Below are 43,505 nucleotides of genomic sequence, written 5' to 3' on the forward strand. Positions count from 1 at the left end.
TTATCGCAGATTATTCCAATTATATTGATATATTAATCAACGACTTATAAAATTATTTCTGCGATAATTTGCGTTAATCTGCGTTTTGACACACTCCGTTATTACCATTCCAATCACCCCATCTTGCACCTTATTCGACCACAAAATCTTCCGATTTAAAATTACTATAGAAACGTCCTGAAATAGCAGTAAACTTCAATACACAGTAATCGGGATCCGTCACTCCCTCCGGATAATACATGGTATCTCCCTCCTGCCAGATCATCTCTTTACTGGCACTATCCGTCAAGACATCCATCGTACCGCGTAGCATGACACCTCTAAAGAATCTCGTATCACAGAAGTAGATACACGCATGGTTGTTCTCACGGTATTGCGCCACACGCATGGACGAAGTATTTGTTGTCAGATAAATAGTTTTTATCCCCTTTCTTTTTCTGGGTTGCAGCATTGCTTTGATGGTAGGAAATCCTTCACCGTCTATCGAACCGATAAAAGCTGTTTTCAGCTTATCAATCATGTTGCCTACTGTTTTTTCCGCGTCTCTCATCATTTTACTTTTTATTATTGGTTTATTATCTGATGCGAAAGTAGAGAAATGCCAGGAAAGCAATGCAATAAAAAGAAAGGTAGAAATAGCACTTTTTACGGTTTGTGTACTTTACGATACAATAACGGAGTTTCTCCCGTATGCTGCCGGAAGCTACGGATAAAATAAGAAACCGTTGAAAAACAGAGTTCAAATGCAATATCAGCTATAGGAAAGTCCGTATAAACAAGCAGCCTCTTAGCCTCTTCCATCACCTTGCTCTGAATATATTGTTTTGCGCTGATTCCCATGGTCGAGGTTATCATCTCATTCAGATAATTAGGAGTAATGCAGAGCTTATCCGCATAATATTGAACCGAATGTTGCTCTTTTGCATGTGTAGCAACCAAATTCATGAATTTACTTACATGATTATTGGAAACTTCCCTACTTCTGCCCTCCTCTATCGAAGTCATTTTAAGGTAAGCACGGTCCAGCAACATCAGGACTTCATAAAGCAATGCTCTCAAAACGTGTACATCGCCCTGTTGATACGAATCAATCTCCATCTTTATATCATGCAAGGTTTCAAGTATGCGTGTATAAAGCTCATCAGACAAATGTAGTAGCGATGAAGAACTTTCTATCTGAAAAAACGAAAGATGCTGTACAAACAAAGAATCTTTAAAGAGGAAAGACAAAAATTCTTCTTCGAAAATCAGAGCATACCCATTGGTGATATGATGAGTATCCCAGTTCCGGATTTCCCCCGGTTTAGAGAAAAGAACGTCACGAGGAATTGCTTCATAGGTTTGGTTATCGACTGAAAAAGCTCCCTTACCTTCTGTTATAAAAGTAATATCATAATAATTTAGAGTGTGGACAGCACTTTTAGCCAGGAACTTCTTCACATACTTCAGTTCTACTACATCGACCAAAAGTTCACTCCCATACTTATGCTTATAAAAAGTATATCGAGGTATTGAGTTTTTCATTCAGAATACAAAAATAGTATTCCTTACCAAATAATCCAAAGACTTTTCAAATTCGATTCGATTGAATAAGCCATGAACCATCTGATAAGGAATACATAGAAAAATATGTCTAGGTTATATTTCCTATTTAGAACTTCCGGCCAGATATCCCAAACTGGTCACATCTGCCCCAAGTAATGATTAATGTGCTTCAATGGCACCCTGTACAGAATATCCGGAATTTCCGCCAATAAAGAGAGGTACCTTTCCCTTACTGTCAGCTTGCGGGCATTCATATCCTCTTCCTCTTTAAAGTAAAACTGATACTCCATCAGTTGACGGACCAGATTCGCAAATGAAATTGAAGATGCACACAACTCTTCAATCTCCTCTTCACTGATGTAATAAGCAGCACATTTCGTCAGTGTCTTGATAGAATACTGACTTGAATTATAGCATAACACAGCATCACCCGCAGAGAAAAACCGATTGGTTCTCTCTTCTCCTTCATGAGTGGTATATGTATGCAAAATACCGGAAACAATAATGTACAAGCTCTGTTCTGGCAATGTGGCAGAAGCAATCGTTTCTCCTTTATCCAGATACACCATTTCCATTCGAGCCAACAGCTCTTTCACTTCTCTTTCATCCACCTGATACTCAAAACAGAGTTTCTTCAAATAAGCTTCCATACAAAATAGATTTTAGTTAATATATGTCACTTAAAAACACCTAATTCGACATAGCAGGCATCATTGTGCCTCTCAAATATAATTTCCTTTGGGTATATCGTAAATACCAGATACAAATCAATAATGAAACGACCGTTGAAATGGGTGGAGCAAATCCCATGATAAACAGCGACGAGCTATCTATCTGGCTGAACCAGTATGACAACGGTATACGGAACAGGAAAGTGGCTATCAGACTGTGAATCATCGGGAATAACGAGTTTCCTTGTCCGCTGAAATAAGAATTAATGCAGAACACGAAACTAACCACGATGCAGTCGATGCTATACCCTCGCAAATAATCTGCCGCCATTGCCACCACAGCAGCATCTTTCGTAAAGAAAGCAGTAAGAGTCTCCGGCAGGAATTGCGAATACACGCAAACCGACACACCGAAAACAAGAGCAATCCCAATCCCCGAAGCCAGACATTTATTCATTCTCTTGATAAGTCCCGCTCCATAATTCTGTGCAGTCATGGTTGCCACAGCCGATGATATAGCCATCGGAGGCAGCATAGCAAACACGATGATTTTCTCAACAACACCCAAAGAAGCAGATGCAATGACTCCCATCTGATTGACAATGACAGTGATAATCAGAAAAGAAACATTGATTAAAGCATCCTGCAAAGCAATAGGTGCTCCCAACACCAAGATCTTTTTAGACAGATTCCGGTTCAATCGAATATCTTTCCGTGAAAAGTCAAAATGGAATCCGTGCCGGTATAAGAACCAGAGCGCTATTCCAAAGCTGACTCCTTGTGCAGTTACAGTAGCGATAGCCGCTCCCGTAGCCCCCCAATGGAAATAACCGACCAATATAAAATCGAGCACTATATTTATCACACATGCCAGCCCAACAAAATAAAGTGGTGTTTTAGAATCACCCAGTCCACGCAAAATACCACATACAACATTATATCCCACTATAAACAGAATACCCAGAGAGCATACCAAAATATAGCTTTTCGTATCTGCCATAGCTTCTACGGGAGTATGCATCAGTTCTGCTATCCGACCATGAAAAAGTACCATGACCAAAGTTAGCACTACGCCGGTTATTGAAAACAACCATACGGAAGATCCGATAGTAAAAGCTACTTTCCGATTGTCTTTGGCTCCGGTAGCAATAGCAATCAGCACTGTTGTCCCGGTAGTAATACCCAGAATAATACCTGTTATTGTCTGCATCACCTGACTACCAATAGCTACGGCTGCCACACTTGCCGAATCATCATATTGTCCGACAACGAAAAGGTCAGCCCCGCCATAAAGTGCCTGAAGTACATTAGCAATTAAAAAAGGTACTGCAAACTGCAACAATACCTTCGGTACGCTTCCTTGTGTCAAATCTAACTCTTTCATAGTTTCTTCGATACTTTTCCTCTTTATCTTATTTTGTTACAACATAAAAAAAGTGCCGGACAAGCGAATGATTTGCACCATTCATCTTATCCAGCACTATAATTATTATTATAGCACCCTCCGATGAGGATTTTTATGCCTGTCCCTATTTCAGGGCTGCAAATATGGGCTTTGTTTTCATAATTACCAAATTTTAACCGGTTTTTATTTTCTTATGGAGATGTAACTAGCTATATATCAACTATTATCAGACGAGGTTTGATCTATAGGATCTCCGTTAGAAAAACGAAAGAAAGCTGCCAACCGATCCGGATTCAGCGTATAACGTGCGCGTTCTTTTAATAAGGGTTCCGCATTCATTACGGCACAAGAATGAGAAACCACGGACATCATCGGCCAGTCCTTTAACGAATTTCCTACAACTAAAGTGTGTTCAGAAGCTAAACCCAAAGCCTTACATAACTGAAGCACCCCCTCTTTTTTACTCGCTTCAGGATGAATGACTGTTATCAGCGGAGCTTTATGAAAGACCTGGCAGGGATTTTCTTTCAACCGGGTAAGAATAGATTCTCTCTGTTCTTTATCACGTACCAATATACTATACTTGTAAACCACTCCTTCATAACTATGAATAGTAACTTTTGACGATTCTCCATATACCTCCGGATATACTTTCACCGGCAAACACTTAATCTGCCGCGAATAAGATAATAAACCTCCATCTGCAAACACTCCTCCCCTGAATAAATCGAAAAGAGCCTTTCCCAGCTTTTTCTTCGCCTGCTCCATCGACAGAGAAGTGGCAAGATATAAGGAAACGGACTGTGCCATATATCGCAAAGCGTTAGCATAACTTTCAGGAACTTTTCCCTGTGAATCAGTCAGTGTTCCATCCACATCGAAGAAAACAGTCGTAATAAGTGGCTTGTCAGGTATTCGCCAGAACGCCTCTTCTCCCATGATTCGATGTAAAGGGTGATTGTTCAGGTTACTAAACGCAATATAACAATCACAAACCTTCCTCTCGCAAGATAGCGGCACAACAGCTCCATCACCTTGATAAAAATTACCAATCTTCACCCGGCTTCGGGGACAAACATACATATCCCCTTTCCAATCGATAAAACAATTATTCCTTCCTCCTGCGCAAACTTCCCATTGTGCCGGAGCATTCTTCAAGTCATACTCGAAAAGATTATCCAGTTGACTGAAAAACTGAATATCTTCCTGACTTAATGGTGTCCTTAACCCTTGCATAGCATTAATGAATAAATAAATATCCGGCAAAAGAGTATTCCGTAAATCATTGAGTACGGCCTTTGCAGAGGGATTTCCTACCGCTCCGACACATACCTGTATTCCCGCATGATGGAGTATATGAATCTGATGTGCAAATTTCTCTACCGAAGTCATCTCTGGATGAAAACTGGCCCAGAGCCTTATCTTACTTATCATAGTGGGAGTCACACGAATCTCATCAAGCCAGTGTTTAGCCGGAAAAGAAAGGTTAGTCTGACAGGAAATTCCAGCCACCTGTGGCAATGCTGCCAAATGCATCATTCCTTTCCGATAATAACGATGGATCAATGCTTCACCGTAAGGAATAATAAATAACTGCAACGGCTCCCCTTTCCATTGTTCAATAGCTGCTATAAAACGATTCCATGCCTGTTCATCCTGGGTCGTATCTGCCAGATGCGACTTCTTGCCGAAAGGGCAATAAGAACAGGTATAGTTGCAACTATTCAATTTGCCGCGATAATATATACGCCTGAAGGAAAGTAAAGAGCCTTCGTTTTCCATTTCTATTTCGTTCAATAAGAATAAGTTTCCATCAGTTCTCTTATTTCAGGAGTAATGAACAACTGACCAATATAATCGGAGTATGCCATTCCTTCGGAAGTCAGACAAACACGACCGTTATCCGTATTTTCTATCCATTGCCGTTCAGCTAACTGTCGGAACAACGTCACATTATCCGGTGATTCTCCAAAGCGACGCTTATATTCGGTCTTGTCAAGCCCCATATAATACATCAGATTCTTAATGATAAAACGTTGCCGCCGTTCTTCCTGCGAAAGAATAAATCCATTACGAGCCACTGTAAAATCAGTAGTGCCCATATAATCATCTATCTCTCCGGCAATACAACGCTGGCAAACAGTATACCGGGTGGCATAATGCAAATTACCCAGGTAACTGCGTCCCCCGGAGCCACACGACAGCATCACTTCATCCCCACATGAGATTTCCGCATCAGTAGACGGATGATGAATAAAACGTCGCATCGAAGTTTGTAGAAAACCTCTGTCTTTCAACAAATCACAAGCGGCACAATACATCTGAAAACAGACATCGTCGGATTCCCGCTCCGTGATAGCCGTTCCCGGTCGTACATATAGCGGATAGATAAAGAGTTCGTTAGGCTGAAACAGAAGAGCCTGTTCCAATGAATAAAGAAAACTGGCTACAGTTTGTCCTTTGATTCCGTAAATCAAATCAATATTAAAAAATGGGAATTGCCTCTTCCGGATAGCCTCCAGCGCCTGATTAATCATGTCTTGCCGGGGACGTCTTTTCAAAGCTGTTAATTCTTCGTCAAGGAAACTCTGTACGCCAATACTCACACGAGCTACTCCTGCTTGCTTCAACAAGTCCAAACGGGTAGGATCGGCATATTCCGGCGATGTTTCTACGGAAGTAAAGGTATGTGAAGGATGCACTCCGAATAAGGCAGCCGTATCCAATAGGTATTCCAGTTGAGGAACAGTGAGGAGCAACGGTGTGCCTCCTCCAATGGCGAAACTATCAAATGCCAGTCCGGTAGTGAGTGGAGACAACTGTTGCGCCTGCTTGTGAAGAGTTTCCAAATAAGTTGCGATATAATCCGCACGATTTGTTTGCAGAGAAAACAGGTTGCAATATCCACATTTATGACTACAAAAAGGAATATGGAAATAAAGCGATGCTTTCTGTCCTTCCACCTGTTTCAGGTAAGGAACCAGCGAAACCGGGGACGGAAAAGAACGATAAGCAGTTTTATGTGGATAACTATACATATAGTCTACATATCGTGGTAGCGGTTGATTCATTTTTTCGTTAAAATAAAGTGTTTGTAAGGGACTGTATAAACCGTTTCGTGGGATATGCAATGATATTCATATCCATCCTCTCCATAGCAAGTGCCATGATCGGAAAGAGCAATCACCAGCGTATTTCCCCGCTTCTGAAAGGCCTGAAATAAACGGGGTAGCTGACTGTCGACATATTGCAGCGCGGCAGCGTGTGATTCCTTATCATCCTTCATCTTGCCTTCCACATAATGACAGTTCGGATAATGAATAGCAGAAAAATTGATATACATAAAAATCCGTTTGTCCTCCGGATAGTTTTCGAGTTTCTTCAATGCAAAATCAATTTGTTTTTCAGTACTATCGGGTACCGTGCATCCAAAGGTCGGCAGCCAATAACTTTTAGTAAAGTAACCGGGAAACACACGCCCCAGTTCATTACGCTTGCTGAAGAAGTTCACCCCTCCTATACAAATCGTTTCATAACCTACATTGGCAAGGCTTTGCACAAAAGTTGCTTCCGTAAACGGATAACTTCCCGCAGGCGGAATACGTCCCGTACCAGCTTGCACAGGGAAAAACAACCACTTACGGCTGCGTAGCGAATGAGGTTCCGCCGGAGAAGGCAGAAATCCTGCAAAGATGGCAAAATGAGACGGGTAAGTAAAATTTCCCGGCGCATGTCTTTTTTCCCATTCTCCTCCGTGACTGTTCAGTACCGGTGTTCTTCCTGCCTCTTCTTCCTCCTTGCTGACATCATAACGCAAGGTATCAAAGCAAAGCATCAATATATCATGAGTACCCACCACCTGATTCATATCCAGATCCGGATTTTGGGTCTGTTCGCCAGCCGGCAGTTCATCTATTTGCATGGTTATATCTCTTTTTTATGTTTTTTATCTGTTGAATATAAATAGAATTATGAGCAAACATATCCTGATACACATGATCTCCCTGTCCGTTGACTTCTATTATATAAGGAATATCTGTTCCTCTCTCTATCAGTACATCCACTCCGGCATATTGCAAATCCAAAGATTGAACCGCTTCCTGACACTGAAAATAGATTTGTTGCCGCACTACTTCCGGCAAAGACAATTCGTTCCACCAATGTGCCTTATTGTTCAGATGCAGATTGGTTATGCTTCCTTTACTGCATCTCACAACGATATAATCAATTTCAGATTCCCGACACACTACACGAAGATCATAATTCTCTCCCTGCAACTGCTCTTTAGGAATCCATTCTTCTAAAATAGCTTCTGTTTGCATCACAGCTTCCGCCAACGGGATCATCTCTTTTTCCGTACTCAAACGGTTGATACGTTTAGTGTTATGAATGACTCCATCCACTTGTTGCAAGGTAGTATAGACTACCCATTTATTCCGGTTGGGTTGATAGCGAACAGCCATAATACCTCCCGCCCCCGAACCGTAACGGGGTTTCAAAAAGCATCCTCTACCGCAATCGGCAAGAAGCTCTCTCAACTCATCAAAAGAACGGGGAGAAGGTAACATCGGAGTCACTTTCAACCCTCTGTCCATCAACACTTGTTTAGTTTCCTTTTTATCAAGAGCACGTAATAAAGCATGGGGAGTATTCAAAAAGCACACGTCATCAGATAACCTCATCTCGCCTAAACGTTGCAGTGTCTCCTTATATGCCTGATTCAACAGCGCATATTTCAGGAAATTCGTTTCATCGCTTACACAAGGTTCCAGTTTGATAACTGCCTGCCGTAGTTGCGGCAAGCAGTTAAAAAGTTCCCCGTAAGTCATAAAACGAACTTCCACCTGCAAGTGTTTGCCTGCTTCAATAAAGTATTCTATACGTTTGGACAGAGAGTTGCTGACAACGATTATCTGCATCTCCTATTCTGTAATCATCGGGTAATACCACAATTCACCATCATATTCATCTGCCTCTTCAGTTTCAGCAATATCTATTTTCATAGGGAGACTCTGCAACTGTTTCTTCATCTCCTTGCTCAAATAATTATAGCGCATATTGATAAACTTCAAATGAGCGATCTTATCCATATTATCCAGCAATAATTGGGCACCTTCATCTTTGAGAGTACCAGCCGAAACATCCATTGTTTCAAGTTGGGGAAGAATATCCGACTCCAGGAACATTTCTACAATCTTGTCCTGTTCTTCAGAGTTGACGATCCCCAGATAAGTCAGCTTCGGGAAACGTTCTTTGGAGAACAACGGACGGAATATCTCAATATCAGCTTCAAATCCATAATCTTCCACACCAACATATAGAATCAGTTTTTCCAGATTGGGGAAATCAGAACCAAGAATATCTTCTACCACTTCGGTAGGCAGGCCACCACTGATAATTTCGAGTGACCGCAACTCCGGCCGTGAAGTCTTTCCCAAACGCAGATTATTGGTTCCTTTGATTTTCAGATCTTTCAATTTAGGCATGGCATCGAGCAGCGGACTAATATCAGCTTGTTCAATCCATGAAATCTCCTGTTCTTCCTGCTCAATATCTCCCCAGAACAAGCCTTCTATTTGTGCGAACTTCTCCTTATTTTCAATCATTCCCTGCAATAAGGCAGAACAGTCGCCACCCTCATAATCCCAACAACCGATTGTTATTTGTTTATATTCAGAGAGATGTTTATCTTTCAATATCTTATCCAGAAGATTCACATTGTTTTCATACTCATCATAACTCAAAGTATATTTCTTGGCTTCCACTTTCATTTCACGTGCAGTTTCTTCAGCAGTTTCTACATACCCTTTTTTGGTCTTTTCCGCAATCAGTTTGCTGGCTGCTTTTTCAGCTTCTTCAGTCGTTGCGTAGTTTTTCACTTGTGTTTGTCCGTCGGTCCCCAACTTACCATAATTTACAGTAACATCTGTTCCGACTACCTCTATGCTCCAGAATTTCTGCGATTTAAAATCTTGAAAAACGAATACTCTCTTCATAATACAGTTTTTAATGGTTGATATTTGCACACTCAACACAGAACGCGCATGAACAATACCTGCAAAAATAACCATTTTATGTAATGTACAAAGAAATCTGTTTACTAAACTTTCAGAGTATTCAAAAATACAACCCAAGATATGCAACAAAGGCTGCCTTTTGGGGCAGCCTTCATTATTCTATTTCTGTAATATATCAGTTTAATCTTCAATAGTACATATACTTACACGGTTCCAATCCGGTTCAGTAAACATATCGCCTACACCCTGACCTTCAGCAGTGATACGAGATGCACTGATTTTATACTTGTTGACCAAGATCGTTTTTACAGCTTCTGCACGTGCTGCGGCAATTCTGGCATTCACTTCAACACTACCTTCCGGAGAAGCGTATCCCTTAATAACCACTTTAGAATCAGCATATTTCTTCAGGTAAGAAGCTACACGTTCCACATTAGGAAGTTGTGAAGCGTCAACTGACGATTTACCTTGTCTGAAAGTAATGATAGATTCGGGTACACGGGCGGTTTTCACTACAGTCTCCACCGGAACCACTTTTGTGCGGCATGCTTCAAGTTCTTCCTGCAATCCGTTGATACGTTGGTTTGCATTGCTGATCTCACCATCTTTGTTGTTTACATCTGCACGAAGTGCATTGATTGAAGAGTTCAGTCCGTCAATTTCGGCTTGATTATATACTCTCACTTTGGCAAAATGATGTGTTCCGTTACTTGTCTTAAAGTGATATGTCAATCCGGCTGTCAACTCAAAACCTGCGTTATTAGCATTGAAACGGCTCTTTGTTTCAGGGTAAGTACCTTGCATATCATACACAATGGCAGGTTTGATTCCTAATGTCCATGCTTTACTTTCACCCAAGTTGAAATTGAAATTCAATCCCAAACGCGTAGACCAGGAGTTCTGATCGCCATCGCCATTCACATAATAATGTAACCAACCCATTCCGGCCACAGCTTCCACTTCAAACAAACGAGGTTCGCCCGTGTAACTTGCAAATAGATTCATCAAATTGACTTTACCCAATACGCTGACATCCGAAGCATCGAAAGCCGTTTTACTGGATGTGGTATTGATATACCCCATTCCTTGGAATCCCAAACCGAAGATAGGAGTTAATTGCTTTGAGACTCCCACTCCAAAAGTGGGACGCATACCTTTAAAGAAAGCACTGTGAGTAAGGGGAGTAACTCCACCGGCATTTACTCCGACAGACCAATTATCTGTAAGTTTGGTACCTTCTACAACTGATTGGGCATTTGCTACTGTAAAGCCACCCAATATAAAAGCTAATAAAATAATAGATTTTCTCATATTCATAAGTTTTAAATGTAATGTTTTATCTGCTAAATCATTAGAAATGTATTGTTTGTTCATGTCTAACTTTCTAGTTCATTTTTTAATTCTTTATTCACTTTAAACAACATATCATATCAAAAATTAGTTCGCAAGCCATGAGCCCTATTAACATCTATTATGCTTTCGAAAAATCTAAAATATGGAAACATCAATGCAAACGCCTCATTCCCTGAAGAGAAAGGGATCCCAACATCGCTAACCATTATGCATCTTGTTTCATTATTCTACACTTTCATTCATCCATCAGGCAGGAAATACATAAACCGGACTCTACTAAAATACGAAGAATAGAACATAAACGGAAAGTTATCAGGTTGTTAATGCCATATATCGTTCTGATAAAGAGCGAATATTTTTCTTCCTTTTCAATTGGAATCTTGATTTAATTTCTAACTTTGCCGCCAACATCGGTTTCCGGAATGGCATTATCACCAGACGGAATTAAAAGGGAATCCAGTGAAAATCCGGAACTATCCCCGTAGCTGTAAGTTTTATCTCTCTCATAAAAAAGAGAAATGTTATGGCATTCATTTGCCACTGATTCATGAAACGGATCGGGAAGGCGCCACAACAAAAACAAGTCAGAAGACCTGCCGATAAAATTTCCGTTATTCCAGGCTTTCGGGTGAAAGGCAATAGAACGAATCGTACAGGTCCATTTTATTACAAGTCTCCAGAAATTGTCGTGCATGAATAACTATGTAGGCACTAAATCTATTTTGTTAATTCTTAAAATATAGGTATGATTAGTTCGGAGATATTCATTATCAAAAGAGACGGGAAAAAAGAAGCTTTTTCCCTCGACAAAATCAAAAATGCCATATCCAAGGCATTTTTATCAGTAGGTAGTTTTGCTACGCAAGATGTGATAACCAATGTGTTAAGCCGTGTCAGTATCAGTGACGGAACAAACGTAGAGGAAATCCAAAACCAGGTGGAAGTCGCCTTGATGGCAGAACATTATTACAGCGTGGCCAAAGCGTATATGCTGTATCGTCAAAAACATTTGGAAGACCGTGAAGTCAGAGACAAACTTAAATTCCTCATGGATTATTGCGATGCTTCCAACCCTGCCAGCGGTAGCAAGTACGATGCCAACGCCAATGTGGAAAATAAGAATATCGCCACACTGATAGGAGAACTGCCCAAATCCAATTTCATCCGCCTCAACCGCCGCCTGCTGACAGACCGTTTGAGGGATATGTATGGTAAAGAGGCTTCCGACCGTTATTTGGAACTCCTGAATCATCACTTCATCTACAAAAATGATGAAACCAATCTGGCGAACTACTGTGCCAGTATTACCATGTATCCCTGGCTGATAGCAGGAACAACAGCAGTAGGAGGCAATTCTACCGCCCCGACCAATCTGAAATCCTTCTGCGGAGGATTTATCAACATGGTATTTATCGTATCCAGTATGCTAAGCGGCGCATGTGCCACTCCTGAATTCCTGATGTACATGAACTATTTCATTGGTTTGGAATACGGACAGGACTATTATAAACATCCGGATAAACTGGCAGACTTGTCTCTGAAACAAAGATCGATCGATAAAATCATCACAGACTGTTTCGAGCAAATCGTATATTCCATCAACCAGCCTACGGGTGCCCGCAATTTCCAAGCAGTTTTCTGGAATGTGGCTTATTATGACAAGTATTATTTCAATAGCCTTTTCGAGCACTTTGTTTTCCCCGACGGAAGCAAACCCGACTGGGATTCGCTTAGCTGGTTGCAGAAGCGTTTTATGAAATGGTTTAATAAGGAGCGTACACGCACTGTTCTGACATTCCCTGTAGAGACAATGGCACTCCTGACCAAAGACGGCGATGTACTGGATAAGGAATATGGCGACTTCACCGCTGAAATGTATGCCGAAGGACATTCATTCTTCACCTATATGAGTGACAATGCCGACTCTTTGAGTAGCTGCTGCCGTCTGCGTAATGAAATACAGGACAATGGCTTTAGCTATACATTGGGAGCCGGAGGAGTCTCTACCGGTTCGAAGAGCGTGTTGACCATCAATCTGAACCGTTGTATACAGCATGCTGTAAAATCAGGTATTCTCTACCCTTTCTTCCTGGAAGAAGTAGTAGACTTGGTTCACAAAGTACAGCTTGCCTATAATGAGAACCTGAAATTATTGCAGGCAAAGCGTATGTTACCTTTGTTTGATGCGGGTTATATCAATATGAGCCGCCAATATCTGACTATCGGCGTGAACGGACTGGTGGAAGCAGCCCAATTTATGGGAATCGACATCAACGACAATCCGAAATACGAGGCTTTTGTGCAGGAGATTCTCGGCATGATTGAGAAATACAATAAGAAATATCGTACCAAAGAAGTACTTTTCAACTGCGAAATGATTCCTGCCGAAAATGTGGGTGTGAAACACGCGAAATGGGACAAGGAAGCCGGATTCCAGACTTACCGCGAATGTTACAACAGCTATTTCTATATTGTAGAAGACAAATCGCTGAACATTGTCGATAAATTCCGCCTGCACGGGCATCGTTATATCGAGCATCTGACGGGTGGTTCGGCTTTGCACATGAATCTGGAAGAGCATCTTAGCAAAGAGCAATACCGGCAGTTGCTTCGTGTTGCCGCTACCGAAGGTTGCAACTACTTCACATTCAATATTCCGAATACAGTATGTAACAAATGCCATCATATCGACAAACGATATTTGCATGAATGTCCCGAATGTCACAGCGAGAATGTGGATTATCTGACCCGCGTCATCGGATATATGAAACGTATCAGCAATTTCTCCCAAGCACGGCAAAAGGAGGCCGATTTAAGATATTATGCTTCGGTACGCTGATTATGATATTGTTTTTCAGGAGATACCGGATGAGGTAACATTAGCCATCAACCTCTCCAACTGCCCCAACCATTGTAAAGGGTGCCACAGTGCATATCTAATGGAGGACGTAGGAGAACCGTTGACGGAAGAAAGTCTTTCTACCCTGCTCGGTAAATATGGAAAAGCGATCACCTGTGTCTGTTTCATGGGCGGTGATGCTTCACCCGCAGAAGTGGAACAATTAGCTGCTTTTTTACACAAGCAGACCATCACTCCGGTAAAAGTCGGATGGTACTCCGGGAAGAGCAAGCTGCCGGAGCACTTTAATGTATCTCATTTCCAATATATAAAGTTGGGACCTTACATCGAGTCTCTGGGAGGATTAAAATCTGAAACGACCAATCAACGGTTGTACCACATAGAAAATGGAATAATGGAGGATATAACTTATCGTTTTCTCCCCCATCATTCCAAAAAGATTTCTTAATAAGAGAAACGCTCAAACGGAGTATGTTATATTTACCGTTTGAGCGTTCTTTTTTCTAACTACTTCTTTTCATTCGTATTTATGATTTCAGTACCCGCTTCAATCTGTTTAATCCTTCTATCAACCGCTGTCGCGGACACGCAATATTGATACGGATAAACCCTTCACCAGTCTCTCCATACAGACTGCCTTCGTTCACCCAAAGTTTTTCTTTCTTCAACAAGTCTTTTACTATTTCTGCTGACGTTTGATTCAAGACCGAGCAATCCACCCAAACCAGATATGTACCTTCCAACATCATTACGGGAAATTCCGGAAGATATTCATCAAAATAACCTTTTAAATAGATGTAATTCGCAAATAAATAGATTTTAAGTTCTTCCAGCCATTCTTCGCCCTCATTGTAAGCAGCCATCAACGCCTCCACTCCGAAAGGATTCACATCACAAACTTCATTTATATTAATCGCTTTATCTATTCTCACCCGTACATTTGCATCTGCAGAAATAATATTGGCTATCTGAAGCCCTGCCAGATTAAAAGCCTTGCTAGGCGAAACAAAGGTTACCGAATTCATAAGAAACTCTTCTGATATAGAAGCGAAAGGAGTATATTCATGCCCCAGAAAAACCAATTCACAATGAATTTCATCAGCAATCACAAACACATTATTCCGAATACAAATCTCACCTATCTGCCTTAATTCCTGCTTACTCCATACTCTTCCGACAGGATTATGCGGATTACATAACAACATGAGTTTTACCTTCGGATCGGAAGTTTTCTTCTCCAAATCATCAAAGTCAATCTGATACCCTCTGTTTCTATATACTAAAGGATTGGCAATCATCTCGCAACCGTTATTACGGATAGAGGAGAAAAAGCAGTTATATACAGGCGTCTGTACCATCACTTTATCGCCGGGTACTGTCAGTGCTTTAATTGCAGCAGATATTGCCGGCACAACTCCGGTAGTATAAATAATCCATTCTTTTTCTATCCGCCAGGCATGTCGTCGTGCAAACCAATTGGTTATCGCTTCGTAGTATGCGTCAGGTACGCGTACATATCCGAAAACCCCATGTTCCACCCGCTTCTTCAATGCCTCCACGACGGGGGGAGCTGTACGGAAATCCATATCAGCCACCCACATCGGCAAGACATCCGCATCTGCGGACGAATCCCATTTATAGGAATTCGTACCTCTGCGTGGAATAATTTCATCGAAATTATATTTCATATTTCAATCAAAACAGGTTAGATCGTCCCAAAGTTTCAATTCGCAATTTGCTGGTGATTTAATATTTTCGTCCAAAATGATTGCTCCGAAACTTTCGGCAACAATACTTCCCGTACGAGGATTTTTTACGCTATGAACGGGACTTTTAATCGTTGCCTTCACACTACTGTGTTCAAAAGCAAGGTCAGCATCTTCTGCCATCGTACAATTTTCCATCACCAAATCATGTGCGTAGCAAAGCGGTTGAGTCCCCGAAATCCTGCAATTTACCAAACGTAAGTTTTTAGAATGCCATCCCAGATATTCTCCGTTCAACTCGGAATCATAGACTGTTACATTTTTCGTATTCCAGAAAGCATCTTTGGAGTTGATAACTGCATTATGGATTTCTACATTCTTGCAATATTGGAACGAATAGTTCCCGTTTTGGGCATAGTTTTGTATCTTAATATTCTCACTGTGTATAAAAAGGTAATCCGCTTTATCAATCTGTACGTTCTTCAGCTCTATATTACGACAATACCAAAACGTTTCCAAAGCATTAGGCAACTGCACGTTTTCGAGTTTTATTCCGTCCATTTCACGGAACATCTTCGGTGCTTCTACCAAGGTATCTGCCATTTGCAGACTTTGAGAGTACCATAGAGCAGCACGGGCTCCCTCTGTAAAGAGACAGTTTTTCACAATGAATCCGTTGGTATGCCAAAAAGGATATTTTCCTTCAAAGCGACAGTTGATTGCTATAATATTACTACATTCTTTCAATGCAGATTCACCGGCGTGAATTGTTACATCTTCCAGTTGAAGGTCGTGGGTCGCGAACAGAGGACGTTCGCCTCCATATTCTTTATTTCTTATTTGTTCCATTAGTTTATTCTTTAATCTGTTATTTCAAAAGTTACATTTACGCCTCCTGAACCAAGGGCGGAGGCCAGTCCTGAAGGATTTGTTATACGTCCTAAACGGGTATAAGTATATGAAGTGGAAAAGGTTTCATAAAATAGGACCACACAAGTGGAACCGTAAAGCATCAAGTCACCTGTCCGAATAGTCCCGGGATTGGACGACGCTGTCGGCAAACCATTCGACAGATAATAATATTTTTCATTACCATGCAGTTCAGACATATCCACTGTCATAGGGAGTAGTCTCTTAAATGCTTTCGCAGTCTCATTATTTTCCAATGTGGCATTGAATGAAACAGGTCCGATTGTTATTTTAAGATTATTGCTCACTGGGGTATCATCGTTATTGTCGTCATTATCATCGGGATTATTGCAATTATTGTTACTGCCATTATCACCGGAACCAGAACCATTACCCGGAATCACTTGTTGACCAGTTCCCTGTATGGGTTCATCTTCGCTACATGATGCGGAACCGATCGATAATGTCAGCATAGTAAGAATTGCTATTATATAGTATCTCATATTTATAGTATTAAAACTTATTTCTTTAGATATTCCTTAAAGAAGGATTCCAGTTTATTAAATGGAATAAGGCTCACACGATCGTAAAGATCTACGTGTCCGGCACCGGGTACTATATACAATTCTTTAGGTTCGGCAGCCAATCGGTAGGCGTCTTCACTAAATTCACGTGAGTGGGCATTTTCACCGGTAATGAAAAGCATAGGGCGGGGTGAAATAGTCTCAATATCTTCGAAAGGATAGAAATTCATAAATTTCACATTACTTGAAAGTGTAGGATGAGTGGTGGTCATAGGAGTTGCTCCGTCGGGGGTAAATTCTCCTCTTTGTGTACGGTAGAACTCATAGAACTCCCGTTCAATCGGACTGGACTTTTCTGTCAGTTGATGTACAGTACCACCTGTATATTTAGTTTCTCCACCTAAAAATTCAGCATAACGCTGTTCTGCCGCTTCAGCCATTATTTGCTTTCTCTGTTCCAATGTCAATGAGTGTTTTAACCCATTACGGCTAGCCGTACCCATATTGTACATACTGATTGTCGCAATGGCTTTAAGGCGAGGGTCTATTTTCGCTGCACTGATAGCAAAACTTCCACTGCCGCAAATACCGATTACTCCAATTAGATTCCGGTCAACAAACGGACGGGTACCTAAAAAATCAACTGCGGCACTAAAGTCTTCCGCATAAACTTCCGGCAGAACAGCATTGCGCGGCTCGCCTTCACTCCCACCCCAAAAAGACAGGTCTATGGAGAGTGTTACAAAACCCCGTTCGGCCATTTTCGTTGCGTAAAGGTTCGCGCTCTGTTCCTTGACAGCTCCCATTGGATGTCCGACAATGATTGCAGGGTATTTGTCCCCTTCTTTCATATTCTTAGGCAGAAACAAATTTCCGGCTACCTTCATTTTATACTGGTTGGAAAAAGAAACTTTCTCCACACTTACCAAATCACTTTTATAAAAGTTATCTGCATCTGTCTGTGCAGAAGAAAAACTAGTTCCAAGCATCATCATAAATACAGTTGTTAATAATAAAATCCGTTTCATATCTCTTATTTTTAATTATTAAAGAATTGATTGTCTACTTTCTACATTGCAAAAATACGATGAAAGAAAGAGACCGTTTGTAGATGAATTACTGACATAATAACCCCAATTACGGATTATATTTTTTTATCAAGTGCTATAATATCTATTCTAACTTATTTAAGGAAATGAGGTTAGTATCGAAACCAAGGAAGCCAAAGTCAGACTTCCTACTTTAGCGAACGCCAAGTTTATTACAAGAAGTAACTAAAGAATCATTAAACAAAATGAGAAAAGTCGAAACTGAAAAAGAATTCTGATGAGTACTCCCAGCTCAAAAGGTCAGTCCTATTTTCCAAGGTCGGTAATATAGGTAAAATAATCCGTAATCTATATACAAATCGAATCTAAAATCAGCAGTATCTTTGCAGTGTGATAAAGATAATAGGTATAAACGTAAAAAACAAATTGATATGTATTTAGAAAATATTTACTCTCCCGCAGACGTAAAGAAGTTATCGTTTAAAGAACTCAATGATTTAAGTAATGAAATCCGTGCATCACTCCTGCAAAAGTTGAGTGAACACGGCGGTCATTTCGGACCCAACTTCGGAATGGTGGAAGCAACTATTGCCTTGCACTATGTATTCAATTCTCCAAAAGATAAAATCGTATTCGATGTATCGCACCAAAGTTATGTACACAAGATGCTGACTGGCCGTAAAAACGCTTTTCTTCATCCGGAAGAATACAATCTCGTGTCCGGTTATACCGAACCACAAGAAAGCGAACATGATTTTTTTGTTATCGGTCATACTTCCACTTCTGTCAGTCTGGCCAGCGGATTGGCTAAAGGACGCGACCTCACAGGCGGCAATGAAAATATCATAGCTGTCATAGGCGACGGCTCCTTAAGCGGAGGGGAAGCTTTTGAAGGATTGGATTATGCAGCAGAGCTTGGCACCAACATGATTATTATCGTCAATGATAACCAAATGTCTATCGCTGAAAATCATGGAGGTTTATACAGAAATCTGAAAGAATTGCGTGACAGCAACGGTCAGTGCGAATGTAATTTCTTCAAGGCGATGGGGCTGGATTATATATATGTAAATGACGGTAACGATGTACAGGCGTTGATTGAAGCATTCTCCAAAGTGAAAGATATTCAGCATCCGATAGTAGTACACATCAACACTTTGAAAGGTAAAGGTTATGAACGTGCCGAACAGGATAAAGAGACTTATCACTGGCGCACTCCATTCAATCCGGAAACCGGAGAAGCAAAAGTCAGTTATGAGGAAGAAGATTACAGCGAAGTAACCGCTCAATATCTGCTGAAAAAGATGAAAGAAGATTCTCGTGTGGTAACAATCACTTCAGGTACTCCTGCCGTTCTCGGATTCACTCCGGACCGCCGCAAGGAAGCTGGCAAACAGTTTGTAGATGTCGGCATTGCAGAAGAACACGCAGTAGCTCTTGCTTCGGGTATCGCAGCCAATGGCGGAAAACCTGTTTACGGAGTGTATAGTACATTTATCCAACGTTCATACGATCAACTTTCGCAAGATCTCTGTATCAATAATAACCCGGCTGTTTTGTTGGTATTCTGGGGTACACTGTCCGGAATGAATGATGTAACTCACCTCTGCTTCTTCGATATTCCGCTCATCAGCAATATTCCTAATATGGTTTATCTGGCACCGACTTGCAAAGAGGAATATCTTGCTATGCTAGAATGGAGTATCCGCCAAAATGAACACCCGGTTGCCATCCGTGTACCGGCAACAGATGTAATTACTTGTGGGGAACCGGTGGAGACTGATTATAGTGTTCTCAATCGCTATAAAGTGACGCATCGTGGATCAAAAGTAGCCATTCTTGCTTTAGGTTCGTTCTATGGATTGGGACAGTCGGTTGCATCACTTCTGAAAGAAAAAGCCAATATTGACGCAACACTCATCAATCCGCGTTACATCACCGGTGTAGACAACGAACTGATGGATGAACTGAAAGCAGATCACGAATTAGTGATTACGTTGGAAGACGGTGTATTGGATGGCGGTTTCGGTGAAAAGATTGCCCGTTATTATGGTGCTACAAACATGAAAGTTCTGAACTTTGGAGCTAAAAAAGAATTTGTTGACCGATATGATATACAGGAGTTTCTCCGTGCCAATCATCTGACGGATGAACAGATTGTAGAAGATATCACAGCAGTGATCGGTTAAAATCAAACCCATTCACTATATATTCAGGTAGGTTGATGTATACGGTCTTTAAGGACAGTTGCATCAACCTACTTCCATTTTCATTCAAATCAGCCAACTTATTATTTAAATTCATTATATTCACTATTCAGTTCAGTAATTCCCCATTCAGTTCAGCAATCCTTTCCGTTCAAATCAATAATCCTTTCCGATAATTCAACGGAGTCTGTCCCGCATTTCTTTTAAAGAACTTACAAAAACCGGCTGCATCACTAAACCCCAGTTTAGCAGCAATCTCGCCAACCGTAAATTTGGTAGAACTCAATAAAGTACGCGCTTCCATTACTAACAATTCATTAATAAGGCTATTGATAGTCTTACCTGTTCCAAGACGTACAATGCGTGCCAGGTACTGTTCACTAATAGCCAGTTTATCCGCATAAAAGCTCACAAAATGTTCTTCCCTGAAATTACGGGTAACAAGTGCATGAAATTCTTGCAGAACGTGGTCTTTACGACTGATCTCTTTTTTGATAACGGTCTTTCGGGAAAGAAAATCTGCTATATCCAAAAACAGAGAATTGCACGCTGCCTGTATACGCCGGAAAAGGAAATGATGTTCAATATTCATCAGATGCATCAATACTTCCAGCTCCTTATGGATGATTTGAGCTTCATACTCTGTCAACTGAATCGTATATTGCTTATTCCGCCTCATGGTTGCCAACAGGATTGCCGTGATTTGTGTCAGATATGAATCGTCCGTCCGCATAGATTCGGAAAGGGCGAGAGTGATAAATTTAATATCCCGGCTTGAATAAAGATGTTCCGTGAGATAATTTGCTCCGTGAATAAGTAACATATTCGGTTCTATCGCAATAAACTCTCCATTCAGTAGAATTTCCGAACGGCCTTCAAGAACGAATATCATATAAAGCTCCCGATTGAAATAACATTCATTTGCCGGATAACTTCTATCTTTATATTCACTCCGGAAACAGACTACCTCCTCTTTATAATGAGGAAGTTCAGGATGCTCCTTCAACAATTGTGTATTATCAAATATACGAGATTTTACCATTTACACCTTTATTTTATGACGTAAAAATACGATTTGTTTCGGATATGACAAAAACTGTATGGAATTAGATAATCTATTTCAGAGTAAAAAACAAGACCTTTGCATATCCTTTTCAATACATGAGAAAGGAATCAATAGAAAGAGGTTAAAAAGACATGGAAATGAAAGAGATTTTTAAGAGGTATTTAGTGTTTGTTATCGGACTCTATTTTTTAGCGGCAGGTATCGTGTTGATTATACGCTCGGCATTGGGAACTACTCCCATATCGAGCATCAATTATGTATTAAGCCTGAATAGTCCTTTATCGTTGGGTACTTGCACATTTATCATCAACATGGTGCTTATCCTGGGACAGTTCTGGTTAATCCGAAAGAATAGAACCCGACAAGATATTATTGAAATTCTTCTTCAACTACCGTTCTCTTTTATCTTTTCGGCATTCATTGATTTCAATATGATGCTGACAAGCGAACTGCATCCCGCTAATTATGGTATGTCGATTGCTTTATTACTTACAGGATGCATGGTGCAGTCTATCGGAGTAGTGCTTGAACTGAAACCAAAAGTAGCCATGATGAGCGCAGAAGCATTTGTGAAATATGCATCCCGCCATTATAACAAGGAATTTGGAAAGTTCAAAGTTTATTTTGATATTACTTTGGTTACATTAGCCGTGATTCTCTCGCTGCTGCTGACTCAAGGTATTCAGGGAGTACGAGAAGGATCACTCATTGCCGCTTGTATAACGGGGTATATCGTCAGCTTCCTGAATCAGAAGATAATGACTAGAAAAACCCTCCATAGATTACTGCCGGTCTGGAAGTAAGCCCTATATCTATTTAAAATAAACGCCTTATAAAAGGAGTCATATAAAAAGGTCAATATAAGAAAATCACTATAAAAGAAAGTCGCTTCTCTGTTAGAATCTGATTGATTCTTTCAAAGAAGCGACTCTTTATTTTAGATATAATTATACTCGTATTTACTTCTTCTGACTATCTATCTCTTTCAGAAGTTCATCCACAGCCACCTTTAGTTGGGTATCCTCTCCTTTGACTACTGTTTCCGGATTATTGGCAACCTTTACATCCGGTTCCAATTGGGTATTTTCCAAATAACTGCCGTCAGGCAAACGATAACCGACGATAGGAATACCAAAGACCAGTGAAGGATCTTGTAAAGTTTCCCAAGACACACTTGTCATAGTACCCGGAACAGACATACCGACAAGTTTGCCAATCTTTTGATGTTTATATACCCACGGAGTTCCGTGTGCATTCGAGTAGTTGGCCTCACATTGCAACATAATGGAAGGTTTGTTCCAACGACGGCTCGGCATATCACAGGCTTCACGTCCACGCACTACTTGTGTGAAATACTTCTGACCACTGAACAGTATTTCAATATCTTCATGCAGACGGCCACCACCGTTGAAACGGGTATCAATCACAATGCCTTCGCAGTTGTTATATTTTCCCAGAATGTCCGAGTATACAGTACGGAAGCTATCATCTCCCATCGACTGAATATGAACATATCCCAAACGTCCTTTCGACCATTTTTCAACATCTGCCGCACGTTGTTTTACCCAACGTTTGTATAACAATCCATTCAGTTGCCCGTTGGTGACCGGCATCACCACTTCTTCCCAACGCTCTTTATTTTGTGGATTGTAGATTGAAATCAATGTTTTCTTCCCTGCTTTATTATTCAGCAAGCAGGTTATGTCATTATCGAGAGTTATCTCTTCTCTATTAATCTTTTCAATGATGCAACCAGCCTTTACTTTGGTACGTGAATGATCGAACGGACCTTTTTCTATTATTTCAGCAATCTGCATTCCTTTTCCCTGATAATCCCAGTCGAACAAAAGTCCGAGATTAGAAGTGACATCTCCTTTTCCTTTGGGAGAATAACGTCCTCCGGTATGTGAAACATTCAGCTCACCCAACCACTCACTCAATAATTCTGCAAAGTCATAATTGTTATCAATATGAGGCAAGAACTTACGATAAGCATTAGTCATAGCATCCCAGTCAACCCCGTGCATATTGACATTGTAAAAACGTTTTTGATGTTGTTTGTACACATGGTCAAACATCGTTTCACGTTCGGCAGCCAAGTCCATTTTCATTTCAGCCTGATAACTGATGGACTTCAAAGCATCCGACTTGGCATCCATCTTTTGCATAATCCGGCTTCCCAACAAAAAAATATCTCCTTTTTTGTCCAACATCAACGATGCCCAACCGGTATTGAGTTTGTGCAGACGCTTCGTATCTTTTTCACGGAGATTCATTTTCCAAAGGTCATATCCACCTTCGAACGCGGAGAAATAGTAAAGATCTTCCCCGTCTTTTGAAAGTATGGCACTACCCAAGTCGGAAGAATTGGGAGTCAAACGTACGATACGGTCTTCAATGCCGTTCAGCTCGACAAGTATCTCTTTTTGATCTGCCTTATCATCAGCAGACTCATCCTGATTACTGTCTTTGCTGCTATCTACTTTGCTCTTTTCCTTGTCGGCCTTGCTTTTATCAGTCTTTCCCTTGTTAGCATTTCCTTTATCTGCTTTTTCCGCCTTAGACTTCTTTCCGTCTTTCGTCTTCTCATCGTCTTTCTCCTTTGCCTTCTTCTGTTCCTTTTCAAATTCCTTGAGTAATTCGAAATCTTCCTTACTCAAACGGTAACGATCATAAGCATCCTGATTGAGAAACACCAACATCACATCTTGCTGCGATCCCCAGGAAGCGTGCGCACGCATACCATAGCGCTCGGTTTGGAAAAGAATAGCATTCCCATCGAGTACCCAACGCGGAGCACCACTGATATATCCACTATTTGTCAGATTAGTAATTGCACCTCCCTGTGCGCTGACAATGCCTACATCCGAATAAGGATCGTGGCGGTTGCCTATAAATTCAAGAGTGAACCATTTACCGTCAGGCGACCATTCGTAATCGAATCCACCTCCGGTGTTATACCATGTAGAACCATCCGTTACCTGACGTACCTTTTTTGTTTTCAAATTGAGTACCATCAAACGATTACGGTCTTCGATAAAAGCCAATTCTTTACCGTCCGGTGAATATTGCGGATAAGTACGTTCTACCGTTTTAGACGGTAATAATACTTCCTCTTCAATAAGAGTGGCATTAGGGAAATTCGGGTCTTCCTTACGACTTATTTTGGCGGTATAAAGTTGCCAGTTACCGGTTCGCTCGCTGGCATAAACCAGTGTCCGGTTGTCCGGAGCAAAAGAAACGGCAGCTTCTTTTGCCGGAGTATTTGTGATTTGCTTGGTGGTAGCATAATCAGTTGAAGTCACGAACACATCACCACGTACAATAAAAGCAATTTGTTTACCGTCCGGAGATACAGAAGCGGAAGTTGCTCCCTGTGAGAATTTAAGTGTAGCAAGCTGCTGCTCATCATCACGGACCAGTTCTACTTTTACTTTTTCCGGACGTGCACCAGACTTCTGTGTGTATAACTCACCATCATAGGTATAACATAAGGTACCTTTATCGCTGACAGACAAAAAACGTACCGGGTGAGTTTTGAAAGTAGTCACAGCTTTCACTTCCTGTGGGGTATTCAAAGGGAAAGTATACACATTGAAGGAACCTCCATCACGCTCACTTAAAAAATAGACAGCATTACCATCAGGTGTATACACAGGATTACGGTCCTCTCCTCCCCGGTTTGTCAGGTTCGTATGTTTTCCCGTTTGGGTATTATATAACCAGATATCTCTCGTAATGGAAGAAGTATGATGCTTTCTCCATTCATCTTCAAACCCTTTACGATCCTGATAAAGAAAGTTCTTCCCTGTTTTATCAAAACAGACCAGTTCGGCAGGAGTGCCCAGCACTTGCTCGGTACGTCCGCCGGCAACAGGAACTTTATATAATTCCGTCATCGCTCCTGTAGGAAACAGGGCACTGCTTGCCGGATCCTGTATAGAGGCAGAGAAAAAGACATACTTTCCATCCGGAGTAAAAGCCGACGGTATTTCTGATGCAGAATGATAGGTCAGTCGCCGGGCGGCACCTCCGTCAGCAGGCATAATGAATAAGTCAAAATTTCCATTCCGGTCACTGGCAAACGCAATTTGCTTGCCATCGGGCGACCAAACCGGATTGGCTTCATAAGAGGTTTGTGTGGTGAGTTGAACAGCTGTTCCTCCTTGTGCAGGGACTTTATAAATGTCACCCTTGTAACAAAAAACAATTTCTGATCCATCCGGTGAAATACGTGCATCACGCATCCACAAAGGAGTAATTGCATAGCTGGATAATGCTGATAGTACCAGCGCTAAAGAAGTTATTAGTTTCTTCATATCAAATTATTATAAATTTATTCCGATAAATCGGTTTGAATTAGTTTTCCCGTGTAATTATAAAATGTGCTGTCACCAAAGTCTTTGTAAAAGAAGGCATATTTATCCACTCCCGTACAATGACAAACGCCAATCTGTCGGGGAAGATATTCCTGTAAATAATCTGCAATGACCTGATATTTTTGTTTTTCCGCATTATGGATATGAAAACCTCCCAGAAGTAACTTACAAGGAGATTCGGGAAAGGCAGCCTGAACCGTACGCAAAATATTGGTTATTCCCCGATGAGAACAGGCACTTAATACGGAAAATCCTTCCGGTTCCACCAATACCACCGCCAATTCATCCTGAAAAGTATCCGGTATTTTGCATCCATCTTCTTGCTGAACCCAAAAACGTTCAAAATGGGTATCTGCCTGATTTATAATATCAATAGAGGGAAAAAGGAAAACTCCGGGAAGCAGTTCGGTCTGCTTTGTAATAAAGCGGAAACGGGAACGATCGAGGTTTTGTGTATGCATCATCCCGTTCTCACGTTCATCCTTGAATTTAGGAGAAAAAACCTCACGCTTACAGACAACGGTTGCCTGCGTATTCAATTCCAAAAAATAACGTAGTCCGCCCGTATGATCACTATGACCATGAGATAATATCAAATAATCGACTTTTTGCAAGTCAATATGCAACAAGCGGGCGTTACGGATAAACAAGTCGGATGCTCCCGTATCGAAAAGTAACCGATGTCCCGATGTCTCAATATAAAGAGAAAGACCATGCTCTGCCTGCAATTTACGTCCATAGACACAATTCTCCACAAGAGTCGTTATTTTATAGCCCATGATACTTAGTTAGTTATCAAACGAATTATACAAAATAAAAAGTTCTGCCACAAAATTATAATAATTCTGTGGCAGAACAAGCAATCCAGTCAATTAAGTAATCGTAAAAAGGGGAAAAAGGTGAGGGTAGTGAGGGAGGAATTGCAACCTTTTATTTTTATATTTTATTTTTTCCTATCTATATTTTCTCTAAAAAAAAACACGAATGTTAGAAATCCTCCCTCACTACCCTCACCTTTTCCCCTCTTCTTATAAAAAAAGACGGCGGAAAATCTGGAAAACATAACCGTCTTTTCCAGATTTCCCGTCAGGTTTTAAAAGTTAAGTTCAAAACTATATCTCAAATATTCGAACAAATCCATTTATCATATTCTTTATGAATATCTTTAATATGGAAAACAAACAGTTACACCATCTTTCCCATAGTATATGCTTCCTGCATGTAGGGAGTATCTTTAATCTCTCCTACTTTCCATGCACCGATTCCATAGACCGTCCCTTTTTCCAGTGGTCCTTCCAAGCAATCGAGGAAGCCACGGAAGCCGTCGATAGTACGCTCCATCATTGCTTTATCGTTTTCTGCTGCCGCAATAATGAAATAAAAGTCCTTATTGGTTATTTCCGTATAACGTGCGCAACAGCGGTCAATCATTATCTTCATCTGCCCGCACATGGTGTAAAAATAGACCGGGGTTGCCATTACAATCACATCGGCAGCAATCATCTTCTCCACGATTTCCGCTGCATCATCCTTCTGCGGACAAGGTTTACCGTACATACTGCAAACACTGCATCCCGTACAAGGATGAACCGTTTTGTCTTTCAGAAAAATCTTCTCTACTTCATTGCCCGCCTCGATAGCACCTTTCATAAATTCATCACAAAGCAAATCCGAATTACCACCTTTACGTGGACTGGACGAAATTATCAAAACTTTTTTAGCCATAACTTTCTTTTATTACTTTCATCTTTCAGAATTAATCAGTCTTTTCACTCTGCAAAAATAGACAATTTATAACATAGCGAATGTATATAAATTACAGAGAAATATACCCAGATTACAGATTCAAACATAACAAAAGATTTTTTCTACCAATATTTAATTTATATCTTTGTCCACAATACGAACAACATGATACAATGAAAAAAATACAACTGACCGACACACATAAAGAAAAGCTGTTTCAAATCCCCCTTTTCCGGAATTTGCCCTTAAACATTAAAGAATCCCTATTGGAGAAACTAGATTTCGTAGTCTATATAGCAAACAAGAAAGAGATAGTTGTTACGCAGGGAACGCCTTGCAACAAACTGTATGTGTTGTTGGAAGGGAAATTGCGCACGGATATTATCGACGGACTGGGAAATGAAGTGATGATTGAATATATCATTGCGCCACGCACTTTTGCCACTCCACATCTTTTTAGCTCGGACAACACATTGCCGGCTACTTTCACTGCCCTTGAGGACAGTGTGATACTTATGGCAACAAAGGATTCTACCTTTAAAGTTATCAGCCAGGACCCGCAAGTATTGCACAATTTTCTCTGCATTGCAGGCAATTGCAATATCTGTACCGTATCACGTCTGAAACCACTCTCCCGCAAGACTGTCCGGGAAAGATTTATCGTTTATCTGTTCGAGCACAAGAAGAAAGATTCCCTGATAGTGGAGATTACACATACGCAATCCCAACTTGCCGAATACCTGAATGTATCACGTCCCGCCTTATCGAAAGAAATTAATAAGATTATCAAGGAAGGGCTTATCACTATGGAAGGGAAACGGGTGGAAATTTTGAATAAGGCCGCTTTAGAGAAATTCATATAATAAAGAAACAGGGGCAGGGTTGAAACTAAGGAATAATTTGGCTCTTATATCGAAAACAAGTTAAATATATAAATGAGCCGAAGAGAAATAAAACTGTTTTTGCTATATTTGCAATCAGAAAGAAAAGCAAAAAAATATGACAGATGAACAATTAGGGCAAATGAAGCTTATCTTCAATTACAACGATGTATTCTACAGCTTCTTCTATGATGACCTCAGCGGCTGCGTACATCGCTCCCGCGAATATGCCATCAATTACGTCTATTCGGGTGAGATGATTCTCGACAATGGCAATGAGCAAATTCATGTCGGAAAAGGCGAATGCGTCTTCATACCGCGCGACCATCACATTACGATGTACAAGAAGACGAAAGATGGTGAACGCTACTGCGGTATCTTCCTGATGTTCACACGTCGTTTCTTACGTGAAATGTACGGTAAGTTGGAACAACGTAAAGTACCGACCAATACCGCGAAACTCAATTCCGGAGTGATAAAACTTCCGAAAACGGCCGAACTCGCCAGTCTGTTCGCTTCGATGACGCCCTACTTCGATCCGAAGGTGAAACCTGCGGATGACCTGATGCAACTGAAATTGCAGGAAGGTCTGCTCGCATTATTACATATCGACAAAAAGTTCGCGCCGACGCTTTTCGACTTCAATGAACCGTGGAAAATAGATATTCTGGAATTTATGAACGAGAACTACATGTACGAGCTCACGATGGAAGAGATGGCACACTACACGGGACGCAGCCTTGCCACATTCAAACGGGATTTCAAGAAAATCAGCGACCTCACTCCCGAAAAATGGCTTATCCGTAAACGACTCGAAGTAGCTTACGCCCTGATGAAAGAGGGCGGCAAAAAGGTCGTGGATGTTTATGCCGAAGTCGGTTTCAAGAACCCGTCTCACTTCTCAACCGCCTTCAAAAAACAGTACGGTATGCCGCCGACCGCCACATTCGTGTAAATCGGAGCAAAATATATTGAGTTTTTTAATTAAATATCAACTTACAGCTTGTTCCTTACAGTAACCTTACGGTAAGGGCAGCCCTGATAATTTACCGGAAAATATAGAGTATACAATCTTCATAGCAATGTGTATGCTGATGCCATATTGTCCACCGCCAAACTTGATTATCATAAATTCAGAACTACTTTTCCTGCCATTTGCATGGAGCTTTTAAGAAAATAGATAGTTGAGCTTTTGAGTAACTCCTTTTGAGCCCGACAATAATGTGCCGCTTATTTTATAGCCGTACCTTTGCAATATGAAATAGAACAATAACCATTTAAATAATAGAATGATGAGAACAGCGAATTTTAAATCCGCAGCTATCGCAGCCTTGTTAAGTATGGGGTTGCTTACCGGCTGCACGAACGGTATTACAAATCAAAAAACAAGTAATCATATGGACACATTGAATCTTACACAGGAATGGGACAAAAAGTTCCCACAGAGCGACAAGGTTAATCATCGTAAAGTAACCTTCAAAAACCGCTATGGCATCACACTTGCCGCCGACTTGTACGAACCCAAGAATATCGAAAGTAAAGTCCCTGCCATTGCCGTTAGCGGCCCTTTCGGGGCTGTGAAGGAACAGTCATCGGGACTTTATGCGCAGACAATGGCCGAATGCGGATTCCTCACCCTTGCGTTCGACCCCTCTTATACGGGCGAGAGCGGTGGCGAACCCCGTAATGTGGCATCGCCCGACATCAACACCGAAGATTTTAGCGCGGCAGTGGATTTCCTGATTGCACACCCCAATGTAGATGCCAAACGCATCGGTATCATCGGCATCTGCGGATTCGGTGGTATGGGACTGAATGCCGCGGCAATGGACACGCGCATCAAAGCAACAGTAGCTTCTACAATGTACGATATGAGCCGCGTGAATGCCAACGGCTATTTCGATGCCGAGGACAGTGCCGAAGTACGCCGCAACAAACGCGAGGCGATGAATGCTATCCGGACCCGTGATGCACAGAACGGCACGGCCACTCCCGGTACGCCCGGTCTGCCCACTAGCATCAAGGGCGACGAGCCGCAATTCGTCAAAGACTACTTCGATTATTACAAGACTGAACGTGCTTTTCACGCCCGTGCCATCAATTCTAATGGTGCATGGAACCCCACGATGGCTCTTTCGTTCATCAATATGCCATTGTTAACCTATATCCACGAGATTGACAATGCTGTATTGCTCATTCACGGCGAAAATGCCCATTCGCGTTATTTCAGCGAGGATGCCTTCAAACGCCTCAAGGGCAACAACAAGGAGTTACTAATCGTTCCCGGAGCCAACCACACCGACCTTTACGACCGGAAGATTCCGTTTGACAAACTGGAAGCATTTTTCAAGTCAAACCTCAAATAAAATAAAAACATGAGTATATCAACTAAAAATAAGCATAACCACTTGTTGATGTTCATCCTCACACTCGGAGTATTCGGAATATTGAATACTGAAATGGGAGTAGTGGGCATCATCCCTATCATTGCCGAAACCTTCGGTGTTACGGTGCCGGATGCGGGTTGGACGGTCAGCCTCTTTGCGCTGATCATTGCCTTCTCTGCTCCCGTCGTACCGTTACTTTTTTCACGGGTAAACCGTAAAACGGTCATGGTGCTCGCCTTGTCCGTGTTCGTGATTTCCAACCTCGTTTCGGTCTTCACGACGAACTTTACCGTACTGTTGATAACCCGTGCGATTCCGGCATTCTTTCATCCGCTCTATGTATCCATCGCTTTCTCAACCGCAGCCTCTTCCGTTAGTCGGGAGGATGCTCCGAAAGCCGTTTCCAAAATCTTTGCCGGAGTATCGGCAGGAATGGTGCTCGGAGTGCCCGTGACGAGCTACATCGCCAGTGAATTTTCATTCTCTGCAGCAATGGTATTTTTTACCGTTGTCAATGCATTTGTACTGCTCGCCACTATTTTCCTCATACCGTCCATGCCCGTTAAGGAACGGTTATCGTATGGCACACAACTCAGCGTATTGAGAAAGCCCGTATTGTGGAACTCCTTCCTTGCGGCATTACTGATGAATGCAGCCATGTTCGGATTTTACAGCTACTTGTCCGATTACCTGATAACGGTTACAGATGTCTCCTTCAAGGTAATCAGCCTTCTGCTGTTTGTTTACGGCATGGCAAATATCGTCGGAAATATCGCAGCCGGAAAGTTGTTGGCACAACGTCCTTTCGCCACGTTGAAATACGTACCTGCCATCATGGCGATACTTTATCTCGTACTTTACGGACTAGGGAAACTGACCATACCAACGTCAATTGTCATTCTGATATTGGGAATATTCGCAGGTATTGCAAATAACGGGAATCAATTCATGGTATCTACGTCGGCAACCGAAGCACCCGATTTTGCCAACGGATTGTTCCTGACCGCCGCAAATCTCGGAACAGCGTTGGGAGCGGCAATATGTGGCATGTTCATAACTGTATGGGGAACACAATCATCTCCGTTGGGAGCTGTGGCATTCCTGCTTGTCGGAGTGGCAAGCATTATTATCAGGAATAGCTTAATGAGCCGCAATAAACACATAATGGCAGTGACAATATGAAGAAAACAGAACGACCAATAATCACTTTCCCGAATGGACAAACTGTTTGTCCGTTGGGACAAGGCACATGGAAAATGGGACAATCCGCCGCACGGCGGCATGAAGAAATACGGGCATTACAACATGGCATCGAGCTGGGAATGAACCTTGTCGATACTGCCGAGATGTACGACAACGAGGAACTGGTAGGCGAAGCTGTCCGCGACTGTAGAGAGAAAGTGCTTCTCGTGAGCAAAGTTTTACCGAGTAATGCAAGCTATCGTGGAACGAAACTCGCCTGTGAACGAAGTTTGCTGAAGCTCGGAACGGAGTATATCGACCTCTACCTGTTGCACTGGAAAGGACGCCATCCTTATGAAGAAACCGTTCGGGCGATGACCGAATTGCAACAAGAGGGAAAAATCCGTTTATGGGGTGTCAGTAATATGGACACAGCCGACATGGAACGTATTGTTTCACTGTCCGGTGGAAGCGGCTGCGCCACCGATCAGGTACTCTACAACCTCGGCGACCGGGGCATAGAGTTCGACCTCATGCCGTGGTGCGCTGCCCGTAGAATGCCGCTTATGGCTTATTCGCCCATCGGAGAAGGACGACTTCTGCACCACCATACATTGGTGGAAATCGCCCGGCGACACGATGTATCGCCTGCACAAATCGCATTGTCGTGGACGATGCGTCAGCCCGGTATCATTGCCATACCCAAAGCCGGTAATGTAACCCATGTGGAAGATAATTTCCGAAGCCTTTCCATTCATCTGACAGAGGAAGATTTGCATGATTTGGATACCGCGTTTCCCGCACCGGCACGGAAAATACCATTGGCAGGTTGGTAATAACATGAAATGCTATAAATTATGAACTATAATAAGAAAAATGAATAAAGTCATAGATAGTATGCTGGCACATCGTTCCATCCGTTCATACACCGACAGAACGGTAAGTGATGAAGATTTAAACTCCATCATCCGTGCCGTACAAGCCGCACCGAACTGGGTAAACCTGCAACTCGTTTCCATAATTGCAGTAAAGAATACCGACCATAGAAGACGTTTAGCCGAATTATGCGGAAATCAGGTACACATTGCCGAAGCTCCCGTATTCCTCGTGTTCTGTACTGATTACCATAGGGTGGCTCTTGCCTGCCATAAGAAAGAGCAAACGCTCGATGAAGTAATGCAGGACATTGACACATTGCTCGTGGGAGCTCATGAAGTCGGTATCGCTCTCGAAGCGGCTGTCGTGGCTGCCGAATCATTGGGATTGGGAACAGTCCCTATTGGAGATGTACGTAAAAATGCGCTGGAAATTGTCCATGAATTGCAACTTCCGGAATATGTCTTTCCTATGTTGGGATTATGTATCGGCTACCCCGCAGAAGAACCGGGATTAAAGCCTCGTTTTCCACAACAGGCTGTCTTTTTCGAAGAGACATATAAGACTGATTTAAAAGATAAACTCGCTGAATATGACGTTATCTACGCCCATTATCTTAAAGAACGTCCATGGAATAATCGTGTAGGCAACTGGACAGACCTGGCAGCTGATTTCTACCGACATCCGTTTCATTACAAAGGAGTTGCGGATGCCTTAAGTCAACAGGGATTTACCTCGGCTAAAAGCAGATATTCGGTATAGAGATCAAAGTCCTAAAATCCCGGTCAACATAAGTCAACCGGGATTCTCATCATTCTGTTTATTTCTCTACCATTTAGTGAAAAATACTTTCGGATTGATATTCAACGATACCCATCCCCAATCCTGCCAGCTTTTATGATTGCCGGTTTTCACAGCGTCCATCGTCTTCGTACCACGCATAAAAGAATATCCGGCAGAGAGTTTCACATCTTTCATGATCGACCAGTTTATCTGATAATCGACTTCCGAACCTAAATATTTCTTCAAGTCCTGAACCTTTACAGCTGTACTAAAATAATGGTAATTAAGTTCCATATCTACCTTGCCAGATAGACGGAAACGACCTCCGATACGAGCATCCATCAATCCCGGTGCATAACCGTTTGCAAATGTAGAAGCATAAAAATAATCCATTGCTCCATAGAATTTATGATGGGTCCCATAAAGAGGATCAAAAGCCTTATACTTACCGCCATTTCCTTTATCACCGCTTAAATAATCAAAACTAGCCACGGCTCCCCATGTCTGATTAAACGTATAGGCGGCTTGTATGCTACCCATCAAAGCTGAAACTTTCTCCGCAGCTTTATTCTTACCCATCTGATAGTAGAAAGCACCATCCAGATTCCAGTTACTATTCTTATAAGTGAGGTAAGTACCCATTGTTTGTAAATAGCGGGTATGAGAATCATCCGTGGCTTTATCACCCGTTTCCAATCCCAGATTCATAAACAACAAAGAAGCTCCGAACGGAACATTATCCGCTTTATAATGATACCAGACGGTTTGCATATTCTTATAAGGCTGTCCGGTAGAAGAATCATAGTAAGTACCTCCACTTGTTCTATTGTCATTATTCTGGTTAAAAGCAAGAATCAGATGGACTTCATTATTTTTGTTGGCATATCCCAGCTTCAATGCATCGTGGTAACGGCCCGCTACATTCCAATCCAGTCCTCCCAAAATACGTTCATCATCATAAATCAATGACTGACGTCCCAGTTGAGCAAAGAACCCTTCACCAAAGTTCAGTTTCGCCCAAGCCTCATTCAACATAAAACGCCCATTCTTCTCAATCTGCGGGTCTTGTCCCCAAACACCGACATGCTGTGCCGACATCTTTAGTTCCAGATCCGAACGTTTATAATCCATCGAGAGGCGTGCACGGTTATTGATGAAAGATGTAGGAGCTACCCCTTCATCCCGTGGAGTCAATGCACCATTCCGATACTCCGCACGAGGTCTGATTTGCATAGACATCGTAAATTCATTCTCTTTCTCCGTGTTTTGTGTATATGCCATGCTTGGCAATAGCATAAGCAAGAATGACCAATAAAGTGTTTTCATTGATATTGAAGTTTAAGTGATTCGATATTTCAATTTAAATTATAAGTATGCACACTGACTCCTTGCGCGGCCGGAAGGTAATTGATTCCATACCAGCACATTTGCAACAGGACAAATGATACTAACAGAATAATCAACGCAGGACGTGCCTTCAATGGCTTGCCCAATCTGAAATGGATATACACCAGATAAGCGAACCAGGTAGCTGCCGCCCAAGTCTCTTTCGGGTCCCAAGCCCAGTAATGTCCCCAGGCTTCTTTTGCCCAGATAGCTCCAGTAAGCATACCTAATGTCATAAATGCCAGACCTACATAGGTGAGGTTGTCACACAAATCCATTTCTTTCCGTTCAATCTCCTTCTTTTTGAACCAAAGCAGATAGACGGCCATCACCGTCGCCGCTCCCAACATAGCATAAGCAAACATATACACAATGACATGAGGGGCAAACCACGGGCTTTGCAAAGCAGGCATCAACGTCTTATTATGAATCTCCGGTTTGAAGATATTGATACAAATAAAGACCAATGAAAGGATGCAACTGAAACTTAAAATCCATTTATACTTCCAGCGTGCATAGGTTATCAATCCCGCCAACGGAAGGAAGAAAGAATACCACAGCCGTGTCTCTCCCATTGTCCGCATCGGAGGACGTTCTAATGAAATCCACATTCCGATAATGAAACTGAAGAAAATAGCCAGACCTAAGAAAGTAAATCCATAAGCCCATCCCGTTTTTGTACCTTTCCAGGCAGCAAAAGCTCCCAAAGCCCAACAAACCAGTGCGGCTATTGCAAATAGTATAAAGTATTCCCAACTCATGCTTTGTCCTCCTCTTTCCTCTTTTGTGCGCTGACAAACAGACAGATGGCTCCTGCCATCATCATTATTATTCCTGTGTAAACAACCGGCAACCACGGATCGCGAACCAACTCGAAGACACTGACATCGCTCCATCGTCCCTTTGTTTCATCGTAACTAAGTTGATAAATTTTCCAACCTTCTATCTCCATCGGGCGGTTCACTTCAATGGTTCCTCCCGTGATCGTTCCTTCTTGTGTGTAAATCTTCACTTCCGATGCAAATCGCTGCGGTTCCCGTTCCGGCATTACAATACTGGTTAAAGAATCCAGCCGGATTGCCTTATAGGGAAAAAGAAAACTACCGCAACTTACCCATCCCTCTTTGGTTGTTTGATTCTTCTGATTGACTGCTTTCAGATAGACAGCATAAGTCGCTCCCATCGAATGAAATTCAGTAAACTTCAAAGTATCTTCGGTAGCCACAGAAGCAGCCATCGGAATAGATTGCTCAATAGTTAGCTGCCAGTCCTGCAAGCTGCCATTTGTCACTCCCTCTTCCAACAATACATGTACAGGAGATTTTTCGGGAAGCGTACGGCCGGTTTCATTATCAATCAACATCAGTTTCGGAGGATATTCGTCGATAGTGAAATCCTTCAGTTCGATAGCCAGCGGAAGTTCAATCAGTTGACCTTTATCATCCGTAGCCCGCCATTCGGCACTTCCCATCCGGGTTGTCATTTTCAACCTTTGCATATCGGCATTTCCCAAAGTGGCTGTTATCAGTGCAATAAACAATCCGATATGATTCAGTAGGAAAGAAATCCTGCTGATCTTCAAAGAGAAACCGGTGCGAAGGATTGTCAGCCCCAAGGCGGTGACCATCCAAAAGTAGAGCAGGACAAAAGGCCAGGAAGAAATCATCTGCGAAAATCCCAGCAGATCAGCCGGAGCATGACCGGAAGGAGCCTGCCGGATCAGTCCCATCACTACCGTCATGCCGACCACCCACAATAGAGACGAGACAGCAGCGGAATAATGACTCAACCATCCGAATAAATAGACACGTTTGCGAAGAAGGTGCATGGCTACCAAAGCAATGATATAAACCACTAACACAATCACATTGACCGGACAGGCAAACAGGTCCCAATGTATGGCTCCCACTGTCATTTGCAGCAATAGCCCTATCACCAGTAATCCTGCGCCAATCACCAGCCCTTCTTTATAACTCCATGGTTTGCTCCACATATATAAATTCTCTTATTTCTGTGCCAGACGGCCGTTTTCTTTCGCTTTCTCCAACCATGCCGGAACAGTTGTTTTCAGGAATTTCTCCTTAGCCGCTCTTTCAGCATCCATATCCAAGCCGATATATTCCTGTGCTTTTGCCTTTGTTGAAATGTCCGGCATCGGAACATCTCCCGTATATCCATTCTTTGCCAATACTTTAGATACAGCCAGACGGGCTTGCATGGCACGATCCAATCCATGAGAAAGAATTCTCTGAATTTCCTGCGGTGCATGGAATGAACCTCCGTGTGAAGCTACTCCGAAGTCCCAACGCCATTGTGCCTGACGAATCAGTGCGAGCACATCTTTCATCTGTGTTTCTGTAGCACCCTTGTCCCAGGCAAATTTAGCTTCGATATGTGCTTTTGCCAATTCCTGTTCCAGACGGTTACGGATTTCATTCGCTTTACGTTGGCGTTCGTACACATTATTACGTAAAGTCTCTTCACTTTCGCGGTGACAAACCTGACAGGTGCGGTCAATCATAGCCAACGGGCTTTGGATATGGTGATCGCTGAATTTCACACCACCTTCACTCTTATACGGCATGTGGCAATCGGCACAAGAGACACCTCTCTGTCCGTGGATACCCATCTGACAAATCTCATAGTCAGGATGCTGTGCTTTCAGAATCGGAGTACGGCTCAATTTATGAATATAATCATAAAAACCGGCCTCATCATAATAAGCCTCCATATCTTCTACCGTAAAACCTTTGTCCCAGGGGAAAGTCAGATACTTACCATCCCCTTTGAAATAGTATTCCACATGACATTGTGCACATACCAATGAACGCATCTCCTGCGGAGTAGCTTTAGTGATGTCTTTACCCTGACGTTGGAAAGCCTCTATCAAAGCGGGACGACTGATATGAAGATTCATTGTTTCGGGATCATGACAATCGGAGCATCCGATAGGATTCACAATTTCGGCGCCCATAGCCCCCCATTTATTGTTATAGAAAGAATCGACACCCAATGCCTCCATCATACGGGGAACATCCGGACTCTTACAAGTCCAGCAGGTAGACGGTTGAGGACCTTCGGTCGGGCTCATGGGCGAACCGGTACGCAAAGATGCCGTAATATCCTCAATGGCATGCATGTGTCCCCGTGGAGTGGAATAATCTTTTGAGAAAGCATATCCCGCCCATAGAATCACCATTTCAGGACGTTTTTCCAAAGCATCTACAGCAATATTTCCATTAAATTCACTCTCAAAGTCAGTCTTTGCAGTCTCCGTCCAAGTCTGGTATTCACGGGGAAAGTCATCCTTAAACAGTTCATTTCGTGCTTCAATCCCTTTGATAACGTTTTTACGGTTATTGAAAATGCTGGCAACTTCCGCCCTCCGTTCCATCAACGCAGAAACGCATAATCCCAAAACAAATACAACGACCATTGAACCTCCGAACAACAGCCATCCTTGCCATGATTTTAATTTCTTTTCCATTGTATATCGGTTTTATTATTTTATTACGTATTTCATTTCTTATTTATCTTTCTGATTCACCATCTTCCGGAGCCATTCGGGAACAGGCGATTCCGGAAGAGGAACAATCGCTCCCGGAGTACCGGACAGGGAATTCTTTCCACCATGAGGAACATCACGATGGCAATCCCAGCAAGCCTTCCCCTCTCCTACCTGTGACATCATATAATCAATCTTCCCCGTCTTCACAAATTCCGTATTGAGTTGTGTATGACAGCGGATGCAATTATTCATAATCACTTCGGAACTGGCTTTATGAGCCTGAATGACCTGCGGCTCGCTTTTGGTAAGAAATGCAGCCACGTGTTTCATACCGTCCATACCTTTAAAGGTCCATTTCTTCACAGCATTTTCATGCGGCACATGACAATCATTGCAAGTGGCATTCCGGGCATGTGAACTATGGAACCAGGTTGCATAGTAAGGAGTCATAATGTGACAATTCACGCATGCAGCCGGGTCATCTCCAAGATAGGTATGCGCCCGGAGCATATACATAAACAGTGCTCCTCCACCCACAATAACACCGCCAATGATGACAGCCGCTACCTTCCATTTATAAGAAGGAAAGAGTCGATTTATTATTGGAAACTTCATCATACGAAAAAGTATTTTTCACAAAAGTAAAGGATTGGAAACAAAAAAGGTGTAATAGATATTACACCTTTCGAAAGAAAAAATACTCATTACGTAAAAAAACAGAATGGGAATGTGTCAAACGTCCCTTTTTGACCTCACCTCATTCTTTCTCTATGTATTGTCTTATTCATCATGGTGATGGTCTTCGTCTTCCACCTCATTACTTAATTTGATATTGCGTGCAATATAAGATTCGTTACCTGCGGCATCCGTGCAATAAACCATCAAATGATAATCTCCTGCAGTAGCATTGGCCGGTATTACAATATCGTGATGATGAATATGGGCGGTTTTCTGTCCAGACACATCGTAGGATCTGTTGAAACTAAAATCTACTGTTTCCTGTGCAGCCCTGCTATTACCTCCGTGTGAATGGTGGTCGAAATTACTATGAATTTCAATCTTATAGGATTTCAGCATGACATCATCCGACAAATCCATTTCAAAATGAACCCCATGTTCGTTTCCTATCTCCAAAGCCTGACCTTCTTCCGGTTCGTGAAGTTCAATCAGAGGTTTGGTCGTATCGCTGGAGTCATCATTATCACAAGAGGAAAACATGAAAGTAACTGTTGCCAAAAGGCTAATCATTGGGAGATAAAATTTATTTTTCATTTCAGTAATTTTTTAAATGGAACTTTGATTAATATCTGGAAGTTACGTCCCGGTTCGGGGATTTCAACTTTCCTGTAAAAACTAAGATGATTGTAATATCGGGTATCGAATATATTCCGGGCGGTCAGGGTTATTTCAATCTCATTGTTTCCACCTATCGGAATATTCAATGAACCACCCAGATGAAAGAGATTTGCTCCGGCTGTACGGTCTTCGTTACGGTCCACTCTATTTTGCCGGGCAATGCTCTGCCATTCTGCATACAACATATACCGATTCTTTTGCCAGGTTAATGTATTGCGCATAACAGGAGGTGGCGAGAAACTCAATGGAATATGTTCATCACAATTATAGGTGTAAACGTATTCAGCGGAAATCCGATAATTGAAGTTGCGCAGAAAATCAACATCTACGGTAGCTTCAGTTCCTGCAAATAGCGCTTCTGCTCCGGTATAGCGATAGATTTGTCCGGCATGAGGCAATACAGACCACTCTCCGGTAGGACGCAGAAAGATGTAATTGCTGAACCAACTGACAAATGGAGAGACGGAGAAAGAAATTCTCCGGTACTTCAGATGATAAGAAGCGTCCAGTTGCCAGCCTTGTTCGGACTTTAGGTTTGCATCTCCCTGTTCATGGCGGAAAGTGCCGTGATGTACACCGTTGGCAGCCAACTCATTCGCACCGGGCAGGCGGAAACTACGCCCGATATTCACCTTTACCAGATGTTTGTCGGAGGGAGTCCATACCAATCCCAGAGAAAGAGAATAATCACCGTAGTGCTTATTCACAGAGTGACTGTTCCACTTGTAGAAGTCTATCTGTTCCAGATCATAGCCCTGTTTCCGAAGATAATCGGCAAGGTAAGTATCTTCATGCGAAGAGATATTCATATATCCGTAGTCATATCGCACTCCTCCGCTGACTGAAAACACATTGTTGGGTCTGTATGTCGTAAGCCAAAGCATTCCGGTAGTGGAACGGCGATATTCAGGCAGTAAAAACGAATAGCCGGAAATGTCGTTCCGTTGATGTTGTCCATCCCACCCCAATGTATGTTCCCACGAAGAAGAACCAATAAAACGAGCTTTCACCGAAGCACTGAAAGTGTTCAGATTAAAAGCAAGTTCCTTGTCGGGGTCTTTCTCCGGTGCGGGTTGCGAACCATAGTGAGTATGGAAAGCACTCCACTCTTCACGGTGATTGTTCTGGAAACCTAAATCGCCTGACAAGATCAGTTTCTCCCATGCATATTGCTGGTGGGTGGTCACTTTCAGGTGATTCACTTTACTGAATGGCAATTCAATATTACGGCTGTCTCCATCATCTTCCACACGTGACGCATCGGGTATGCCATGTGCCCCCGGAAAGAATCCCGTCTTTTGATATACATTACTCACAGCATAATTCGCTTTATAGGCTCTTCGTTGATATTGGGTAAAAAGTCCGATATTGCGTTCAATGCCTGCTGTATTCTTGAGTTTACGCCCATATATGGGAATTCTTTGTGTCAGGTAGACAATAGAATCCGTCGGAATACGATAGTCACCGAAATGTTGTTCCGAATAACGAATATGGGAGTACCAGGCATTCTTCCTGATTCCCAGCATCAGTGATCCTCCGATGGTTCCATTGACTGATTTACCCAGCAGTGTGACATCTCCGAATACACGATTATCAGCAGGAACAGCCGACGGAACAACATCAATCACTCCTCCCATTGCATCACTGCCATAGAGCAGTGAAGAGGGTCCTTTCAATACATTGACTGCTCCGATATTGAAAGCATCCAGTTCTAGTCCGTGATCGGCTCCCCATTGTTGTCCTTCCTGTTTGATTCCGTTTTCCAATACAGCAATCCGGTTGAATCCCATTCCGCGAATCATCGGTTTGGAGAAGCCCGAACCAATATCCATTGCCTGTACTCCGGGAATATTCTCCATCGCCTGCATGAAGTTTCCTGTAAAATGTTTGCGCAAAAAATCCTGATCGGCTACATCAACCGTAAGGGCAGACTTTTTCGCTTGACGTTGCTGGTACGTTTCGGTTACCACAACATCAGGCAAAAGCATGCTCTTGATTGAATCGGATTTCTGTGCATGGACGGATAAGGTTACAAATAGCCCTATTACGCCCGAAATAATTCCGATACGCATCAATTACAATCTTTTATTTAATGTGTAAAATGAATGTAAGGATAGATTGAAAGCCAATCTATCTCCATTGAAAATATGAGTATGTAATCATGCGACCGGAGGCCCGCGTAAATGATGCGAATAAGTTCGTTTGCAAACAACCTTATTCTGGTAAATAATCGGCTCGTAGGGCACGAGCGTCAGTGTGCAATGAAATTCTATCGGTTGAGGTTCAGTAAAGAAAGAAAGGGAGTATTGGCAGATCGCACAATCATCAGATGATTGGTGAGAATGCTTTGCATGGGAACACGACTTTTCATCCTCACTTCCATGATAGTGAAAGGTCTTCACTACAAAGAAGGGAATGAATGTCATGAATAACATCCATGCTATATATACCCTTATATTTTTCTTTTGATACATTCTCCCTCTATTGATTAATAGAATAGCGGGACAAATATAACAGTATGAAAAATAATCAGCAAATTATACATCTTAATATGTGTTACCGTGAATGACAAAAAACACAAAGCTGTCAGTAACAGCACGAGGATTTTTTAGTTGATTATCATTCTTCCTGTTGCCAGACATAAAACACGGTTCTTCCAGCTCCACGTTTACGAAGAATCCCTTTCTCAATGAAAGTATTCAAATCATCTATTGCTTTCAGCCGGGAAAGTCCGGTCAGGCTACTATATTCCAATCGGGTAATACCACCATTTTTCCTTAGAAATTCCTGTAAAAGCTGTTGGCGTTGCTCCATAGAAAATTCCACTTTTTGAGAAGAGTGTTTGGATTTGTCCACACGTTCCAACTCTATTTCACGCTTAATCTTCCTTTTGAACTCTTTGGAAGTGCGCAAATGCACGTTATCAAAACAGATTGATTCGGCACGAATCTCACGTTTAGTCATTACTTTATGCGTACATTTCAAAGAGATGCTAAAATGCCCGAGTTCGCCAAGTTCTACAACATATCCTTCTGATAAAGCTTCGGCAAGTTCATCGATCACAATTCCTACCACTGCATCTATCACATTATAATTAAATGTTTGGGAAGAGTGGGACACACGTTCCAGAAACTCTTTTTTCGAGTAGGTTCCGCTTGGGACAATGCGGGCATGAAGCGGTTGTTGTTCTCCTGTATTCTGAACGTCCGGTGTCTCATATAAATCATACTTTGCACTCATAAGTATCTTCGTTTTATTAGGTTCATGTATTTATACTCCTTTTGACTAACATTTAATCTCTTCAATACGAGAAGTTAGTCCTAACTATACATCAGGGCAGACGCATTAAAAATTATTTTCCTGTAAAAGTTGTGACAAATATTTTTCATCCCATCCGGCTTTTAGTCTTTTCAGATTCATGCTTCCTTTTGTTGTTTTTTCATTCTTTAGTATGGTAAGTGCCATCTTTGTTGCCACCGAAAAGTTTCTGGCTGCATTTTTCACCTTTTTACTGTAGTCTTCTCGAAAGGTAACATCCAGTTGCCAATGAAGATTATTTTCAATAGACCAATGCTGCCTGATGGCAGATGCAATCTCCTCCGGTTTGGTATTATCAAGTGAAGTTACATAGTATCTGACCTCTTGAGTATATTCTCCTGTTGCTACTATTGTTCTCTCCGACTTTATCCCTACAATAGACTTCAACCCC

At 42.0% G+C, this 43,505-nt stretch carries 37 protein-coding genes, 1 pseudogene and 1 riboswitch; of the genes and pseudogenes, 10 read left to right on the forward strand and 28 right to left on the reverse strand.

The window, feature by feature from the left end; genetic code table 11:
• Positions 1-130 precede the first annotated feature (130 nt).
• The 10 genes and pseudogenes from HMPREF9010_RS14030 to HMPREF9010_RS13985 form a co-directional block, all read right to left on the reverse strand.
• Positions 131-553, reverse strand: coding sequence for a pyridoxamine 5'-phosphate oxidase family protein (locus HMPREF9010_RS14030; protein ID WP_004309698.1), 423 nt, complete (start codon positions 551-553; stop codon positions 131-133).
• Between the two features lie 92 nt (positions 554-645).
• The gene (locus tag HMPREF9010_RS14025; RefSeq protein ID WP_008648609.1) at positions 646-1,524 is read right to left on the reverse strand and encodes a helix-turn-helix domain-containing protein; all 879 of its coding nucleotides are present in this window, start codon (positions 1,522-1,524) and stop codon (positions 646-648) included.
• 123 nt (positions 1,525-1,647) lie between these two features.
• Positions 1,648-2,195: pseudogene (locus tag HMPREF9010_RS14020) on the reverse strand (Crp/Fnr family transcriptional regulator).
• A gap of 40 nt (positions 2,196-2,235) precedes the next feature.
• Positions 2,236-3,600 carry an MATE family efflux transporter gene (locus HMPREF9010_RS14015; RefSeq protein WP_008648610.1) on the reverse strand — a complete coding sequence of 455 codons (1,365 nt, stop codon included), beginning with the start codon at positions 3,598-3,600 and terminating at the stop codon, positions 2,236-2,238.
• 237 nt (positions 3,601-3,837) lie between these two features.
• Entirely contained in the window at positions 3,838-5,403 is a 1,566-nt protein-coding gene (locus tag HMPREF9010_RS14010) for an STM4011 family radical SAM protein (protein WP_032849288.1), read from the reverse strand.
• Between the two features lie 11 nt (positions 5,404-5,414).
• Positions 5,415-6,692 (reverse strand): STM4012 family radical SAM protein, encoded by a 1,278-nt coding sequence (locus tag HMPREF9010_RS14005; protein WP_008648612.1) that lies wholly within the window; start codon positions 6,690-6,692, stop codon positions 5,415-5,417.
• On the reverse strand, positions 6,689-7,543 hold the full coding sequence (locus tag HMPREF9010_RS14000; RefSeq protein ID WP_008648614.1) for an STM4013/SEN3800 family hydrolase: 855 nt from the start codon (positions 7,541-7,543) through the stop codon (positions 6,689-6,691). Before HMPREF9010_RS14000 ends, HMPREF9010_RS14005 begins: the two co-directional genes overlap by 4 nt.
• The gene (locus tag HMPREF9010_RS13995) at positions 7,530-8,540 is read right to left on the reverse strand and encodes an STM4014 family protein (protein ID WP_004309702.1); all 1,011 of its coding nucleotides are present in this window, start codon (positions 8,538-8,540) and stop codon (positions 7,530-7,532) included. Before HMPREF9010_RS13995 ends, HMPREF9010_RS14000 begins: the two co-directional genes overlap by 14 nt.
• A gap of 3 nt (positions 8,541-8,543) precedes the next feature.
• A complete protein-coding gene (locus HMPREF9010_RS13990; protein ID WP_004321288.1) occupies positions 8,544-9,617 on the reverse strand; it encodes an STM4015 family protein in 1,074 nt (357 codons plus the stop codon).
• A gap of 201 nt (positions 9,618-9,818) precedes the next feature.
• A complete protein-coding gene (locus HMPREF9010_RS13985; protein WP_008774604.1) occupies positions 9,819-10,955 on the reverse strand; it encodes an OmpA family protein in 1,137 nt (378 codons plus the stop codon).
• Between the two features lie 430 nt (positions 10,956-11,385).
• Positions 11,386-11,607: riboswitch (cobalamin riboswitch) on the forward strand.
• A 129-nt stretch (positions 11,608-11,736) separates the two neighbouring features.
• Here HMPREF9010_RS13985 and nrdD point away from each other — a divergent pair.
• Together nrdD and nrdG are read left to right on the forward strand one after the other, a co-directional pair.
• Positions 11,737-13,830 (forward strand): anaerobic ribonucleoside-triphosphate reductase, encoded by a 2,094-nt coding sequence (gene nrdD, locus HMPREF9010_RS13980; RefSeq protein ID WP_008648617.1) that lies wholly within the window; start codon positions 11,737-11,739, stop codon positions 13,828-13,830.
• Entirely contained in the window at positions 13,814-14,299 is a 486-nt protein-coding gene (gene nrdG, locus HMPREF9010_RS13975; protein ID WP_008648618.1) for an anaerobic ribonucleoside-triphosphate reductase activating protein, read from the forward strand. The genes nrdD and nrdG overlap by 17 nt, the downstream gene beginning before the upstream one ends.
• Before the next feature lie 79 nt (positions 14,300-14,378).
• On the opposite strand, the gene HMPREF9010_RS13970 is transcribed toward nrdG, so the two are convergent.
• From HMPREF9010_RS13970 to HMPREF9010_RS13955, 4 genes are read right to left on the reverse strand one after another with little or no spacing between them, the layout of a single operon-like run.
• Positions 14,379-15,539 carry a MalY/PatB family protein gene (locus tag HMPREF9010_RS13970; RefSeq protein WP_004297065.1) on the reverse strand — a complete coding sequence of 387 codons (1,161 nt, stop codon included), beginning with the start codon at positions 15,537-15,539 and terminating at the stop codon, positions 14,379-14,381.
• Between the two features lie 3 nt (positions 15,540-15,542).
• Positions 15,543-16,406 (reverse strand): DUF3737 family protein, encoded by an 864-nt coding sequence (locus tag HMPREF9010_RS13965; protein WP_008648619.1) that lies wholly within the window; start codon positions 16,404-16,406, stop codon positions 15,543-15,545.
• A gap of 11 nt (positions 16,407-16,417) precedes the next feature.
• Entirely contained in the window at positions 16,418-16,969 is a 552-nt protein-coding gene (locus HMPREF9010_RS13960; protein ID WP_008648620.1) for a cyclophilin-like fold protein, read from the reverse strand.
• Between the two features lie 17 nt (positions 16,970-16,986).
• Positions 16,987-18,018: an alpha/beta hydrolase gene (locus tag HMPREF9010_RS13955; protein ID WP_004326669.1), complete on the reverse strand. Its 1,032-nt coding sequence runs from the start codon at positions 18,016-18,018 to the stop codon at positions 16,987-16,989.
• A gap of 452 nt (positions 18,019-18,470) precedes the next feature.
• Between HMPREF9010_RS13955 and HMPREF9010_RS13950 the strand changes: the two genes are divergently transcribed.
• On the forward strand, positions 18,471-20,228 hold the full coding sequence (locus tag HMPREF9010_RS13950) for a 1-deoxy-D-xylulose-5-phosphate synthase (RefSeq protein ID WP_008648621.1): 1,758 nt from the start codon (positions 18,471-18,473) through the stop codon (positions 20,226-20,228).
• Positions 20,229-20,397: 169 nt separating this feature from the next.
• On the opposite strand, the gene HMPREF9010_RS13945 is transcribed toward HMPREF9010_RS13950, so the two are convergent.
• Positions 20,398-21,288 (reverse strand): helix-turn-helix domain-containing protein, encoded by an 891-nt coding sequence (locus tag HMPREF9010_RS13945; protein ID WP_004304051.1) that lies wholly within the window; start codon positions 21,286-21,288, stop codon positions 20,398-20,400.
• Between the two features lie 155 nt (positions 21,289-21,443).
• On the opposite strand from HMPREF9010_RS13945, the gene HMPREF9010_RS13940 reads away from it, so the two are divergent.
• Entirely contained in the window at positions 21,444-22,115 is a 672-nt protein-coding gene (locus HMPREF9010_RS13940) for a YczE/YyaS/YitT family protein (protein ID WP_004297076.1), read from the forward strand.
• Positions 22,116-22,271: 156 nt separating this feature from the next.
• Here HMPREF9010_RS13940 and HMPREF9010_RS13935 read toward each other — a convergent pair whose 3' ends face one another.
• From HMPREF9010_RS13935 to HMPREF9010_RS13925, 3 genes are all read right to left on the reverse strand, one after another.
• Complete coding sequence (locus tag HMPREF9010_RS13935) at positions 22,272-25,631, reverse strand: S41 family peptidase (protein ID WP_008648622.1); 3,360 nt, start codon at positions 25,629-25,631, stop codon at positions 22,272-22,274.
• Between the two features lie 17 nt (positions 25,632-25,648).
• On the reverse strand, positions 25,649-26,470 hold the full coding sequence (locus tag HMPREF9010_RS13930; RefSeq protein ID WP_004304054.1) for an MBL fold metallo-hydrolase: 822 nt from the start codon (positions 26,468-26,470) through the stop codon (positions 25,649-25,651).
• Between the two features lie 406 nt (positions 26,471-26,876).
• Positions 26,877-27,416 carry a flavodoxin family protein gene (locus tag HMPREF9010_RS13925; protein WP_008648623.1) on the reverse strand — a complete coding sequence of 180 codons (540 nt, stop codon included), beginning with the start codon at positions 27,414-27,416 and terminating at the stop codon, positions 26,877-26,879.
• Positions 27,417-27,610: 194 nt separating this feature from the next.
• Here HMPREF9010_RS13925 and HMPREF9010_RS13920 point away from each other — a divergent pair, with 194 nt between their 5' ends.
• The 6 genes from HMPREF9010_RS13920 to HMPREF9010_RS13895 all read left to right on the forward strand — a co-directional run bounded on the left by HMPREF9010_RS13920 (position 27,611) and on the right by HMPREF9010_RS13895 (position 33,525).
• Positions 27,611-28,300 (forward strand): Crp/Fnr family transcriptional regulator, encoded by a 690-nt coding sequence (locus HMPREF9010_RS13920; protein WP_004304055.1) that lies wholly within the window; start codon positions 27,611-27,613, stop codon positions 28,298-28,300.
• Positions 28,301-28,436: 136 nt separating this feature from the next.
• Positions 28,437-29,273, forward strand: a complete 837-nt coding sequence (locus HMPREF9010_RS13915) for an AraC family transcriptional regulator (RefSeq protein WP_004304056.1) — start codon at positions 28,437-28,439, stop codon at positions 29,271-29,273.
• 337 nt (positions 29,274-29,610) lie between these two features.
• On the forward strand, positions 29,611-30,684 hold the full coding sequence (locus HMPREF9010_RS13910; RefSeq protein WP_032852645.1) for an alpha/beta hydrolase: 1,074 nt from the start codon (positions 29,611-29,613) through the stop codon (positions 30,682-30,684).
• A 9-nt stretch (positions 30,685-30,693) separates the two neighbouring features.
• Positions 30,694-31,887, forward strand: coding sequence for an MFS transporter (locus HMPREF9010_RS13905; RefSeq protein ID WP_004297086.1), 1,194 nt, complete (start codon positions 30,694-30,696; stop codon positions 31,885-31,887).
• Complete coding sequence (locus HMPREF9010_RS13900) at positions 31,884-32,723, forward strand: aldo/keto reductase (RefSeq protein ID WP_004309718.1); 840 nt, start codon at positions 31,884-31,886, stop codon at positions 32,721-32,723. Before HMPREF9010_RS13905 ends, HMPREF9010_RS13900 begins: the two co-directional genes overlap by 4 nt.
• A 40-nt stretch (positions 32,724-32,763) precedes the next feature.
• Complete coding sequence (locus HMPREF9010_RS13895; protein WP_004297088.1) at positions 32,764-33,525, forward strand: NADPH-dependent oxidoreductase; 762 nt, start codon at positions 32,764-32,766, stop codon at positions 33,523-33,525.
• A 66-nt stretch (positions 33,526-33,591) separates the two neighbouring features.
• On the opposite strand, the gene HMPREF9010_RS13890 is transcribed toward HMPREF9010_RS13895, so the two are convergent.
• From HMPREF9010_RS13890 to HMPREF9010_RS13845, 10 genes are all read right to left on the reverse strand, one after another.
• Positions 33,592-34,872, reverse strand: coding sequence for an alginate export family protein (locus HMPREF9010_RS13890; protein WP_008648626.1), 1,281 nt, complete (start codon positions 34,870-34,872; stop codon positions 33,592-33,594).
• A gap of 29 nt (positions 34,873-34,901) precedes the next feature.
• A complete protein-coding gene (locus tag HMPREF9010_RS13885) occupies positions 34,902-35,693 on the reverse strand; it encodes a cytochrome c biogenesis protein (protein ID WP_004297090.1) in 792 nt (263 codons plus the stop codon).
• On the reverse strand, positions 35,690-36,925 hold the full coding sequence (locus tag HMPREF9010_RS13880; RefSeq protein WP_008648627.1) for a cytochrome c biogenesis protein ResB: 1,236 nt from the start codon (positions 36,923-36,925) through the stop codon (positions 35,690-35,692). Before HMPREF9010_RS13880 ends, HMPREF9010_RS13885 begins: the two co-directional genes overlap by 4 nt.
• A 12-nt stretch (positions 36,926-36,937) precedes the next feature.
• A complete protein-coding gene (gene nrfA / locus HMPREF9010_RS13875; protein WP_004304071.1) occupies positions 36,938-38,419 on the reverse strand; it encodes an ammonia-forming cytochrome c nitrite reductase in 1,482 nt (493 codons plus the stop codon).
• Between the two features lie 39 nt (positions 38,420-38,458).
• Complete coding sequence (nrfH, locus tag HMPREF9010_RS13870) at positions 38,459-39,058, reverse strand: cytochrome c nitrite reductase small subunit (RefSeq protein WP_004309722.1); 600 nt, start codon at positions 39,056-39,058, stop codon at positions 38,459-38,461.
• A 162-nt stretch (positions 39,059-39,220) separates the two neighbouring features.
• Complete coding sequence (locus HMPREF9010_RS13865) at positions 39,221-39,712, reverse strand: DUF4625 domain-containing protein (RefSeq protein WP_004309723.1); 492 nt, start codon at positions 39,710-39,712, stop codon at positions 39,221-39,223.
• Positions 39,709-41,868: a TonB-dependent receptor gene (locus HMPREF9010_RS13860; protein ID WP_008648629.1), complete on the reverse strand. Its 2,160-nt coding sequence runs from the start codon at positions 41,866-41,868 to the stop codon at positions 39,709-39,711. The genes HMPREF9010_RS13865 and HMPREF9010_RS13860 overlap by 4 nt, the downstream gene beginning before the upstream one ends.
• 87 nt (positions 41,869-41,955) lie before the next feature.
• Positions 41,956-42,270 carry a hypothetical protein gene (locus HMPREF9010_RS26760; protein WP_008648630.1) on the reverse strand — a complete coding sequence of 105 codons (315 nt, stop codon included), beginning with the start codon at positions 42,268-42,270 and terminating at the stop codon, positions 41,956-41,958.
• Between the two features lie 145 nt (positions 42,271-42,415).
• The gene (locus tag HMPREF9010_RS13850; RefSeq protein ID WP_008648634.1) at positions 42,416-43,036 is read right to left on the reverse strand and encodes a DNA-binding protein; all 621 of its coding nucleotides are present in this window, start codon (positions 43,034-43,036) and stop codon (positions 42,416-42,418) included.
• A gap of 105 nt (positions 43,037-43,141) precedes the next feature.
• Positions 43,142-43,505: ISAs1 family transposase (locus tag HMPREF9010_RS13845; RefSeq protein ID WP_157453729.1), on the reverse strand; the 364-nt coding region annotated here is incomplete at its 5' end.

Origin of the sequence: Bacteroides sp. 3_1_23 (assembly GCF_000162555.1) — a bacterium.
Classification (GTDB): domain Bacteria; phylum Bacteroidota; class Bacteroidia; order Bacteroidales; family Bacteroidaceae; genus Bacteroides; species Bacteroides ovatus.

Excerpts from the sequence above, each read along its gene's own strand:
- HMPREF9010_RS14030 (WP_004309698.1), bottom strand. The coding sequence starts at position 553 with ATGATGAGAGACGCGGAAAAAACAGTAGGCAACATGATTGATAAGCTG.
- HMPREF9010_RS14025 (WP_008648609.1), bottom strand. The coding sequence starts at position 1,524 with ATGAAAAACTCAATACCTCGATATACTTTTTATAAGCATAAGTATGGG.
- HMPREF9010_RS14015 (WP_008648610.1), bottom strand. The coding sequence starts at position 3,600 with ATGAAAGAGTTAGATTTGACACAAGGAAGCGTACCGAAGGTATTGTTG.
- HMPREF9010_RS14010 (WP_032849288.1), bottom strand. The coding sequence starts at position 5,403 with ATGGAAAACGAAGGCTCTTTACTTTCCTTCAGGCGTATATATTATCGC.
- HMPREF9010_RS14005 (WP_008648612.1), bottom strand. The coding sequence starts at position 6,692 with ATGAATCAACCGCTACCACGATATGTAGACTATATGTATAGTTATCCA.
- HMPREF9010_RS14000 (WP_008648614.1), bottom strand. The coding sequence starts at position 7,543 with ATGCAAATAGATGAACTGCCGGCTGGCGAACAGACCCAAAATCCGGAT.
- HMPREF9010_RS13995 (WP_004309702.1), bottom strand. The coding sequence starts at position 8,540 with ATGCAGATAATCGTTGTCAGCAACTCTCTGTCCAAACGTATAGAATAC.
- HMPREF9010_RS13990 (WP_004321288.1), bottom strand. The coding sequence starts at position 9,617 with ATGAAGAGAGTATTCGTTTTTCAAGATTTTAAATCGCAGAAATTCTGG.
- HMPREF9010_RS13985 (WP_008774604.1), bottom strand. The coding sequence starts at position 10,955 with ATGAATATGAGAAAATCTATTATTTTATTAGCTTTTATATTGGGTGGC.
- nrdD (WP_008648617.1), top strand. The coding sequence starts at position 11,737 with ATGATTAGTTCGGAGATATTCATTATCAAAAGAGACGGGAAAAAAGAA.
- nrdG (WP_008648618.1), top strand. The coding sequence starts at position 13,814 with ATGCTTCGGTACGCTGATTATGATATTGTTTTTCAGGAGATACCGGAT.
- HMPREF9010_RS13970 (WP_004297065.1), bottom strand. The coding sequence starts at position 15,539 with ATGAAATATAATTTCGATGAAATTATTCCACGCAGAGGTACGAATTCC.
- HMPREF9010_RS13965 (WP_008648619.1), bottom strand. The coding sequence starts at position 16,406 with ATGGAACAAATAAGAAATAAAGAATATGGAGGCGAACGTCCTCTGTTC.
- HMPREF9010_RS13960 (WP_008648620.1), bottom strand. The coding sequence starts at position 16,969 with ATGAGATACTATATAATAGCAATTCTTACTATGCTGACATTATCGATC.
- HMPREF9010_RS13955 (WP_004326669.1), bottom strand. The coding sequence starts at position 18,018 with ATGAAACGGATTTTATTATTAACAACTGTATTTATGATGATGCTTGGA.
- HMPREF9010_RS13950 (WP_008648621.1), top strand. The coding sequence starts at position 18,471 with ATGTATTTAGAAAATATTTACTCTCCCGCAGACGTAAAGAAGTTATCG.
- HMPREF9010_RS13945 (WP_004304051.1), bottom strand. The coding sequence starts at position 21,288 with ATGGTAAAATCTCGTATATTTGATAATACACAATTGTTGAAGGAGCAT.
- HMPREF9010_RS13940 (WP_004297076.1), top strand. The coding sequence starts at position 21,444 with ATGGAAATGAAAGAGATTTTTAAGAGGTATTTAGTGTTTGTTATCGGA.
- HMPREF9010_RS13935 (WP_008648622.1), bottom strand. The coding sequence starts at position 25,631 with ATGAAGAAACTAATAACTTCTTTAGCGCTGGTACTATCAGCATTATCC.
- HMPREF9010_RS13930 (WP_004304054.1), bottom strand. The coding sequence starts at position 26,470 with ATGGGCTATAAAATAACGACTCTTGTGGAGAATTGTGTCTATGGACGT.
- HMPREF9010_RS13925 (WP_008648623.1), bottom strand. The coding sequence starts at position 27,416 with ATGGCTAAAAAAGTTTTGATAATTTCGTCCAGTCCACGTAAAGGTGGT.
- HMPREF9010_RS13920 (WP_004304055.1), top strand. The coding sequence starts at position 27,611 with ATGAAAAAAATACAACTGACCGACACACATAAAGAAAAGCTGTTTCAA.
- HMPREF9010_RS13915 (WP_004304056.1), top strand. The coding sequence starts at position 28,437 with ATGACAGATGAACAATTAGGGCAAATGAAGCTTATCTTCAATTACAAC.
- HMPREF9010_RS13910 (WP_032852645.1), top strand. The coding sequence starts at position 29,611 with ATGAGAACAGCGAATTTTAAATCCGCAGCTATCGCAGCCTTGTTAAGT.
- HMPREF9010_RS13905 (WP_004297086.1), top strand. The coding sequence starts at position 30,694 with ATGAGTATATCAACTAAAAATAAGCATAACCACTTGTTGATGTTCATC.
- HMPREF9010_RS13900 (WP_004309718.1), top strand. The coding sequence starts at position 31,884 with ATGAAGAAAACAGAACGACCAATAATCACTTTCCCGAATGGACAAACT.
- HMPREF9010_RS13895 (WP_004297088.1), top strand. The coding sequence starts at position 32,764 with ATGAATAAAGTCATAGATAGTATGCTGGCACATCGTTCCATCCGTTCA.
- HMPREF9010_RS13890 (WP_008648626.1), bottom strand. The coding sequence starts at position 34,872 with ATGAAAACACTTTATTGGTCATTCTTGCTTATGCTATTGCCAAGCATG.
- HMPREF9010_RS13885 (WP_004297090.1), bottom strand. The coding sequence starts at position 35,693 with ATGAGTTGGGAATACTTTATACTATTTGCAATAGCCGCACTGGTTTGT.
- HMPREF9010_RS13880 (WP_008648627.1), bottom strand. The coding sequence starts at position 36,925 with ATGTGGAGCAAACCATGGAGTTATAAAGAAGGGCTGGTGATTGGCGCA.
- nrfA (WP_004304071.1), bottom strand. The coding sequence starts at position 38,419 with ATGGAAAAGAAATTAAAATCATGGCAAGGATGGCTGTTGTTCGGAGGT.
- nrfH (WP_004309722.1), bottom strand. The coding sequence starts at position 39,058 with ATGATGAAGTTTCCAATAATAAATCGACTCTTTCCTTCTTATAAATGG.
- HMPREF9010_RS13865 (WP_004309723.1), bottom strand. The coding sequence starts at position 39,712 with ATGAAAAATAAATTTTATCTCCCAATGATTAGCCTTTTGGCAACAGTT.
- HMPREF9010_RS13860 (WP_008648629.1), bottom strand. The coding sequence starts at position 41,868 with ATGCGTATCGGAATTATTTCGGGCGTAATAGGGCTATTTGTAACCTTA.
- HMPREF9010_RS26760 (WP_008648630.1), bottom strand. The coding sequence starts at position 42,270 with ATGTATCAAAAGAAAAATATAAGGGTATATATAGCATGGATGTTATTC.
- HMPREF9010_RS13850 (WP_008648634.1), bottom strand. The coding sequence starts at position 43,036 with ATGAGTGCAAAGTATGATTTATATGAGACACCGGACGTTCAGAATACA.